Here is a 46,768-nt window from a genome sequence, read left to right as displayed (position 1 = left end):
AGAGCACATCAGTACGTGAGAGTGAATCGACCAGTCGGGCAATTTACCCAAGTCAGTCGACAAGTGCTTCGATCCAGACAAGTCAGTCACAAAGCACATCACGGTTGACGAGTCAGTCAGTACAGGCAAGTCAATTGCAGAGCACGTCAGTACGTGAGAGTCAATCGACCAGTCGGGCGATCTACCCAAGTCAGTCGACAAGTGCTTCGATCCAGACAAGTCAGTCACAAAGCACATCACGGCTAACAAGTCAGTCGGTTCAGACCAGCCAGCTGCAGAGCACGTCAGTACGGGAAAGTCAATCGACCAGTCGGGCAATTTATCCAAGCCAGTCGACAAGTGCTTCGATCCAGACAAGTCAGTCACAGAGCACTTCACGACTAACGAGTCAATCGGTTCAGACCAGTCAATTGCAGAGCACATCAGTGCGTGAGAGTCAGTCGACCAGTCGGGCGATCTACCCAAGTCAGTCGACGAGTGCTTCGATCCAGACGAGTCAGTCACAGAGTGCTTCGCGGCTAACGAGCCAGTCAGTCCAGACAAGTCAACTGCAGAGCACGTCAGTACGTGAGAGCCAATCGACCAGTCGGGCAATCTACCCAAGTCAGTCGACAAGTGCTTCGATCCAGACGAGCCAATCACAGAGTGCTTCACGGCTAACGAGTCAATCGGTTCAGACGAGTCAGTTCTCCAGCATTTCAACAAGTGCTAGTCAGCTAGCGAGTCAACTTACAAGTATTGTTAATAGTGCAAGCCGCGTAGCGAGTGCAGTTAACAGTGCTTCGACCAGCTTAAGTCAGGTAATCAGTGCATCCACGAGTACATCGATAAGTGCGGCAACTAGTGCTCTTGCAAGTGAATCTACAAGTGCTTTAACAAGTGAGAGTTTATCGACAAGCATAATGGGCAGCACGTCGGCCAGTTTGAGTCAACTGAACAGTGCTTCTTCAAGTGAATCCGCAAGTGCCTTCATGAGTATGAATGCAGCTGTAAGCGTCAGTGCTAGCCAGTCTGAATCTGCATCTGTTAGTGACTCAACTGAAGCTAGTGGATCAGCGCTCGCTTCGGCATTGGCCAGTGAATCAACAAGCGTGAGTGAGAACTTCAGCCAACTTACAAGCACTTCAACCAGTGTGAGTGAGTTAGTAAGTGAGATTACTAGCGGTTCGGCGGCTGTTAGTGAGACGGCCAGCGAGTTGACCAGCAACAGTATATCCAATAGTACGCTAGCAAGTGCCTCAACTGAGGCCAGCGAGTCAACGAGCGCTTTGACAAGTGAGAGCTTATCAACAAGCATAATGGGCAGCACGTCGGAGAGCTTGAGTCAACTGAACAGTACTTCTTCGAGTGAATCCGCAAGTGCCTTCATGAGTATGAATGCAGCCGTTAGTGCTAGTCAGTCTGCAAGTGTTCTGACAAGTGAATCTGAAAAGACTTCGGCGTTGTCATCTACTAGTGAGTCAATATCGAATTCTATTGCCAGTCAGTCTCACGGACCGTTACCATCCACAAATGGCTCCACGCTTGCCAGTGAGTCTACAAGCTTAAGCGAGAATCTGAGTGAGCTTGCAAGCACTTCAACCAGTGTAAGTGAGTTAGTAAGCGAGATTACTAGTGGTTCAGCAACTGTCAGTGAGGTGGCCAGCGAGTTAACCAGCAATAGTGCAGCCGATAGTACACTAGCAAGTGCCTCTGCATCTGTTAGTGCTTCAACTGAAGCCAGTGAATCGGTACTTGCTTCGACACAAGCCAGCGAATCAACCAGTAATAGTGCAGCCAATAGTACGCTAGCAAGTGCATCCGTATCTAATGGTGCTTCAACTGATGCTAGTGAATCAATAGGCGAGCGAACAAGTGCCTTAAACAGTACTTCAACCGCCGCAAGCAACTCATTGTCTAACTCAGTTGCCAGTCAATCTCACGAGACCTTACCATCTACTGGTGGATCAACATTTGCAAGTGAGTCTACATCAGCTTCATTGTCGAACAGTGTTAGTGGGGCTTCTGCGAGTCAAACGGAGTCTCATCAGCCATCGCCATCTATTAATGGCTCCCCTTCTAATATTAGTCCGGCTGTTTCAACAACAGCCTCCGGTAACCATAAGCAGTTACCACAGACTAATGAAGCAACTTCCGAAGCAGTTTCTGATGCGGGTATTCTACTGCTGAGTTTGATGGCACTGATGAGCTTAACGAGAAAGAAGCGTCGTCGCTCTCACTAATTCGAGGGTACTAACACGAGGTAAGCTTTTCTCAGTATCAACAAAGTAAAGATCTCAAGAAAGAAGTGGATGATTAATTAGCGTATAACGCACCATTAAAAGAGGACGTCGAACCAATCTAACGACTGGTTCTGCGTCCTTTTTTCTGTGCTTGAAAATTAGGTAAGATGTCTTGGGCGTGCACATGGATCAAAAATTCACACAAGCCCATTATGCTGAATCACTTGCTGGTACCAATAAAACGAATTCTTACGATACCTAGATAAAGTCCCAGTGCCGTCATCATGTTTGTCGACATAGATGTAGCCATACCGTTTGGCCATTTCACCAGTGCTGGCTGAGATGAGGTCAATCGGTGCCCAGGACGTATAGCCGACGAGGTCAACGCCATCGCCAATAGCGGCCTCCATTGCCTCGATGTGGGCTTTCAAATAGGCAATTCTGGCATCGTCATTGACGGTTTTGACACCATTTTGTTCAATGAGTTGATCGCGGGTACCGAAGCCGTTTTCGACGACCATCAATGGTATTTGGTAACGATCATAGATTTGGTTGAGTGCGGTTCTGAGGCCGCGGGGATCAATTTCCCAGCCCCATTCGCTGCGTTCCAGATAAGGGTTCTTGACGCCGCTGAAGAAATTGCCGCCGGTTTGTTCGCCTTTGCCGGTGCAGGTCATGGTGCTGGATTGATAATAGGAGAAGGTGTAAAAATCAACCGTCCCTGCAGTAAGCGTGGCTGCGTCTTCCGGTGCCATGTCAATGTGAAGATGATGGTCGCGCCAGTATCGCTGAGCAAAATAAGGATAGCGGCCCTTGACTTGCACATCACCGCAATAAAAATTGTTGAATTCGGTGGCACGTTGAACCATGGCGATGTCATCAGGATGACTGGTGTACGGATAAAGCATTCGGTACGCAAGCATACAGCCGACTTGAAGCTGGGGGTCCAGCTCATGGGCGAACTTGGTCACCAAGGCGCTAGCGACAAACTGGTGATGTAGCGCCTGCAAGCGCAATTGCTCGGAGTCTGTATCGGGACTGATAAATCGATCCGAGTCGTCAACATACATGCCACCTGCCAGGTAAGCACCCATTGGCCGCGTGAGCATGTTGATTTCATTAAACGTCAACCAGTAATGAACATCGTGATGGTAGCGAGTGATGATGGTTTCAGCAAAACGGGTATACGCGGCAATCATGTCTCGCGACGCCCAGGCGTTGAAGGCTTTAGTTAGGCCAATTGGCGACTCAAAATGCGAAATCGTGACTAATGGCTCTATATGATGTCGTTTAAGCTCGTTGATCAGCTGATCATAAAAGGCTAAGCCAGCTTCGTTAGGCTCGGTTTCTAACCCAGTTGGGAAAATGCGGGTCCAGGCAATCGAGAATCGATAGACCTTGAAACCCATTTCCGCAAACAACGCGATGTCTTCTTTAAACCGATGAAAATGGTCGATCCCGTCATGACTTGGATAAAATGCTTGCGGATCAATGGTGCGGGTGATCTTACGCGGCACGCTGACACTGCCGCCTAAAAGCAAATCGCTAGTCGAAAGGCCTTTACCATCCACATCATAGGCACCTTCAAGTTGATTGGCAGCTGTCGCACCGCCCCATAGGAAGCCTTCTGGAAAATTAGTTTTTGTCATACGATTGCTCCTTTTTTAAGCCTCTGGCATCGGTTGGCGAAGGGTGAGTAACGCATCTTCGTTAGTGACGGTTGGTTGGTCGTGCACGTCGATCTGGTGAGCGGCCGTGTTGATCAGCAAGACAATCACGGTTGGATCAAATCCTTCACGACGAATCGAAGTCAAATCCAGCTGCACCAGTGGTTGACCGGCTTTGACTTCCTGATTGTGTTTCACTAAAGTCTTGAAGCCGCGGCCTTTGAGGTTGACGGTGTTAATACCAATGTGGATTAAGATTTCCTGACCATTGGCAGTTGTGAGCCCCATAGCATGACCAGTTGGGTAAACCATGGTCACTTTAGCGTCGCATGGTGCCGTAATGGTGTCACCAGCCGGATCAATAGCCACCCCATGGCCTAGTGATCCAGAAGCGAAAACCTCGTCATCAAGCTGGCTAAGCGGAACAATTCGGCCGGTAACCACACTTTTAAATTGTTGCGTGGTCGGCTTAGCAGCTGGGGCGACTGGTGAATCGGGTACGACTGCGAAAAAGTAAGTCGTGATAAATGTCAGACCAAAGGCGATCGCCACGGTCATTAAGGCGTTGCGGAAGTTGTCTGGGTTGGCACCAATGAAAACCGGTAATGTGAAAATCCCTGGCGAACCAAACGAATAACGAACAAGGCCGCTAATGCCGGCGAATAATCCTGCTAAGCCACCAGATACGATAACGCAGGCTAAGGCGCGTTTGTACTTAAGCGTCACACCGTAAAGCGCCGGTTCCGTAATGCCTGATAAAGCCGTAACTGTAGCAGACAACGCAATCTGACGCCCACGCGCTTTGCGTTCGCGTACGGCAATCGCCGCGGAAGCACCAGCTTGGGCAATATTGCTGGCCAACATGCCGGGACCCATGATGGTTTCAGATCCGAATCGACCGATGGAAAGGGTGGCTAGCGGAAGTAGCGATACATGCATGCCGATCATGACCAGTAGCGGGGTGAAGGCACCGACTAAGGTTGGAACAAGCCACGGAACGTTTCGGTTCAGTACAGAGATGGCGGCGTATAAACCATCGCCCATCATGCTGCCGATCGGGCCAATGACAATTAAGGCAACCGGAGCAGTGATGAGTGCTACCAATAATGGTTTTAACATGGTTTTGATCATGTCCGGCGCGACTTTTTCCGCGAACCGTTCAACATAACTCATGAACCACACAATTAAAATGATCGGAATGACGCTGCCGCCGTATGACGCAAGGCGAATTGGGGCGCCAAATAACGCAATTGGCTTTCCAGCGACGACCATTGCCGTGAAGTTAGGGTGTAGCAGGACACCGGGCATCATCATAGCCAAGTAAGTGTTAGTATTGAATTTTTTGGCTGTGCTGACAGCTAGCATGAAAGGGAGAAAATAAAACGCGGCGTCCGCCATGAAGCTCAGGGTCAAATAAGGCACGCTCTTGGGATCAAGGCCACAAAGCGCCATGATGGCAATGACCACTTTGAATAAACCACCCGCAATTAAAACGGTGATGATGGGGGCCATGATATTGACGATGGCGTTTAGAACCCGTTTTAAGACATTCTTTTCGGAACTCGCGGTTGTGTCAGAGGAGGTGCTGTTTTCGCGAATGGCATAGTTTTTCATGATTTCGGCATAGTACTGGGTGACTTTGGCGCCGACAACGACTTGGGATTCATCGCCTGAGTTGACGGCACTTAACACTTCGGGAAATTGTTCAAGTTGCTGGGTGTTGAACTTGGTTTTATCGATTAAAACAAAGCGCAGGCGAGTTGCGCAGTGGCTAAGACTTTTAATGTTGTTAACGCCACCGACTGCCTGCATGATGCGATCGGTGATTTTTGGATGGTCAGTCATAAGTTCCTCCTTGGTTTGGTTGTTTGAGTGCGTGACGAGGGTTTAACCGATTAACACACGGTGGATGTGAATAATGAGATAAGCCAATTCCTCTTTTGTCGGCGGTTTGTTGTAAATGGCCGTGATCGTTTTTTCGACTTTGAGGGCAATTTTGGCAGCTTCAGGGTACAAACTATAGACGTTAACCAGTAACTGGCCGTCATCTTCCAGCATGGTGTTGCTTAGATAACGTTCGGCGAAGAATTTCATGTGGGTGACAAACCGCTCATAATTCAGGCTGGTGGTAGCAATGGTGCCACCGGTTAATACGCGAATGGCTTGCAGAACGTTGTCAACAAGTTGGGTGACTTCCAAAACATTGGCTCTGGCGGTCGCAGCCGGTGAGGCATTAATAATATGAAAAGCAATATTGGCGGCTTCTTCCTTAGGTAACGTGACATCTAACATATCGCGTACGACGGTTAAGCCGTATTCACCAATGGCAAAAATGTCAGGATAGTAGGTCTTCATCTCCCAGTAAATCCGATTACCCAGTGCCTGCTGGGCGTGGTAACGCTGAACCGAGAAATGAAGATGATCCGTTAAGGCGTAATAAATGCTGGGAAGCAGGAATGCCTGCAGCTTTTCTTCGGCATAAGTGACGATCTGTGATGTCATGCTAATGTAAACCGCGGGAATACGATTAAGCGACTGGATCATTTCGCTTTTGCGGCTGTCATCTAGTGGCATGAACTTTTTGAACACAGCGGTATCGGGGATGGCGACACCGACTTTTTGATGGTAGCCGATGCCTTTACCAAAGGCGATATATTCATCCCCATTTTGTTCAGCAAGTACCACGTTGACGTTCAGAACCTTTTTGATCCGAAACACACGACTCCTCCTTTCTTTGAGTTTGACATTAATCTCAGCAACTAAGGTCCTTTGCAAGTGGTTAATGGGGTGATCAATTTTTGAAGCGAAAAAAACAGGCAAAATTAAGAAGATCGTTTGATGTCGAAACGATGATCAAAGTCTTGCCTGCATTACCAGTAACATACGCTTGTTTATTCAGTTGATAGTTGCATTTTAGCAATCAAATCATGAAAACGCAACCATGTAAACTAAAAGATCTAGATATTTTTTACTTGTTTACCATTTATTAATTTAAAAATAAATAGTAACTTGAAGATCAATAAACAAAATCATGAGTTACTATTATTTATCTTTAAACAAGCTATAGCCAAGTTTATCAGTTCGAGATGGTTTCTACCGAAGCTAAGAAAAGCCTTTACGCTGGTCGGTAAGTAAACTCATGACGCCTCACGTTTTAATGACAGTAGTTTTTTCTGCTTCAAGCGTCGCCGGTTGCTCGGCCAATATTCATAGACGGTGACACCAATAGCCACCAGAATGCCGATAATAGTCAGCCACAAGCCTTGCGTGATGCCGGGCGTGTGATAGGTTAAGGTGAACGTCGAGCGGCCGGTGGGGACTTTGAGGCCAATAAATCCCCGATAGTCTTGCAAAGTCACTTTCTTGGAATTGACTTGCCAGCCTTTTTCATAAGGAATAGTCAGCATGATATAACCACTGTTGTTTGCCTTGGTTGTCAGGGTGACCCGGCCATTTTGAATGTGTTGTTGCGGCGCGTTTTGCTTGGCTGTTGCAATCGTTTGTTTAAATGCGGTTCGATTGAGCGTGTATAGCGCAAAGTGATCGAGATCAATCTGATTGAGGCCGCGGTTAAACGTCAACGTGATCGTCGTCGGTTTGGTGCTGTTAAGTGGCATTGAAATTGTTTTGCTACCAGTGTCAGGGTCATTTTTAACCGGAATATCATTGACACTGATCGCCATATTCTTGCGCATGTTTTCGCCCATAACCAGATATTGCTGATCGCTGGTGGGGTTGACAGTTAACGTAATCGAAGCAGCGTTTTTCTTGTTGATTTTGGTTGCAACCGCGTTCGTTAGGGTTGTGAGCGGCTTGACATTATCGACGCTGATGCCGGAAAAATCGCTGGTTGTTAGCATCGTTTGGTTCGCTTCAGGTGTCAGTGTTTCAAAATAGGCATTTTGCTGGAGTACTGGGTTGGCCTGGACCTGCGTTGGAATTTTCCGGTAAATCTGAGTGGCTACCGGCAGTGCATCCGGATTTTGGTAAATGTTAAAATAGTCATTATGACCCAAAAGCTTGTAAGCCGATAAGTCGTAGCGCGGATTGGATATGATTCGGGAGGCAACTTGCTGATAGGCTTTCGTACCGACTTTCTTGCTTTGAGTGTTAACAATCAGTAATTTTTTGACGTCCAGCAGACTTTCCAACGGCCAAGTCAGGTCATTATTTTTGACGCGTCCGGCTGATCCGATTGCGCCCAGATTGGTTAGAGTATTGATGGTACTGGTGTTGAGCACCGAAGAGAAAGTGCTGATGCCGTTAAAGTTATATTGATACGGATCATCCATGGAGCGTTGGCTATCGGCATTAATTCGGTAAAAGCCGCCTGAGCCGAGTTTTTTAGCATCGTCATAACTGGCTTGTAGGACTTTGCTGGTAACTGTGAAGTCCGCTGCGGGCACGAAACTAATCGCTTTTAGACTCGTGAACGCATTGGTGCCCATGTCCAAAACAAGCAGGACCACGATGCCGCTAACGAGCCATTTTTGCGGCAGTAGTTGACTGCGGATGCTATACAGCAAGAGCGCGGCAACCAGCAAAAAGACGCCGCCGAGAGTGAGGTTGAGCGCGGTGATGTATTTATGAGTCGCCATTCTTAAAATCGTTGGGATCAGTAAGCAGCCTGCTGTAGTCATGCTAGCCATGCCGAGGCGGAAGCGGGAGACGGATGGTAGATGGGCTAGACCACGTAGACTCAACACAAGCAGCCAGAAGATCACAATGAACGAATGACGATAAAGATACCAGACTGGAGCGCGAAAGCCTTGCCAGATAAGCACGAGCGGATTTAACCAAATTGACAGAATCAGAAGCAGTGTCAAGTTACCGGAGATGAGCCGTTCGCGAATCGGAATGGATGCCGCCAAAAAGTAGCAAACTGCTCCCAGCAACGCAATCATGCCCAGGTAAAGATTAGGCAGGCCGTTAGAAAGCTGGTCAAAGTTAAAACTTCCGGGAATGAATTTGGAAGGCAAGTCGAGCAGTGAGTAAAGTGCCTTCAAACTAAAATCCGCGCCGGCACTTGATAGCCGTGAAGCTGTCAAGGCAAAGTAAGTCGGAATTAACACCACGGCGGCAAGCATACCGCTTAGTAACGATCCACCAGCAAATAAGCCAATTTTACGGAGTACGTGGGTTTGACGTTGGATCGCCCAACGCCAGCAAAAATATAAAACAGCAAAGATGGCAATCATGAAGCCGATGTAGTAGTTCGTTATAAAACTAAGACTGAGCGGTAAGACGTAGGGCATGATGCGGTGCCTTTCAAACAGCCGATCAATGCCCAAGGCCACCAATGGCAGTAGAATAACGCCGTCCATCCACATGATGTTAAGAAAGTTGGCCACCAAATAGCCGGACAACCCATAGCTGATGCTGAAAACCAAGGTGTACCACCGCACACCAGCATGATGACTGGCATAGCATTGAGCCGTTGCCGCAGCCGCGCTGTATTTAAGTGCCGTCACAAATAACATGGCAATCGGTAACGCGTGCCGTGACACAAGAACAAAGATCAGATTAAACGGACTTAGTAGGTAGTAAGTCCAGTTAGCATACATCCCACCACCAAGACTGTTCGAAAAAGAATACGCCTTGCCTGCAGTTCCTGCCAATGCGTGTTTGAGATAAGTGAAAAAGTCGATGTATTGCACTGCCGAATCATTGGCAAGAATGGACGATGAGCCAAAGGGAGCCATTTTTAAAGCCGCAAAAACACAGAGACTGATGATAAAGGTCAGGGCAAAACTCACAAATAGCAAAGGCCAGGTTTTGTTTTTTTTGAAATGCAACATATCGGGGGAGGACTCCTTTGAAAAGCAATCGGTTAATCGTTGATTATTAATATGATAGCAAAAACCGTGCTGAATAAAAAATAAGCTGAAGTTTAAGTATTAACTTAATCATAACGCGGGATGGCGACACGCAGCAGCCGAAATCTCTTGAAAACGTTTTTAGTTGGCAGACTTGATGATTCTTTAAAAATCACTTCGCCCGTTGCTGCCGTTATTGTTACAATATTAAGAGAACGTTCGCGATGATTATCGTTTGGAGGGCTTTTATGGCGACACAAACAAGAAGTTCGGACATCAGGAAATTTTTAAAAACAAATGCAATTTGGTTGCTGCCGATGTTGGCGGTTGCTTTGGTGTTATTGGTACAGTGGCCGCAGCTGCATCTCTCCTATATTTTCCACCAAGACGACACGATGCCGCAATTGCGTCGCATGGAAAGCTATGTCACCAGTGTGCAACACGGTGCGTATTTTCCTAAAATTTTTCCTGAAGAAGTTCGCCACTTTGGTTATGCTTTTGACGCCTTTTATCCGTCTCTGATGCTGCTCCCTTATGTGTGGCTGCGGCTGGCTGGACTCGGGATAGTCAGTGCCTATTATGGTTATCAAACGTTGATTTTGGTGGCGACCGTGGTGGCGGCCTATGCTAGTTTTCTGAAAATTCGCCGCCGTCCACTTGCGGCATTCGTTTTCAGCATGGTGTATACAACGGCGGTCTATCGGATGCTGGATGCCTTTGTTCGCGGGGCTCTTGGTGAGAATCTCGCCTTTATTTTTTTACCGATCATTACTGCTGGAATGTACCTGATTTATATAAAAAAGTCAGACAACTGGTTCTTATTGGCATTTGGCGTGACCGGTTTGATGTACGCGCATATGTTGTCGCTTGTGATGGCGCTCGAATTTTTGGTTGGCGGGTTCCTTGTATTGCTCATATTAAAGCGGGTTTCGTGGCGGATGGTTCGGTATACGGCATATGCGGCGATCAGTTCCCTGTTGATGGGGTTGGGCAGCTACTTGCCTATGCTGGAGATTTCGCAACATTTGCCGCTAAAACTTGCCGAATCGGCGACGATTTGGCTTAATTACCTGCAATACAACCTGGGCGACTTGTTTCAAAATTCATTAAGTATGTATGCCTCCACCAGCAACATGCAAAATGTGAATCAGACGTTCCGTCCGGGGATGGGCGTTTTGATGCTAGGTATTGCGATCGGGTTGGCGCTCTGGTGGCCCAAGTTAAGCCGCTCTGTTAAGGTTGCGGCAGGATTGGGTTTTGTCACCATTTTCTTAAGCACGAATCTTTTTCCATGGTCGCTGTTTCGAAAGACCGTTTTAGGCACAATTCAGTTCCCTTGGCGATACTTGGAACTAACGACTTTATTCCTGAGTCTGGCTGTTGCATTGTTGGTGGCGGAAAAAGTGCATCCGCAACATTTCGCATGGGGGATGGTCTTGGCGGCTTGCGTGGTCGGATTTAGCTATGCCGTGACAATCAATACAACCATGACGAACGCCAATACTTACCGAGTGACGGACGAAAATGCTGCCGCTTACTATGGCGATGCAACTGGCGGCGGTTCGGAGTATGCACCGAAGCAATTCGATCCCTCCTCCTTTTTCAAAAAAGATCAAACCATTGTTTTGTCTTCGCATAAACTTCAGCGCTTGACGCCGTTGACCCAGTATTATAATGATTTGCGCTTTGGCTACACCAGCACGCAGTCGGTTGTCTTGCGATTACCTAAGTTTGCCTACGTCGGCTACAACGTCACTGTTGATGGGAAAGTCGTTCCATATCGCGCCCAAGGTAAAAATGCCCGCTTAACCATCACGGCACCGGCTGGCAGTCACCGAGTGCGGGTGGCCTATACCGGTACGCGGTTGCAACATATGACTGGATGGATTTCCTTGGCGGCTGCCATTATATTTTTCCTGAGCTGGATCTTTGTCGCAATTCGCAATTTTGATATAGAAAAAAGCACCACTTCCGAAGATACGAAGTAGTGTGGTATGTTCAGTGTACCGGTGTGTCAGGCTTTTGCGCTTAACTAGCTGAAAAGTCTGCATGCCGGTTTTATTTGATTTTGCGCGCAATAAAAATTGGTCGTTGCTTGGCTTCAATATAGATTCGACCGATGTAACGGCCCACAATACCTAACGCGAACAGCTGAATACCGCCGATCATGAGGAAAATCGAGACCATCGATGGCCAGCCTGCCGTCGGATCGCCATAAAGCGCCGCGCGAATGACAATAAAAATCAGTGCCGCAAATGCACCTAAGAAGCTGATAATGCCGACCATGGACACAAAGGTCAATGGAGCATCGGAAAAATCAATAATCCCGTCAATGGCATATCGCAAAAGGCCGGTAAATGACCAACTGGTTTCACCATGTTGGCGCTCAATATTCTGGTAAGGCAGGTACTTGGTTTTAAAACCGACCCAACTGAAAAGGCCCTTGGAAAACCGATTGCGTTCGGTCATATGTACAATCGCATCGGCCACTTGCCGCGTCATAAGTCGAAAATCGCGAGCTCCTGAAACAATCTGGGTTTGTGAGACGCGATTGATGAATTTATAGAAAAGATTGGAAAAGAATGACCGCAATCGAGCTTCACCGGAACGATCTGTCCGCTGTGCCCCAGCCATGTCATAGCCTTCCTGAAGAGCAGCATACATATCCGGCAACATGGCTGGCGGGTCTTGCAGGTCGGCGTCCATCACCGCATAATAATCAGCTTTGGCAGTGACCAATCCAGCATACATTGCGGCTTCCTTGCCAAATGAGCGCGATAGATCAATGTAGTGCACTTGCGCATCGTTTTCTTGTAAGTGTTGGACTTGAGCGAGCGTGTCGTCGGTTGAGCCGTCGTTGACATACCAGATTTGCGGCTCCAGCTGCGGCAAGTCGGTTTGGAATGTTTTCTTTAAAGCTTGGTAAATCAAAGGAACATTTTCGAATTCGTTATTGCAGGGAATAATAATTGCCACGCTTTGCGACATAGGGTAGACCTCCTTAAGAAAGTGAACGCGAACCGGCGCGGTTAGAAGTCGGAGTGTAGGCGGCCTCGGACGTGATGGCCCGGCTAAGGCCATTGCGTCTGAGGTCGTTACATGCAGACTTCCGCGTTGGGGGGGAGCGCGTTATGGTGATGACAAACACTCAGTCATTCATCGTTTTGACTGCTTTGATTAACTTAGTATTCTGGCTCGTTACCGTTGTTAGATTAGCCGTCATCACGTCGATTTGTTGATTCAGCGAACTGTAATATTGGTTGAGTTGCGAGATTTGGTTTTCCAAGTCTGCCTGCGACACGTCGTTGCCAGTCGTTGCCGCAAAAAAGTCATCTTCTGCATTCAGCATTTCCTGATAATAACTAACCAGCGTTTTGTAGTCGAGTTTGGCCAGCTTAAGACTGGTGAGTACCTTGCTCAGTGACGCTTGTGGCATGTCTTCTGACGGCTGGTTATTGAGTTTTGTCAGCATATTATTGGCATCATTCAGTGATGTATTCGCCGTCTCCAGTGATTTGAACGCTGCAGCGCGCTTATGCAACAATTTTTTGACCACGCCATCGTCATTTTTTAGATCTGCTGAAGGGTCGTCTTGATAAGCCTTCTCGAAAGCAGACGGAAAATCGTTCACCGTGGATCCGATAACCTGCAACGCTTGCTGCTCCTGCTGCACTTGTGTCTGAATAGTCTGCGTCGTTGTCAGCAGTTGTTTTTTTTGATTTAAGGTGGCCGAACACCCAACAAAAAGAAAGGTCAATACGACTAATAATGGCAGTAATTTTTTCATATCTCAATCCTCTGACTCTATGGTAGCGTAACGACAACTTAATTACTAGAGCAGCGCGCTTAGATGCCAACTTTTGAAAAATTGTATGATAAACTAAGTGCAAATGGAGGAATTGCTTATGCATATCGGTATGCGAACGGTAAAAACTGCGCTCGGAACAGCTGTAGCGATGCTCATTGCTTATTCCTTACATCTTGAGTATTGGACGGCTGCCGGTATCATCACGATTTTGTCGGTACAAAACACCACCAAGGCATCGTTCCGGCTGGTTGCCTATCGATTGCTGGCCACCGTGCTGGGGTTTGTTATTGCTATCGGAGCATTTTTGGTTTTAGGTTACAATGCCTTGGCATTTGGAATCTTTCTTTTGATTTTCATTCCGCTTACCAATGTGTTTGAAGTGCAGAGCGGCATTGTGATGACGGCCGTGTTAGTCACGCATTTTATGATGGCTAAGAGCTGCAGTTGGTTTTGGATTTGCAATGAACTGCTGTTGCTAGCGGTCGGTGCCGGGGTTGCGCTCGTGGCAAACCTGTTTATGCCAAGTCTGGAAGCTAAAATTACGGAATTTCAGGCCCAAGTCGAGGCCGAAATGCGGGAGATCATCGACCATATGAGTCAACAGTTGGGACCGGAGCATCTTAAAAGTGCAGACAATTGGGCAAATTTATCGGATTTAAAAATGACGTTAGATGCGGCGGTTGCTTGGGCAAACCGGCACAGTGACAATCAATTGTGGTCTGAAAATGACTATTACCAAGCTTACTTCGAAATGCGGACCAATCAGTATGAACTGTTACGGCAAATGCAGGATAGCCTGGATCGAATCGAGACACCGGTTTTGCAGGCGGCTGTGATTAGTGATGCCTTGTCGATGACGGCCAGTGTGCTGAATGAAGATAATCCTGCGACGCAACTAGTTACGATGGTTAAAAAGATTCAGCGAAACTTTGCGGCTTCACCGCTGCCGACTGATCGGGCGTCGTTTGAAAGCCGCGCCCGTTTATTTTATTTTCTGGAAGACTTCTCCCGATTATTACAGTTAAAGCGCAATTTTAATCGCATTATTTCCTCGCAAAATTGATCTTTGAAAGTGCTGACACTTGCGACGCTTTTGCCGTGATGGTAGACTAAGCATGTACTTTTTGAATGGTCGTGGTTGCATGGTTTCAGAACTTTCTTCCACTTGTACCAAACAGAAATACACGATATTATCATGCGTCAAATGATGCAAGGAGGAATGTTCTCATGGAACACGGCACAGTTAAATGGTTCAACGCTGAAAAAGGTTACGGTTTTATCACTCGGGAAGATGGCAGCGATGTTTTCGTTCACTTCTCTGCTATCCAAGGCGACGGTTATAAGACCCTCGAAGAAGGCCAAGCGGTAACGTTTGAAGTTGAAGACAGCGATCGCGGCCCACAAGCGGTTAACGTTAACAAAGACTAATCAAAGAAACCAACCGACCGACTGCATTTGATGTAGTCGGTTTTTTTGAGCGTGAATTGGCGCGGTCAGGAGGCCGAGTGTAAGTGGCCTTGGGCGTGATGACGTGATGACCGGGTTTTGATCACTGCAGCCAAGGCACTTATGCGCAGGCTTTCGGGCTGGCGAACGTGTTATGGCGTGAACTGGGAGGTGACTCTCTGGTTTTTCGTAAAAAAAACAATGTTCCATGGCGTCAGCGACATCAGTCCATGTTAAACTATTCTATAACAAAATCATCATCTTTTGATGGATTTAATGGAGGCTGGGGCGCGATGTTAAAGTTTCAAGAGGTGGCACCTGAGGCAAGAATTCAGTATTTAGATCTCCTGTTGGTAGGGGATGAAGATCCTGCCATGCTTCGTCGTTATTTAAGCACAGGCACACTTTTTGCCGCGCTTGATGATCATGTGCCGATCGGTGTCGCGATGGTTGTCCGAGTGGATGAGCAGACGGTTGAATTAAAAAATCTTGCGGTCACGCCTACGCGCCGTCGCCAAGGCATTGCGTCCGGATTATTGCAGCATGTGAGCTTGGTATATGCGACTCAGCAATATCAGGAGATTTTGGTGGGCACGGGCGATGCCGATTTTGATAATCTCCGCTTCTACATGCGGCGCGGTTTTCGGCTGGATTCGATTCGTAAGCATTTTTTTGACCAATACAGCCAGCCTGTCTATGCAGACGGATTGAAGTTACAGGATATGCTGGTTTTGCGACGTAAGTTGTTACTGACACGCGAAGATGAGACGAAGGAGTAAAGGACCATTGGCGAAAAAACGCCGACGTTTTGTATTGAAAAAGATTCCACTGGCTGCTTGGTTTGTTCTGGCATTTTTTGCAATTGGGTCAACATTGGTGGTCGGTTCGTACTGGTCGCAGCGTAATGCCAAAGTTTCACAGCAACAGACAGTTATTGATGAAAAAGCAGTCGAAAAGGCGAAGAAAGAGGCTTTCATCAAGCGGCTAGTCCCCACGGCGCAGGCTATGCAGAAACAGTACGGCGTTTTGACCAGTATTACGTTGGCTCAGGCTATTCTCGAATCCGATTGGGGAACAAGCACCTTGGCGAAGGATTATCACAATCTGTTCGGTATTAAGGGGACGGATCCTGCGGCGACAAAAGTATTACGGACCAAAGAATATGTTAATGACAAGTGGATAACGGTTGATGGACGTTTCCGGGTGTACAGTGATGACGCCGCATCTATTCGGGATCATGCCTTATTGTTTGTTAACGGGACGGACTGGAATTCGCAACAATATGCGACAGTGCGCGCGGCCAAGGATTACAAAACGGCAGCGTTGGCTTTACAGATGGATGGCTATGCGACTGATCCGGATTATCCGCAAAAGTTGATTCATCTGATTGAAACTTGGAATCTGACCCAGTATGACAATTAAATGTTCGTATTCTAATGATCGCACAATCCCTGTTGTTTGGCTTTAATAGCCCTAAATCACAGGGGTTTTCTTCCTTTATTGTCGTGAAAGCGTCTACTTGTCTCGTTCGGGAATCGCCGAATCTGTATTGTTCCACAGCGTTTTTTATGGTAAGCTTGTTGAAAATTTACAAATAGAAGGAGTGCTTGTGGTGAAATTACTGGAAGACCGGATCAAAAAAGATGGCCAAGTTATCGGAACAGATGTGTTGAAGGTGGATAACTTTCTGAATCATCAAGTTGATCCCGATTTAATGGCTGATCTGGGCAAGGAATTTTACCGGCGTTTTAGCAATGAGCCGATCACCAAAATCCTTACTGTTGAAAGTTCCGGGATTGCCCCTGCTATTGCAACGGCGATGGAGTTTCACAAGCCGCTTGTGTTTGCCCGCAAGCACAAAAGCCTGACGTTAAAGGATCACCTATATACCGCCACAGTTTATTCATTTACCAAGAAGACTGCCAATGAAATTGCCATTTCCCGCAAGTTCCTTTCTGCCGATGACAATGTGCTGATTATTGATGACTTTTTGGCGAATGGTCAGGCGGTTGAAGGGCTGATGGATATCATTGCGCAAGCCGGCGCAACATTGAGCGGCGTTGGCATTGTCATTGAAAAGACCTTTCAGAAGGGCCGCAAGTTGCTGGATGATAAGCATGTGCGGGTTGAATCCTTGGCAAGAATCAGTGCGTTTGAAGATGGTCACGTCATTTTTGCCCCGGAGGACTAAGCGCGAATATGAAAAGTAAAAGCATTTCCAATCCAAAAGCCGCTGCACTAGGACTGCAACATTTGTTAGCCATGTATTCGGGATCGGTACTGGTGCCTATTCTGATCGGCGCTTCTTTGCACTTTACTTCGGAACAGATGACATATCTGGTTTCGATTGATATTTTTATGTGTGGCGTTGCCACTGCTTTACAGGTATTTGGCAATAAATATTTTGGCATCAAATTACCGGTTGTTTTAGGATGTGCGGTTCAAGCTGTAGCACCGTTAATCATGATCGGGCAGAAATTCAATTTTCAAACGATGTATGGGGCCATTATCGTCGCTGGCCTGTTTGTCTTTTTGATTGGCGGGGCATTTTCAAAACTGCGCTTTTTGTTTCCGCCGTTAGTGACCGGCTCCTTGATTACGGTCATCGGATTATCGTTAATCCCAGTTGCATTTCAGAATCTTGGTGGAGGTTCAACGACAGCCAAAGATTTCGGCAACATGACGAATCTGCTAGTCGGAACGTTCACTGTATTGCTGATTCTGGCCATTAACGTTTGGGCCAAAGGTTTTTTGCACTCCATTGCCATTCTGGTTGGCTTGATTGCCGGTACCGTGTTAGCGGGCTTTTTCGGTTTGGTAAGTTTCCAACCGGTCATTGAAGCTAGCTGGTTTCATGTGCCGACACCCTTTTATTTTGGGGTACCGCATTTTGAATGGAGTTCGATCGTCACGATGATTTTAATTTCGATGACATCGATGGTTGAGAGTACAGGTGTTTTCTTTGCTCTAGGCGATATTGTTGGGCGTAAAATCGAAGCGGACGATCTGAAACGTGGTTATCGAGCGGAAGGCTTGGCGGTCATGTTAGGCGGTTTATTTAACACCTTCCCATACACAACCTTCTCGCAAAACGTTGGTTTGGTGCAACTTTCAGGCATTAAAACCCGGAAACCGGTCATGTATTCGGCAATTTTCCTGATTATTTTGGGACTGTTACCAAAGATTGGTGCATTGGCCACAATCATTCCTGCACCGGTTCTTGGAGGTGCGATGTTAGTGATGTTTGGTATGGTGGCGGTTCAGGGCATCCGGATGTTGCAGCAGGTTGATTTTGAAAATGATAAGAATCTGTTAGTTGCCGCGATTTCGATTGGACTAGGCTTAGGTGTGACTGTCCAACCACATATTGTCCAGTTTCTGCCGAAGACCATTCAACTGCTTTTCGGATCAGGAATTTTGATGACCGCCTTAAGTGCCGTGCTGTTGAATTGGATTTTTAATTCGCCTAGTCGGACGCCGGAAATGCCGATTGATCAAGGTTTAAATGAAAATGATTCAGATAAATAAAGTCAAAGCGAGGAACAAATGTGACGCAATTTATTAGTCCAGGAGCCACTATTGGCATTATCGGCGGCGGAGTTTCAGCCTTTCGCATGGCTGATACAGCCAGCCTGATGGGCATGCGGACTGTGGTTTTGGCACCAAAACAAACCGATATTGCGCTTGAAAAAGCCGATATTCCTTTAGTTGGCAAGTCAGATGACCGTACCGCGTTAAAGGAATTGACGCAAATGAGTACGGTAATGACGTTTACTGATGAAAATGTAGATGGCGCGATCTTAGCGGAGTTAGCGACCGCAAGTCAACTACCTTCAGGAAGCGACATTTTGACAGTCACCCAGGATCGTTATCTGGAAAAAGTCTTTCTTGACGATCTCAACATGAATATTTTGCCTTATACTCAAGTGATCACGCCGGGCGATATCAATGAAGCCATTGATACGATTGGCTATCCCGCCTTATTGAAGCCAATTCAAAAGGGGATGGGAGTTGATCAGCAATTACTGCTCTCGGCTCCGGGTGATGTGGACCGCGCTAAACAATTATTGCAGCAGCGTCCATACATTTTGGAAGCTTATTTGCAAAACATCAAAGAAGTCGCGGTAATGGTGGCAAAAGCCGACACGACTATCCGAATCGGTCCGGTCATTCAAAATTATTTCGACCACCATCAACTCAAAGCTTCATCGGTCCGCGCTGACGTTGATCCGGCCGTTATTGTGGAGATTCGACGCATTGCCGAAAAAATTGCCAAGAAACTTGATTACACCGGCATTTTCAGCCTTGAGTTTTTCTTAGCGGACAACGGTACCCTGTACGTCAAACGGGTTTACCCAGGGCCGAAGTTGTATGGTCATCTCATGCAGAGTACCAGCGACATTTCCGAATACGAATTACATCTGCGGGCAATTCTTGGTTGGCCGTTACCGGAATTGGAACTGGCTGAAGATGGCGTTGCGATTCCGCTTCGTCAAGAAGATATGGATGCGGTATTGACGCAGATTCAAATCAAGCCTGATTGGCGCTTCGCTTTCTATCCAAACGGTGGCGAATTGGTCGGTGAAATTGAAATCGTTGGCGATTTGAAGGCGATCAAAGACAGTGTGAACGCAACCGGACATTTTGTTATTCAGTAACGTTCTTATCAGGCTACAATACTTCAAGTTTGCTAGTTCGTGGTTGTTAATTGGGTTGGTCTGAGCCCCATGGATCTTAAAAGTCATGCTCACCTTAGAGGAGGAAAAACCTGTGATTCCGCGTTATAGTCGTCCTGAGATGGCGGCAATTTGGTCAGAAAAGAACCGGTATGCTGCTTGGCTGGAAGTTGAAATTTTGGCAGCCGAAGCTTGGTCAAAGTTAGGAGAAATCCCTGCCAGTGATGTCAAAACCTTGCGTGCCAATGCAAAATTCGATGTTGATCGGATTCATGAAATCGAAGCTGTGACCCATCATGATGTGGTTGCCTTTACTCGCGATGTTTCCGAAAGTCTTGGACCGGAGAAGAAATGGGTTCATTTTGGCTTAACCAGTACCGATGTTGTCGACACGGCGCAAGGATACTTATTGAAACAGGCCAATCAGATTCTGCGGTCAGATCTGGATGCCTTAAAAACGAGTTTGGCGAAATTGGCGAAAGCGCACAAGGATACGGTGATGATGGGGCGGACGCATGGTGTCCACGCTGAACCAACGACATTCGGTCTCGTGGTTGCGACTTGGTATTCCGAACTTAATCGTGATATTCGGCGGTTTGAAGATGCCGCTAGTGATGTTGAAGCGGGTAAGATTAGTGGTGCAGTAGGGACGTTTGCCAATACCCCGCCAGCAGTTGAAGCCTATGTGACGAAGCAACTTGGCATTCGGGCACAGGAAATCTCGACGCAGGTGCTGCCACGTGACTTGCACGCACACTACATTCAGACACTTGGATTAATTGCGACATCGGTTGAACGTTTTGCCTTGCAAATCCGCCATATGCAGCGCACGGAGGTTCACGAGGTCGAGGAACATTTCAACAAGGGTCAAAAAGGTTCCAGTGCAATGCCGCATAAACGTAATCCGATTGGTTCCGAGAATGTCTCAGGGTTAGCCCGGGTCATCCGCGGCTATGAAACACCAGCATTAGAAGACGTCTTGTTGTGGCATGAGCGCGATATTTCACATTCCAGTGCAGAAAGGATCATGCTGCCGGATGCCACCGGCCTGCTGGATTATATTCTGCATCGTTTTACCAGCATTCTTGATCATCTGGACGTCTTCCCGGAACGGATGAAAGCAAACATGAATCTGACACACGGCTTAATTTATAGTCAGCGGGTCATGCTCAAACTCATTGAAAGTGGCTTGAGCCGTGAGCGGGCCTACGATCTGGTCCAGCCAAAAACAGCGGTGGCCTGGGATAAGCAACGTGATTTTCGGCCGTTGCTCGAGGCTGATCCTGAAATTATGGGCCGTCTGTCCAAGGCTGATTTGGATGATGCCTTTGACTATCATTACCACCTCAAGCATGTTGACGAAATATTCAAGCGCGTTGGATTAGCATAGCTTTTTGCCCGCAACACGCTTTATCAAGTGAAAACTTAAAAAACCGGCGCTAGACAAATTGCTGTCTAGCGTCGGTTTTTGACTTAAAGCGCAGGATTCACCTGAGTCAGACTATTTAACAAGGGTATTCAAAGATAATACCGGTGGCTGTTTCCAAGCATTTTGCGGATTGGCACTTAAAAGTGATTGATCCGTTGTCAAAACAAGCAGGCAACTGTCAGTTTGCTGTAAGGCGCGATGAGCTTCGGTTAAAAAAGCGCGGGTAACTTGCGGATCAAATACTTCGGCACGACCACTTAGCAACAGATAACGCTTTTTACCCATTAAACCACGATAGAATTGCAGATATAGCCGCTGCATGGTGTCCAATGTGGCAGCCGGTTGATCGAGAATTGGCGAATTATTATTCAGCCATTCCGGCAAAAAATCCGTGTTCTTGCTGTGCCCGTTGATGTACAGATTATTGCGTACGCTGAGGTAATCCAGAATACCTGTGTCACGGCTGCTAATGAATGCAAGTTGTTTCAACAAACCGCCGCTTGCAAAGTTCTTGATATATTGGTCGCGCAAGTCATTCAGTGATGTTTCATCTGGCACGTACAAGTATTGAATCGTTTTAGGGGCAAAAAGCTTCGCGAGATTTTCACGATACACATCAAGTTGTTTTGACCGAAATAACATAGCTATCTCCTAACGCGGCATGACCCGACGCTTGCGAATCATTGAAAGCGGGGTCACTAGTCCAAGATTGGTGATGAGAATCACAGCCATTCCGCTACCTAATGTTTTCAGAAAGCCGGTTGGTTGAGTGATGTCATCAGTTCTACTGCCGTAATAAAATAAAGTTTCTCGAGTAAATCCGGTTAGGTGACGGGCAAATAATTGCCGAAAAGCCTTGTTTATATCCACACTTTGATAGCCTTCTTGCAGCAGATGACCAAAAACGGAACGGTTCGCACTGGTTAGAAACTCGATCAATTGGTCGTTAAATAGAATGATCAAAAAGACACTGATCATAAAACTGATCCAGAAACTAAAGAAAGCTTCAAAAGCGTACTGCAAGCCAATTGACATACTGCTTTTGCCTACTAAATAAAGCGCATCAGTTTCAGAGCGGCGATGATGCCATAGCCAAGCTGTCCCGATCAGCCAGCAGATGCCATTGAGGATCAAAACTCGATTCAACAATGCTTGTGAGGACTGAACCATTTTGGCATGTGCCTGTCCAACCTGAGTACTCAATAGAATAGCTTCTTTATTTTGAGCGCCAAAAGAATTAAGACGCTGCAAAAAGGCTCCTTGTGCAGATTGGTCGATCATTGCACTTGTGATCAGCATGATGCTGATCAAGCAGAACGCAACCGACAGCAGCATCATCACAATGTAATAACGGCGATGATAACGGAAACCTGAGAACGTTCGCTCAAAGAAATGCATCTACCCGTTCACCTCATAAGCAGTATAAGCAAAGAATTTGAACAAAGTGTGAACTTAAAGCGAGCATTCACTATGTTATTTGATTTGTTTGGTTCGAATGTCGACTGTTTCTGAGCTGCTAGATTCCGACTCACTTGCAGAGGATTCAGTCTGCGCTTGGACTTTTTCTGGAAAATCTGTGATGGGTTGCTTGTCATCGGCTAATTCAGGCGCATCGGTCTGATAGAGATCGGTAGTTGATTGGTCATTATTTTTACTGTAGAGACTGGTGCTCTTGCTACCAAGACTGTGTTCGATCGACAGAACCTTGCTAAGACTCTGATTATAGTCATACTGCGCCGGATTAACCGGTTTGAACCCCAATGGCACATAGAAACGCAATAAATTACGATTGGCCACATCGTCAGAGAGAGTTAACCGCGTATCGACCGATTTTTGTTCTTTGGTGATAGTTTTTTTCAAAGTAGGGGTCATGGTTACAAGTTTACCGGTTGTGTTGTCATAAACCTTGCCGCCTAAAACAGTGTATTTAGGTGTTACAAAATTATGATTTCGAAATGCTACAACGTCATCATGCTGACTTGAAAGCAAATCGGTACCAAACTGAACATAGCGTTTGCTGCTGATGCCAAGCAAGTGCAGTAGAGTCGGTAAAACATCGATTTCACCGCCATACGTACTGTTGACGCCGCCTTTGAGGCCCGGCATGTGGAAGATCAGTGGAACACGTTGTAATTGTGCGTTATCGAATGCTGTCCACTTACTGGGATCCTTACCTAATAACGGAGCTAAAGTGGGATTACGATCGTTGCTAATACCAAAATGATCCCCATAAAGCATAACCAGTGAATTCTTTTCCAAACCACTGGCTTTCAGGTAATTAAAGAACTCGCGTAACGCCTCGTCAAGATAATGAGCCGTTTTGAAATAGCCATTAATTGTTGCGTCATCGGTTCCGGCATCAGGAAAGTCGGAATCTGCTTGGGTGATATAAAACGGATTATGATTACTGGTCGTAATAATCTTCGTGTAAAACGGCTGTTGCAGATGTTCCAAATATTTAGGCGTTTCAGCAAGCATCAGCTTATCTTTAATGCCGTATTCTGTTGCAGCCTTTTCGTCATGATTATAAAAGTTACCGGAAAAATAATCATCGTATCCAAGGCTTTTATAAACATTGTCCCGGTTCCAAAAAGAGGCAGAACCACCATGAAAGACTGCGCTTGTATAGCCCGCGCGCTGTTTAAGAATGGCCGGGGCACCTTCGAAAGTGTTTTCTGTGCCGAGACTGCTGAACAGTGAGCCATTGGCAATTCCAAACGTGCTGGTTTCCAACATGTTTTCCGCATCGCTAGTTTTACCGAGGCCCACCTGATGGAAGAAGTTGTTAAAACTAAGCGTATCTTTTTCCTTGATCAACGAATTGAGAAATGGAGTAACTTCCTGGCCGTCAATTTTCTGGCCGATCAGAAATTGCTGGAAGCTCTCAAGGTGAATGATAATGACATTCTTGCCTTTGGCTACTCCGTAATAACTGGCGTTGGGAGCAGCATAATGAGAACGTGTGTATTGCAAAACCGGATCAAGATTGGCGCTGTCTGCCTGGGACCGAACCTGATTGTTCTGTGCGGTTTTTGCTGCATCATAAATCGTAAAAGGTGCCAACCCTAAGTACTTGACAATGTAATTCCGATCAAAGGTCCGGGTTAGCAACTGCGGGCGATTCATTTCACTGGCAGCAGTAAGCAAGGCGAAGAAGGCCAAGCCAAACACCGTTACTGCTTGCGGTAAATGGAAAGGCATACGGCTAGTATCAAGGGAAAAGCCAAAATGCGGCCATTTCAGTGGTTGGTTGTGAATATAGCGCCAAATGTTCCAGACGCTATAGCCCAGATAAGTTAACGCAACGAGGGCAAAATCCAACACATAAATAATGTCATGTGGCGTTACCATGCTTAGCGAACTCGCGCCAAGTCCTTGACTGACTTTTGAAACGCCAAGAATGGTGTTCACCGTCAGAAAATCGGTGAACTCACGATAGTAAAGTACGTTGGCGAGCAATAATAAGGTACTTAATATGTAAACAATGATGCCAAGCAGATAACCTCGCCGCGCATGTTTGGGATACAGGCCAAACGAGAGCAGAATGATACCAGTTCCCAATGGATTAAGAATGAGCAGAGTATATTGCAGGGGGTCGTTCAGGCCAAGCGAGAAATCAAAAAAATAGGCAAAAAGGGTTTTAGCCCACAATAAAATAAGCAAGAGCGTCAAAAAGCCGATCCGAGTATTGCGTAGCCATAATAAAAGGCGATTGAGTCTTAACCGTTTCAAAGCGGTAACTCCTTTCCACTTGGTTCTTTGTCATTGTACCCGCAAAAAGGCAATTGCACAAAGAGCGTGAACCAGCCAGGTTTCTGGCCCAGAGAACGCGTTTAAGTCAGAGCGTGAGATGGGCCGGAAGTGTAAGCGGGCTTTGACGGTGATAGCCCGATTGCGACCAATGACTTTACACAGAGGTTTCTGAGCCATTAAACATGTTTTGAGTTTGTCAGATAACATTTCCACACCGAAACAGCATACCGCAAGTGGATCAGATCCAGTCAAGACTGACTAATTCTTATGGAGTCTTTAAAAGTTAGTGAAATCCAGGCGTGCTGTGGGTATCCGAGAAGTGGTTTGCTACAATGACAACTGGAGGTATTGTGATGCTTTTTCTGGGGCCATTTTACAATTGGATTAACAGCACATCATTGAGCCGAGTCAACCATTTTCCTTTAGTGCGGTTAGTGGTTTATAGTTTGGACAAAACAATCCTTTATCTATTGATATTTGCGGCATTACGATGCGTCTGGTTGTTAACGACTCACCGACGAACATCATTTGGTCATGAGCTTAAACTGGGTTTATTTATGGGCTATTTAATCTTACTGTTTATGTTGACGGTTTTTCGTGATGTTTATTACCCATGGCAATTGACGTTTCATTGGGATCGGCCGCTTTCGGTGATTAACTTACATCCACTTGTTGAAACGTTGAAATTAAGGCAGGCAGCGAGTCATTTTGATTTGTGGTATCAGTCCCTTGGCAACGTTGCTTGGTTCATGCCATTAGGATTTGGCATTCCCTGGATCAGCACGCACCGGCGACGACTGGGCTCGGCAATCGCGATCGGACTTGTTACCTCTTTGAGCATTGAAACGTTGCAGTTCATGCTGATTAGCGGAGTAGCTGATATTGATGACGTGATTTTTAATTTAATTGGCGCCATCCTGGGTTATGGCTTTTACCGCATATTGCATCCACATCGCTAACCGTTTCCGAAAAAATTTTGCGTGCCAAGTATCGATCAAGCCTTAGTTCTCCAAGTTTTTTAACTGATTTTTTGGTTGTTTTGCTACGAGAAAACCGATAGAATGTTAGTCTGTGTTCTATTTTTAGCTTAACGATACGATATATAGAAAGAGGCGCGTTATGGTACTTTTACTTGCGCTGATCCCGATGTTTGCCTGGGGCTCCATTGGTTTGGTCAGTGGGAAACTCGGGGGCAATGCGTATCAGCAAACTTTGGGGATGACATTCGGCGCATTGGTTTTTGGTGTTGGAACCATGGTTGTCATGCACCCGGTTCTAGATAGTAAAACCTGGCTGCTTGGTATTATTTCCGGACTTTTTTGGGCGTTGGGTCAAGGCCAACAGTTTCAATCGATGAAGTACATGGGTGTCTCGATGACGATGCCCATTTCCACGGGGATGCAACTCATTGCGACCACCTTGGCCGGTGCGTTGTTGTTTCATGAATGGCACAACGGCAGGGATGTGACGCTTGGCATTTTGGCGTTAGTATTGCTGATTATTGGTGCTACGTTAACGTCAAGGCGCGAACAGACCGATGATGTCACGTCCGCGTCTGGTGTGTCCAAAGGTATCCGGACCTTGCTGATTTCCACAGCAGGGTATGCTGGTTACACGATCATCGTTAACGCAGGGCAATTAGGAGCGCTCGCAGTGGTCATGCCGCAGTCTCTGGGAATGATTGTTGGCGCCTTATTGATGAGTATTGGTCATCAACCTTTTGCTAAGGCAACCGTTAAAAATATTTTGACCGGGTTGCTTTGGGGCACCGGGAATGTTTTCATGCTGCTGTCCATGGCTAAAGTCGGTTTGGCGGTTTCTTACTCGCTTTCGCAAATGGGAATCGTGATTTCAACATTTGGCTCCATTTACTTACTCGGCGAACGTAAGACTCACAAGGAAATGATCTGGGTCAGCTGGGGTTCGGTGCTCGTCATTCTCGGCGGTGTGGTGCTGGGCATCATGAAAGCAAAGTAATCTGATGAGAAGTTGCCGGATTGCTTGCTTTTTTACAAATTCAATTTTAAAGTTAACTTGTTAGAGTGTGAATTTGAACAGCGTCTTTTTGCTGGTAAAAATTTTGTTTGAAAGCGATGCCGCAATCTTTTTATGATTGGAGTCAAAGCAAAATTTTTGTCAACGATTGGCGTATTTAGAGGAGGAACGCACACGATGTCGTACATCAAATTTGATTCATCTAAGCTGGACAAGTTCGTTCATGCCAATGAGCTTGAACAGATGCAGCCGTTGGTAACTGCAGCTGACAAGGAATTGCGTGAAGGAACCGGTGCTGGTAAGGATTTCCGCGGTTTTCTCGATTTGCCGGTTAATTATGATAAAGACGAGTTTGCCCGTATCAAGGCAGCAGCCAAGAAGGTTCAAGGCAACTCACAGGTCTTTGTTGCGATCGGAATCGGCGGTTCTTATTTAGGCGCACGGATGGCTGTTGATTTCCTTTCCCAGACCTTCCGCAACCTTGATCCTGATTTGAAGTTCCCAGAAGTTTATTTCGCAGGTAATTCAATCTCCGGTACTTATCTGGCTGACTTGCTCGACATCATTGGCGATCGTGACTTCTCGATCAACGTCATCAGCAAGTCTGGCACGACAACCGAACCTTCAATTGCTTTCCGCATTTTAAAAGCTAAGTTAATTGAAAAGTATGGCAAGGAAGGCGCCAAGGAACGGATCTACGCCACCACCGATCGTGCAAAGGGTGCCTTGAAGCAGGAAGCTGACGCTGAAGGTTACGAAGAATTCGTTGTGCCGGATGATGTTGGCGGTCGCTTCTCAGTTATGTCCGCAGTCGGTCTGTTGCCAATTGCCGTAGCTGGCGGCGACATCGATGAAATGATGCGCGGACTCGGCGATGGTCGCAAAGCCTATGCATCCGCTGACTTGAAAGAAAACGAGGCATACCAATACGCTGCCTTGCGGAATATCCTGTATCGCAAAGGCTACACGACTGAATTGCTGGAAAACTACGAACCAACACTCCAGTACCTTGGTGAATGGTGGAAACAATTGATGGGTGAATCTGAAGGTAAGGATCAAAAGGGGATCTATCCTTCAAGCGCCAACTTTAGTACCGACCTTCACAGTCTCGGCCAATATATCCAAGAAGGTTTGCGCAACTTGATGGAAACCGTTGTTTGGGTTGAAGAACCTAACCGCGATCTGACCATTCCAGATGACGCCCAGAACCTCGATGGCCTCGGCTATCTCGCTGGCAAGAAGATGTCCTTTGTTAACCGTAAAGCCTATGAAGGTGTTGTTTTGGCACACACCGATGGCGGCGTTCCGGTTATGACCGTCTCCATTCCTAAACAAGATGCCTATACCTTAGGCTATCTGATCTACTTCTTTGAAGCAGCCGTTTCAATCTCCGGTTACCTGAATGGCATCAATCCATTCAACCAGCCAGGCGTTGAAGCTTATAAGAAGAACATGTTCGCATTGCTCGGTCGTCCCGGGTATGAGGATATGACGAAGGAATTAAATGCGCGGCTGTAGTGGCAAGGGCTTGCGCGTTTTAAGTTGATATAAAAATAGTGCTCCAGAATCTGTATGGAAAAGTTCGTGGTGAAGTTTTGGTGAAGGCTTCGGATTTTTCAACAGATTCTAGAGCTATTTTTGTATTCACTTCTTTTGTATTTTTAAGGTTAACTTTGACCTTGACCCAATCTCAACTACTCCGTATAATCCATCCGCACAATCTCAAGCGGTTCTGCCAAAAAGTCATCAATCCCCGCTAGAAACTTTTGAAAATGTGCCGTTTGATTATGTAGTTCGACAGCCGCGGCGTCTTGCCAGTGCTCGATAATTTCATATTTGTTGGGGTCTGTGAGGCTTTGAAAATGATCATAGCTAAGATTGCCCGCCTCGGCACGCGATCCTTCTACTAGCAGGCTGATAAAGTGACGATACTTGTCCGTCAGCTCAGGTTTTACCTTCAAAGTGACATTAATGACTTTCATTGGAATCCTCCTAGGGGGTTTGGGTTTGTTGTGGCGTAATGTATTAACAGAGGCGTTTAAAAAGACACCTTAACACAATTTCATTATACCCGATTACTACGATTTACAGCGTCATAATTGTTGCAAGTGGGTGAGATCACAGTTGAATGATGGGGCTGTGCCAAAAAGTGATTTGGAATATCACGAACGAACCCACTTCAACAATTGAAAATGGCCGAAGAAAAAGCCGTGTGGACCAAGGTTGTCTCACGGCTTTCGGTAAAGAATTTTTGTGTCTTAGTTTTTGGTACTGGTTCCATCTGCATAATTGATAGTATATCCCGGTTCAACATTGAAGATATAAACGTTGAATCGAACCGTGTCATCGCCAACGCTTTGAGCCCGCATTTGGACGCCACGGGCAACGAGCTCATTGCCACGAAAGATTGGTTTGACTTCATAGCGCACGTAATGCTGGCTGTTTTGTTTGAGGTAGTAGGCGATATCCATCTCATGCGCTAACATGAGCGGGCTGTTGAGCGTCTGAGTGCCTGTCATCAAATTCTTAGGATTGTTATTTTCGCCAGTCAGCTGGTAACCGATCAGATGGCTGCGGTTATAGAGCCATCCATGTGCCGTCTTTTTGTTGTGCCAACCGGTTGGATTCCAGGTGAGTGGTTCCCGTTTGGCTGAGGGCATTAGCGATTTGTTTAAAAGTGCATTCGCATCGGTGACGCGGTTTTGATTATCTAAATCGCTATAAGTTGCCCAAGCACCTTTTGCCGTGGAAAGGTCGCTTTTGTTAAAAGCGGGATCGTTATTGTTGACCGTTAATTCTTGTTGGCCAGTATAATCAAGGTTAGCTAAGTTGCTGGCGTCGGGCGAACCGTTTGTGGCTTCTGATGCCTTTGCCTCTGGTGCCTGTTTACTTAGCGTTGTTTTGAGTTTGCTGACCTGTTCGCGTTTGTCAGTGATCGCATCGTCAAGACTGCTGATAGCTGATGCAGTTTTCTTGTTAAGCTTGGTCTGACTAGCTACCGGATCAACAACTGTTTTGGGTGATTTTGAGCTGCTTTCAGAACTGCAGCCGACTAACAGGACACCCAGAACAACTAAGGGAGCGAGGTATTTCATTATCTTTCTTTTCATCATCGTAGCGCCTTTCGGTAACCATGAGCTTGTGCATCAGCTTCAGTTTTGAAGTAAACGGCGTTAGCAGAGTTCATGTGATATCCTGCTTGACCGGGAACGTGATAAATCATACTACGACTGTTGCCAACAATGGTACCTTGCTCCGCAGTATTCATATCGCCTTGATTGGTAGACGCCTGTTGCTGAGTTGTAGCAGCTTGTTGCTGCTGTTGCTGCTGTTGCTGTTGTGCTGCAGACTTCTTTGCTTCTTCTGCTTGCTGTTTAGCTGCCGCAGCGGCTGCGGCAGCTTGAGATGAAGAGGCTGCTTGTGCAGATGACGCGGCGACTTTGCTGGCTGAAGCTTCCCGAGACGCGGATTCTGATGCTGCTGAAGACGCTGATTCCTCAACCGCTCGGGATGATGATGCGCGTGCGTCAAGCTGATCTTCCAGCTTTGTCTGTTCCTTGGTAAGCGCCTTTAGCTCTGAAGATTTCTTAGCTTTAGCTGCAAGCAAAACCTTACCACGAGCCTTTTCTGATTTTAAAAGCGTTTTCTGCTTTGCGGTCAGTTTCTTCGTGGTCGTTTTCGCTGACGAAACTACTGACGGTTGTGTGTCGACCATCGGACTGCCCACGAACATGAGCACAATCCCACCGATCAATAAAATAAGGTTGAAACGTTTCGTTAATGGATGCTTGCGTTGCCGCACCAAACGAATCGTGCCCCAGACTGTACCAATCAGTCCGAGCATGACAAATAAACTGCCCAGTGTTGACATTTTCCCCTCCAAATTTGCTAGTGACATTGTACGAATATTCTGTTAAAAAATATTCGTATGAACTTATTTCTAAGCTTTATTTTCTCAAAAAAAAAGCCCAACGGCAAGCGTCGGACTTAATTATTGACTTATGACTTTATAACATCAACATCGGCATATAGATTGGCAATAATTGCCAACATGTCTTTTTCAGTTCGCTCCCAGCTGATCGTTTTCAAATAAGCTTGAGCTTTCTCGATATGCTGCGTAATCGTGTCAGGATTTGCACACGCTGCCTGAAGTGTTTTGGCAAGATCACGTTCATCTAGGTGACAAGAGAAGTAGGTGTCGTCTTTCAAAAAGTAACTGCCAGTGCCTTCCTTGAAGTCAACCAAAGGAAGACCGGCACTCATCATTTCGTACGGGACTAAAGAAAAATTGGTCATCGAAGGTGCGATGCCAAAATCGGCTTCGTGATAACGCTGATTGAGCTCTGGTGGTGTGAGTTTTCCGAGATTCTCACCGTTAATAAAGCGCTTGCTACGGCCAGTACCAAAATAATTGATTTTAAGGTCAATACCTTTTGCACGCAACAAACGACGACAGTTTTCAAGGACGATCTGAATGGTGACAGGGGCTCGGCGTGGACTACTCCATTTAGTATAAACAGCTAGTTTGATTTCCTTTTTGCTGGCATACGGCTTGGTATCCCGTTCTTTAAATGGATACCGAGCAACATCAACCGGAAAGTTAATGACATCAATTGGGCTGTTGACTTGGCAGTGCGTTGTGATCATATGCGCGCACCATGGTCCCAATGAAACCATGTGCAAGCCAAGGCTATAGGTACGTCGGGCCATCTGATAGCGGTCGCCATAAGGGTAGAAATACGGTTCGTAGTCTTGGACAAAATACATTTTATAGCCAGGTTTATTTTTTATGACATAAACTGATTCCCATAAAGTGGCGATCCAAATGTCAGATTGATGTGATTCGAGTTCGCCCATTGGCAGGCAGGTTCCTTTATAACCAGGGTAGTTAAACTCAGCGTTTTGAATCATCTCATCTTGGCTTTGTGGGACATAACTCAGGTAATAAACGTCATACCCCGCGTTAGCCAAAAGCGTTCCTAGGTGTAACATCGTCGTTTGACCGCCATCGTAGCCAATAATTCCAGTCGTGACAAAGGTGATCCGATTACCACGTGGCTTGGTTTGATCAGCCTGCCGGTCATTGAAGTATTTAAGTATCTGATCATACTGGTGAATACTGCCATCAGGTGCATCACTAAATTTAGTTTTTGCAGGTTTCACAGCCATTCCTCCTCTTATTGATTGGCGTGCTGAATAATATAGGTCACAAGCAAAAAATGGGTAGAAAAAAGAAGCTTGGTACCACTGCCTTTTTTACAGTAACGGTACCTGATCGAATGAAACGATTCTGCAAAGACCTAAAGATTAATTTAGTTTACATAATAACCGTAAGCCAAATATTGAAAGTTTTCAAGTTTACCGAGATCAGGGTGTGAACCAGTCTGTTTAGAAATCGGATTGGAAACTGGTGCAGTTAGAAGTTGGCGTGTCAATGGTCTTGGTAGCGTCTTTACACGCCGAGCTCTGCGTAGACAATCGCATCTCAGGACAACGCCGATAAAAGAGACTAAGCACGTTATAATGGTGCGCAGAGAGCGCAGAAAGTCGCCAATATAAAAATCCTAATAAATGCTTATCTTTACCCTTGAAGAGGCCTGTGCTAGTGTGAAAGTATCCATATCAATGAAAGAACAGGTGAAGTTATGTTAACGATTGGTGTCATGGGCTTGGGCACAATTGCCCAAAAAGCGTATTTGCCGGTTTATGCACAAATGCAAGATCAGGTGCGGTGGTTGTTGAGCACCCGCGATGAAGATAAATTACATCAACTGTCAAAGCAGTATGGGCTGGCTGCGGCGGGAAATTCGCTGGAAACGCTAGACACAAAGCAGCTTGATGCAGTCATGATTCACACGCCAACAGAAACTCACTATCAATATGTCAAACATTTTTTGGAAAAGGGCGTGCATGTCTTTGTTGATAAGCCACTGGCAACCGATATGGGGCAGGTTAATGAACTTTATGACTTGGCTGAATCCCAACACGTCATGTTAACGGTCGGTTTTAATCGCCGGTTTGCCCCGATGATTCAGGATCTGGCCCAAGTAGCAGATAAGACCGGTGTGCGTGTGGACAAGAATCGAATTGATGCGCTTGATGAGACTAAACATGCCTTGTGGGATCTTTTCATTCATCCAGTGGACACTGCGCTCATGTTAGCGGGATATCCTGAAAAGCCAAATACGCGGTATGCCTTGCATACAACTTCGGATGATCAACTTCAACAAGCGAGCGTGACCTTTACAGCGCCTGGTATTCGTGGTGAGGCGGGTATTGACTTACAAGCCGGCACAAATCTTGAGGAAGCGCAAGTTGCGGCTCCAAGTGGCGTCCAAAGAGTGCAGAATTTAGATCAGCTGGTTGTTTATGGTCGCGCCGGTGCTTCACAAACATTTGCTCCGAACTGGCGGCCAATGCTGGAAACACGTGGCTTTGCTTCAATGGTTCAAGCCTTCGTACAGGCCGTGGCCGATCCTAACGGCAAGAATCCTGTATCGCCTGCGACCAGTCAGTTGGCACATGCAGTCGTCGCAGATTTAGTCAATCAGATTAAAGAATGATCCTTGTTTGTCCATGCTATTGTTCCCCGAAACTTTAAAATGGGACCAATTAGCAGATGGTCACTCAGCCTAGTTTGTCGTGGAGGAAACAAAACATATGTATCAAAAATCGTTTATGAACATTGCCAATCAAGAGGCGCTTGCCAATGTTAATGGATCAGACGGCGGGCCTTTTGGTTGCGTCATCGTCAAGGACGGGGAAATAGTGAGTCGCGCCCATAATCAGGTTTTGGTCGACCGTGATCCGACTGCACACGGTGAAATTACTGCCATAAGAAAAGCCGGGCAAGTGCTGGATACTCATGACTTGTCTGGTTGCGAGCTTTATACTTCGGCAATGCCTTGTCCGATGTGTCTTAGTGCGATCATCTGGGCCAACATCAAACAGGTTTATTATGGCAACACGGCGGATGATGCTGCTGCGATCGGATTTCGGGATGCAGCCATCTATGACTTTATTAATGACGGGTTGAAAGGTAAAATGCTTACCTTGAGTCAGCATGATCGGGATATGACGATTGGCGCTTTTAAAGCGTATCAAACAGCCCAAAAGAAACTGTATTAGCGGTGCAAATGCTGTCATTGGTTTGCAAGTGCGGCGTGGACAGTATGCCAGGCTACGAGGGAATCACTTGCGGTCGACAGATGGCTTTGTATTGGACAAAATACAGTTGACTTTTCTAAGGTTTCCTGTAGAATAGTTTGGGTACGATAAAGCGCCACTCATTGCCCGTTGGTCAAGGGGTTAAGACGCCGCGTTCTCAGCGCGGAAACACGGGTTCGAATCCCGTACGGGTGAGAATTAGAAAAAACCAGATAAAACGAAACCCTCAAAATGCCTTTATAACGGTGTTTTGAGGTTTTTTGTTTTGGGGAGAAAAGAGAAATATTCTTAGTTGAGAAAAGTTCCTCGTCACCACTAGAATCTTGTAAGTTGAAATTTTGAAATGTTAATAATTTAAGACGAATAACTCTCTTCTCCTTGACAACTGTTCTATCATAAAAAGTGTAGGGTTCTAGCACCCTCATGCAGAACCAAACGATTGTAAATGGAGGCGACAGTATCATGCAATATCGAATTCAGCTCGATACTAAAAACCAGTTGTTTGTGGCGATAGATGCGCATGACCAGAATCATTTTGGAACTGGTCGAACAATTGAACAAGCCATTCATAATTTAAAAGCGACAAGCAAAGCCGCATAATAAAACCCCATCTGTCGTTGGCAGCAACTTAACTGCCAATGGTACAGATGGGGGCTTTTTTTCGATATTGAAAATTCGAATCTTACTGATACCGAACCAAGTTGCGCTGAGTTTTTAACCAGATTAAGAGGAGAATTGCGATTAAAGTGAAGACACCGGTTGCTGCGATGATGAAAAGACTGCGGTAACTGAGCCAGTCAATAACCAGTCCACCAAAGAGCGGGCCGAGTGCCCGGCCAACGGACCCCCAGGAAGTCACGAAGCCTTGATAACGGCCCTTGATGGCGCGGGGCGTCAGATCATTGACCAAGGCGGGAATAGCAGGGGAGGCGGTGGCTTCGCCGATAGTTAACGCGATCATGGCGATGACGAAGTAGGTATAAGTCCGCGCGGTGATGAGGATGAGGAAGGATATGGCGACCATCACCAGGCCAAACAGAATTTGGTAGATAATGCGAATCCCATTCACGTGTTCATTGAACCAATTCAAAAAGAGTTGAATGACCACAATTAACGCAGCGTTGAGCGTCCATAAGAAGCTGTAGTTGCGTAGCGGAATGCCAAGACTTGTCATATAGACCGACAAGTTCGAGGACCATTGCTGGTACATCAACCAAAAAACCAGTAGTGCAAAGAAGAAAGTCGTCAGCATCAATTTGTTTGCGGACGGTAAAGATGGTTTCTCTGCTGTTACGATAACTTCTTTTGACCGAGCTTTGCTTATTTTGGCAGCTGGCCGAAACTTTGTGAGCACAACCATGAAGAATAATGAATATAAAATGACGGCAATTAAGAGCAGTAAGGTTACGCTGATATCATAGACAAAACCGACCAGCGTCGTCCCTATCACAACGCCGACATTTTGGGCAAAATATAACATGGTAAAAACGTAACGGCCGTCTTTTGAATGTAAACTGGTTCCAAGCGAATTGACCATGGTGATGTTCCAGCCGGATCCGATACCGAGTAGGGTTAACCAGATGCAGTAGGCAGGCCAACCATGCCAAAAAGTCAGGCCAATGAGTACAAGTCCGGTGAGACCGACCCCAAAAAGAGTTAATCGGTATGGATCGCTTTGATCGTACAGCCGTCCGCCAACAATGCTGCCGATAACGCTGCCCAGTGAGTTCAGTAATAAAACGACACCGATAACTGTTAGCGAGATACCGAGACGATTGTGCAGATAAATACTGGTTAGTGGCCAGATGAAGCTCATCCCGATGCTACTTAACAGCGCTCCTGTAAGCAGCCAGCGTAACCTGATTTCGTGCGCCATCAACATTGCCTCCTTACCTGATCAGCTATGTCCACTGCTTAATTTGGCAATAACGCAATAGTGTCATGGTACGTCAAGCTTTGGCATGAGGTCAATTGCGCTTTTGCGAAAAGTAGTGTTTTTGAACGAAGAGACAAAACAGCCAATATGAGTCGATAAAAAACATCCTCGCTCACAAATGAAGCAAGGATGTTTTCTAATTGACTGATTCAAAATAATTGAACGGGTGATACTTATCTTGGTTAAAAAGCCTGGTTAAAGATTCTTGTCCATGTTAAAGGTGAGCTTTGATAACTTCAGGCTTTCCATGACATAATCGTTAATTAAAGCTTTAGTTGCAGCCTTGGTGTGGGCAACGATTTTATAGTTTGCTTCGGTTAAATACTGCGTCAATTCCTTGGCACTCAATTCCTTGGCACCATTATCAAAGGATTGAAGCATTTCGCGATAATCGCGATTTAGGGCTGTCAGATAATCACGATCAGCCTGAATGAATTGGGTGTAATGTGCTTCTACCAAGACATCGAGCAGGCGATGCAGCCAATACGCAGAGTCGGCGTCGAGATCGAACGTCTTTGGTGTTTTCGAATAGCTAGGATCCGTGTCATTGGCGTTGCAGTAAAATGGTACATATGGGCTGAAAGTCGGCATGCCGATTGCCAGCCACATGATGGCGGCGAGGCCTTCCTGAACATCACTGCGCAATTGCAGAATGTGGGAATTTTGGGTGCGGTTCAAGCCGATCGGGCGATAACGGAAGCGTTCGGCATCGGCACCGTGGCCATAAGGATCAAATGGCGTTTCGTTGTAATGGCTGCCAAGAATCTGGGCAATATCTTCACGAGTGATCAAATGGTCGGTTTGCATGATAAACGGTAAATCAGCTGATTCAGGATCGGCCTCGATTTCCGGATTGAGCAGCTTGTGTCCGTACCAAACTCGCGGGGTGTTATAGTGGCGATCCTTTTCGTTCATCGTGCCGAAAATGTGGCGGAAGTTCCAGCCTTCTTTGTCGGTATTGAGATGATGGGTCTCAACAAATTCCTGAATGCCTTCGCTCCAGGCAAAATTGTCGGTGTCCTCGAAGTCAACCTGCTGAATGGCAACTTGATTGGCCGCAATGGCATAAGCATCGTCCGGAATACGTTGAGCGACCCAGTGATGGCCGGTGACGATTTCCATGTACCAGACACTGTCTTTATCAGAGAAAAGAACGGAATTACCTGCAGGTGAACCATATTGTTTGATCAGCTGGCCGAGGTATTCAACGCCATGGCGCGCGGATTCAATGAATGGCAGCACCATGTTGACGATCAGATCTTCATCGAGGCCGTCTTTGACAAGCGGATCAAAGCCCAACGCCCGTTCATTACCGTAAGTACTTTCAGTTGCGGACATCGCGACATTGCGCTCGTTGATACCACTTTCTTCGTAATCACCGAGCTTATCGTTTTCGGCATTGGGAACGGCATTATAGCGATAACCATTTTCCGGCAAGTCCGCTTCAAACCCATTAAGCGGTGACTTCACGTGTAATGATTTTTCACCTTTCCATCCAGCGTGCATATAGAACCGTTGCGGTGTCAGGGGACTAAACGTGTCATCGTTACGAGCGATCATCGTTGAACCATCGATACTGGCCTTCTTACCCACCAGAATCGAAGTGCATGCAGATTCAATTTTCATTCTTGCGCCTCACTTCTTAAGTATTGGTAACAGTTTACGACAGAATCAGTTTTTTTGCACCTCCGTAAAAAAAGTCGTTGACAACCGCGCAAATATTTTTTAAGATATTATTCGTTGTTAAGTTACTGGGTAGTAGCGAAGTGGTAACGCAGTGGACTCTGAATCCATAATCATAGGTTCGATCCCTATCTACCCAATCTTGGATACGACGATAGTTTATCGATAAGAGCAGGAGCCTTGATGAAAAGGTTTCTGTTTTTTTCGTCTACAGAAAATAATGTTTTGTTTTGCAAAATTGCGGGCTGATTGGGTGCCATTGCTGTTAGGAGCCGGCGAGTGCGTCCTGATGACGATTTGTACCAAGCAAACCCTCAAAGCCGCTGTGTCCACGCTAAAAAGCCGGCATAAGCAAAGCAAATGCAGGCATAGATTAAAAAAGCCGCAATCATAAAGGCTAGCCACGGCCAAGTTAAAAACGCCCTAGCGATGAATAAAAAGAAAGCCATCAGCACCGCGCGTAATCCGCGGGTAAAGAAGGCTTTGACGGCGCTATTCAAACGATGCCTCAATCAGCAAGCGCTTAGCCTTTGTCAGATGGCTGGTGGTCATCCACATCTGGTTAGTGGATCGGGTTTCAACGTCTTCGCCTAACTCAGGCAATAGACTCAGTAGCCAAGCGCTAAGCTCAGGGTTGTTAAAAGAAAAGTGTTCCGGTAATCGGATGACTCGTAACCGATTAGGCGGGAAGAAGAGTTGTTGATTAGGAAAGATCACGCGGTCGTCAAGCAGAATGCTAGCGACGTTTTGATAAGGGACTTGGCGGACGAGATAACTTTGCGGATGGTCATGGGCATATGCCAGGATCATGATGGCTGCGTCAATCAAAAAAAGGCCTCCATTCAAAGATGCTTACGGATTTCATGATAACATGGATGAAGATAGCACGTGAGGCGGTCTATTTTCAAACTGGGAAATATCTGCCGACAGATCGTCTTGAAACATCAATGACGCAAATTTATAGGAGTGTCAAAATGACCAAGAGGCTATATTTAGTCAGACATGGTGAAACGCCAATGAACGCGGCGCGGCTATTGCAAGGCATTACGGATGCTAATTTGACTGTAAAAGGGCGAGATGCGGCCGATCGGTTGGGTGAATTATTGCAGCCGGTACCGTTTGCAAAAGCGTTTTCGAGTGATCGAACGCGGACACTGGAAACAGCCAAGCGAATTCTTGCCGGGCACGAACCAAAGCCGCCGTTAGTGGCGTTGTCAGCCTTGCGTGAATATTATTTTGGCGGCTTGGAAGGTGATCCGGGTAATGCCATTATGGCACGGACGATTCGCCGATATGGGTTGACAACGTCTTGTCGGGCTTGGGTCGGCGCAAAAAGGTTTCCGGGATTGGTCCGATCCATTCGCAACGCCGATCCGACCCATCAAGCGGAAGATTTTCCCGATTTGTTAGTGCGTTCCCGCCAAGCCTTTGAACAGGTGGATGCTCAGAGTCCGGATAGTAGCGATATTTTGGTCGTCTCGCATGGCCTGCTTTTAAGTGCTTTAATTTATCAGCTGGTACCTGATCAGTTGCCCTTCAGCTTGCTGAAAAATACCAGTGTGACGCGAATTGATATTGTGAATCGGAAAATGCGGGTTCGCGGCGTGAATCTGACACGGGAAAAGGACATCTTGGCCTTACGCCATGAAGAGCCGGAAGCTGATGATAATGCCGCTAAAAACAAATCGAAATGACCTCAAGTTCCGTGGATGATTTTGATGCCAGCACGATTTAAGTGTTAGGTGAAACGGTAATTTCGGACTTTTGACTGAAGTTACCGTTTTTTGATTGCTTTTTTAAAGAACACCGTTTATAATGACACCTTGTCATATGACGGATTGTCATAAACGAGCAACAGTCATTCGGGCTAAAGGACTCGGAGCAGAAAGGGGGTCACCATGCCCAAAGAAACATTTTTCCGCTTGCCGAAAGCAAAGCAACAGCGGCTAATGGACGCGGCGTATCAAGAATTTGCCCGCGCCCCGTTTAATGAAACCAGTATTAGTAATATTATTAAGCATGCTGGCATTCCACGTGGTAGTTACTATCAATATTTCGATGACAAATCGGATCTGTATTTTTATTTATTGAAAACCGTGCGGCAACGGACTGTTTTGACTTTGCAACAGGTCATGACAAAGCATCACGGTGATCTGTTTCCTGCCATGTCAGAATTTTTCGGCAAAACCATTACGGCACTAGTACATGGGCCGCATGCGGCTTTGTATCGGAACGTTTTTTTACACATGGATTTTCATAGCGCCGCTAAAATGGCCGGGTCTAAGGCGCCATTTCTAAAGCCGCCTCATGGTCATCAGGAGATCCATGATTTCTTATTGACCAGCATTGATCGCAGTCGGCTTCGTATTCGGGCAGATGATGAGGTTAGTTTACTGATTCGTCAGATTGTCGGTATGTTCATACAGACGATTGCCTATTATTATTCCAACCAGGCTGAAGGTAAGCCGATCACAGTCGCTGAACTCAAACGACGCGGTGACCAGCTTCTCGATTGGTTGCAATTTGGCGTTTCCAATGATGATCATAATCATCACTAGGAAACATAAAACACCGGACTGCCTGTATGGGTCCGAAAAGCATCTGTTAGGAGGAAATTATGCTTAAACTTGCAAAGAATCGCATGTCTGGCATAGCCGTTATTGGCGCTGTTTTATTCATGATTGTTCAGGTGATGAGCAATTTGTATTTACCGAATCTGACTGCCGATATCGTTAACAACGGGGTCGCTAAGGGTGATATTAATTATATCTGGGCGACTGGCATGAAAATGATTCTATTTGCCTTCCTCAGTATTCTTGCTAGCGTGGGCAACGTCTTTTTGGCTTCGCGCACATCGCAAAAGCTGGGCCAAAGGTTACGTTCAGACGTTTATCGCAAAGTTATTAACTATTCCCATGATGAAATGGATAAAGTGGGAACGAGCTCACTGATCACGCGGACAACCAATGACGTGACGCAGATCCAAAACGTCTGGATGATGATCTTGCGGATGATGATTATGGCGCCGATTATGTTAATTGGTGCTAGTTTCCTTGCCTACCAAAAGAGTCACACCTTAACTATGGTTTTCCTGGTTAGCTTGCCGTTGCTGGCGTTGTTCTTACTGATCATCATGTACTTTGCAGTGCCGCTGTTTAAAGCCATGCAGAAGAAAACCGACAATATTAATCTGGTGTTCCGTGAAGGACTCACCGGTGTCCGGGTCATTCGAGCTTTTCGGCAGGATGATTTTGAACAAGATCGGTTTGAAGGCGTCAACCAGGACTATACGCATAATGCGGTCAAAGTCTTCTCGATTATTGCTGCGGTGCTCCCTGTGATGACGTTGATCATGAGCGGTACGAATATCGGGATTACTTGGTGGGGCGGTAATTTAATCGCCCATCAAGCACTGGAAACCGGGAACCTGATTGCGTTTATGACTTATGCGATGCAGATTCTGATGAGCTTCATGATGCTGTCCATGATCTTTGTTTTCATTCCTCGGGCACAGGCATCAGCAGCCCGTCTGAATGAAGTTTTGGCCCAGAAAAGCCGGATTGCCACACCGGCATCACCAAAAGCGTTGGATTCCGTTAATCCTGATTTGTCATTTGACCATGTTCAGTTTCGTTATCATCACGCTGAAGAACCAGCGTTGCGTGATATCGACGTTCATGTTAAAGGTGGCCAAACGATGGCGATCATTGGAGGTACTGGGAGCGGTAAAACCACGATGGTGAATCTCATTCCGCGGTTCTACGATGTTGAAAAAGGCACGGTTCGAGTTGACGGCGAAGATGTTAAAAATGTTGACTTGAAGAAGCTGCATGAAGCGGTCGCGTTTGTGCCCCAAAAAGCCAATCTATTTACCGGAACCGTTCGTGACAATATGAAATACGGGAATGAAAACGCGACGGATGACGATATTTGGCACGCGTTGGATATTGCCCAAGCGCGTGACTTCATCGAAAGTAATCCTGAAGGCTTAGATTATCAAGTTGAACAAGGCGGCGGTAACTTCTCCGGTGGGCAGCGTCAGCGGTTAGCCATCGCCCGTGCTTTGGTGAAGGATGCTTCGATCTACGTTTTTGATGACTCCTTTTCGGCCTTGGATTTTAAAACCGACGCCAATTTACGAGCAGCGTTGAAAGCTGATATGAAGATTCAAACCAAAGTTGTTGTGATTGTTGGCCAGCGGGTTTCCACAGTCGCCGATGCTGACACGATTGTTGTCTTGGATGAAGGTAAAATGGTCGGCAAAGGCACTCACGCTGAGTTGAAAGCTACCAACCCAACTTACCAGGAAATCATCAAGTCACAGATTCGGGAAGGGGACGAGAAATAATGGCAGACAATCAAAAAAACAGCACCAAGCGGCCATCATCCGGTCCACGAATGGGGCCAGGTGCGCGAGGCGGTCTCGTTGAAAAACCGAAAAATTTCTGGGGAACAACAGGGCGACTATTCGGGTATATGCGTAATCGTCTCATCGGTCTCATTGCCGTACTGGTCTTAGCCATTGTTTCGACGGTGTTTCAGATTCGCACACCGAAGATTTTAGGCGAAGCAACGACCGAAATCTTTAAAGGTGTAATGAAAGGCCAAGCAGAGCAAAAAGCCGGGATGGGGATTGGCAGTTATCCGATCGATTTTGACAAGATCAAGCACATTATTCTAATCGTGTTAATTCTCTATCTGGGCAGTGCCTTATTTAGTTTCTTGCAGCAGTTTATCATGACGCGAATTTCGCAGAATACGGTTTATCAGCTGCGAAAAGATCTGAAATACAAGATGAAAACCGTTCCGATCAAGTATTATGATACGCATAGCAATGGCGACATTATGTCACGGGCGATTAACGACATGGATAATATTGCATCGACTTTGCAACAGAGTCTCACGCAGATGGTCACGAGTGCTGTTATGTTTGTCGGAACTATCTGGATGATGCTCACCATTTCCTGGAAATTGACTTTGATCGCGCTGGTGACGATTCCGCTTGGTTTAATTGTTGTTGGCATCGTTGCCCCGAAGTCGCAGCGCTTCTTTGCCGCTCAACAAAAGGCCCTGGGGCTACTGAATAACCAGGTTGAAGAAACTTATGGCGGTCAGGTTATTATTAAGAGCTTCAACCGCGAAGATGACGAGGTTCGAGACTTTGAAGGCCAAAACCAGGCGTTTTATGATGCTGCATGGAAGGCTCAATTTGTTTCCGGCATCATTATGCCTTTGATGACTTTCCTTAATAACATTGGTTACGTTTTTGTAGCAATCATGGGCGGGATTGAAGTTTCTAACGGCACAATTACCTTGGGGAATGTCCAAGCCTTCTTGCAATATATGCAACAGTTCTCCCAGCCAATCTCGCAACTAGCTAATTTGGCAAATACGATTCAGTCGACCATTGCCAGTGCAGAACGGATTTTCGCCGTATTGGACGAAGAGGATATGCAGGACAACCCGTCTGGTGTGCCGGCAGTGCCGAATGATTCGAACAAATTAGTCATGGATCATGTCCAGTTTGGCTATACACCGGATACGCTGTTGTTGAAAGATTACAATCTGCAAGTGAAACCTGGCCAGATGGTCGCGATTGTCGGGCCAACCGGTGCCGGGAAAACGACGATTATCAACCTACTGGAGCGCTTCTATGATATAAGCGGCGGTTCAATCCGACTGAATGGAACGGATACCCGTGATATGAAGCGGGAAGATGTTCGTTCGCATTTTGCCATGGTGCTTCAGGACACCTGGCTGTTTACCGGCACGATTTGGGATAATCTGAAATACGGTCGCGAAGATGCCACAGATGATGAAATACTCGCGGCAGCCAAAGCAGCGCACGTTGATAACTTTGTGCGCCAGTTGCCAGATGGCTATAATACGATTCTGAATGAAGAAGCATCCAACATTTCCCAAGGGCAGCGGCAGTTGTTGACGATTGCCCGGGCGTTTGTCGCCGATCCGGAAATTCTGATTCTGGACGAGGCAACGAGTTCTGTCGACACACGAACCGAAATTCATATTCAACACGCGATGAATCGGTTGCTGACCGACCGAACCAGTTTCGTTGTTGCCCACCGGCTATCAACCATTCGTGACGCTGATAATATCATTGTGATGAATCACGGTTCGATTGTTGAAACGGGCAATCACGACGAATTGATGGCTAAGAATGGCTTCTATGCAGACTTGTACAATAGCCAGTTTAGCGGCAACGTTGCGATTTAGTTTCTTTCTGAATCGTGACTGTGTTGCAAGCTAAAGCTTAACTGGACGCCGTTAAAAATAGCCTTAGAGAGACGTTATCTCTCTGAGGCTATTTTTTATTTAACCTTGATGACTGACTGGCCGATTAACGCCGCTTGTGCCGCATAAACGTAGCATAATGCAATAGACAAGAGAGTAGAACAAAGAAGATCACGACAAAACTGACATAGCGCCACCAAAAGTTTGTTGCCACTCCTGGTAAGACTTGCTGAATGCCCATGGTGGCCAAGGCCATGACCGCAATCATACCAAATAATAATATGTAACGTTTCAAAGTCTCATCATCCTTCTTTTTAAAAGTTGCGAGTTTCGTTCCCAGCATATGCGCCTGATTGATTTTGGCTTTCGGCAAAGTCGTCATCCCCCAAGTATGCGGGAGCACCAATTCGGCAATTTTATGGACACCGGCTGCCGTCATGGCTTTATCGATCGCCACCAAAGTAGCATCGGTTTGATGGGTAAACGTGTTATCCAGACCGGTCGCAAAACAGCTGGTCACACTGACGTAATGTTTATCTTTGAAAATGCCGGGCAACGTATCACCGTTTTTGGTCATGCGCGTCATTCGGTGGCGCATGCAGTCGAGCAGCTGTTTGAACTGACCGGCAACCGTACCGAAGTAGGTTGGGGTGCCTAAAACCCACACATCGGCACTTTTCAGCTTAGCTTCAAGTTCATCCAATGTTGGATTGGCCTGATCAGGAACGTCCGGCCGAATCTGATACTGATTTAAATCAACGAATTCAGTGGTGGTAGGCGCAGTCACCCCGGACAAAACGGCTTTAACCAGACTCGCCGTCAATCCGTTGGGATCCTGTCCGCCGTAAACACCTAATATTTTCATTTGAAAAACCTCCTGAGCGTGAACCGACGCGATTAGAAGCCGTTGTGTAAGTGACCTTGAGCATGACGGCCCTGGCTTGGCCATTGCGACCATGGTCCTTACACATAAACTTCTGCGCTGGCGAACGCATTATGGTGGAGCGTAACCCCCGTTTCTTCCCTGCTTTTTTACACAACCCCATCGTCTATAACTGTAAGAAAGATAACAAGACTTGGCAAGTGTCTTTGTTATTCAAAACCGGCAAGATAAGCCATGAAGTTTCAAATCACGAGCTTTTTGTTGGCAAAAAATGAGACGACTCATTATGCTGTTGGCAACAGACCGAATTGGGGAGCCGGAACTCAATCGGTGCTTAAACAGACAAGGAGCGGATGAACATGGCAGGAATTGCATTGCCAGAAGAAACGCGTGTGGATTTTATTGCACTTAAAGTTGCTGACTTGGCCAAGGTGAGCCAATGGTACCAGCAGGTCGCCCGATTGGATTTGTTGCGCCAAAATAGTGATACGATTTATTTGGGAACTCGCCTTAATCAACAGGTTTTAGTCGTCTTGCACAAAATTAAAGGACTCTCACCGCAGAAACCGGTATCGGGATTGGATCATTTTGCGATTTTGCTACCGAATCCGGGGGCGCTGGGAGCAGCGTATCGAATTGTGAAACAGGATCAGCCATTGACGAAGGCCTTTCAAACTGGTTATCAGCAAGGCTTTTTGGCTAAGGATCCGGAAGGCAATGGCGTTGCGTTTACGATTGATCGAGCAATTGAGCAGTATCAAGAGGAACGGCAATACAACTGGGAAGACGAGACCGAAGAAATCATTGATCCTGCTGAAATCGGTAAACGCGTGACGCGGGACTATGATCGATTGCCTTCCGGGACGACCATTGGTTACGTTCAGTTTCGGGTGGCCGATTTAGCCAGTACCAGTCATTATCTGGAAGACGGACTCGGTTTTCGGGAAAAGCCCAGCCCCAATAATGGTGAAGTCTTTTTGGCTGCGGGTGATTATCGGCACCACATCGGCATTAATTTGCGGTTGGAAGAGACGTTATTATTGCCAACGCCTGATATGTACGGTTTGGATTATGTAAGCTTTATTTTACCGGATAAAATGGCGATGGAGAATATCTTAATGAACCTTGATGCGGCCGGTTTAACGGACTACGATTATCATCATGAGAATCAATTTTTGATGATTGCCGGTCCTAATCGGCTCACGCTGTGGTTCCGCGTGGCGTAGTATGGTTGTGACTCGGCGTCGGGAAGAAGGCAAGGATGGATTTTCAAGCGATCACAGCGGAGTTGCAGGCGTGGGTGACTGGGCGTATCATACCCGGATTTAGTGTGGCGTTGATGACAGGAAAAGATGTTCAGAGCCAGGTGAGCGGCGAGGCACAATGGCAGCCCACATCAGCACCGTTGCGGTCGGGGATGCTTTATGATGTCGCGTCTCTGACAAAGGTTATTGGCACCACCACCGTCTTTTTACAGGCTTGGGATCAGAAACTGGTTGCACCGGAGATGCCGTTGAAACGGTTTTTGCCGGCGTTTCCGCACCCCACCACATTTCGGCAGGCTTTAACGCATACGTCTGGGCTGGAAGGATATATTCCGCATCGGGATGACTTGCCGGCGCCAGCGTTGAAACGTGCCCTTTTGACACAACTAGCAGTGACGGACGAAGTTGATGCCAAAGTGGTTTATCGAGATGTGAATTTGTTGTTGGTCGGTTGGGCTTTGGAACAGATCTATCACCAACCGATTCAAACGCTTATCACGCAACAGGTTCTGCGTCCACTTGGTTTGCCCAAAGCAACGTTTCAGCCGGATCCGGAACAGTGCGTGCCAACCACTTACGATCCGGTTGCCGGCTTGCGGCGCGGGGTGGTGCACGATCCCAAAAGTGCTATCTTGGGTCGGCATAGCGGTGCGGCCGGCTTGTTTGCGAGTCTGGCCGACTTGGAGATGTTCACGCAATACTTCTTTGGACAAAAGCAAGCGTCAATGTGGCCAGATCATGCCAAGCAACTAACCCGTGATTGGACGGCC

At 46.6% G+C, this 46,768-nt stretch carries 39 protein-coding genes, 2 tRNA genes and 1 pseudogene (1 of these 42 running past the window's edge); 24 read left to right on the top strand and 18 right to left on the bottom strand.

The window, feature by feature from the left end:
- Positions 1–2,222 (top strand): annotated as a pseudogene (locus tag BVJ53_RS14985) (hypothetical protein); the annotation flags it as partial.
- A gap of 197 nt (positions 2,223–2,419) precedes the next feature.
- Here the strand turns inward: BVJ53_RS14985 and BVJ53_RS10910 are convergent.
- The 4 genes from BVJ53_RS10910 to BVJ53_RS10895 all read right to left on the bottom strand — a co-directional run bounded on the left by BVJ53_RS10910 (position 2,420) and on the right by BVJ53_RS10895 (position 9,687).
- Positions 2,420–3,871 carry a glycoside hydrolase family 1 protein gene (locus BVJ53_RS10910; protein WP_129302412.1) on the bottom strand — a complete coding sequence of 484 codons (1,452 nt, stop codon included), beginning with the start codon at positions 3,869–3,871 and terminating at the stop codon, positions 2,420–2,422.
- A 15-nt stretch (positions 3,872–3,886) separates the two neighbouring features.
- Positions 3,887–5,734 (bottom strand): beta-glucoside-specific PTS transporter subunit IIABC, encoded by a 1,848-nt coding sequence (locus BVJ53_RS10905; protein WP_129302411.1) that lies wholly within the window; start codon positions 5,732–5,734, stop codon positions 3,887–3,889.
- A gap of 42 nt (positions 5,735–5,776) precedes the next feature.
- Complete coding sequence (locus BVJ53_RS10900) at positions 5,777–6,607, bottom strand: PRD domain-containing protein (RefSeq protein WP_129302410.1); 831 nt, start codon at positions 6,605–6,607, stop codon at positions 5,777–5,779.
- A 419-nt stretch (positions 6,608–7,026) separates the two neighbouring features.
- Entirely contained in the window at positions 7,027–9,687 is a 2,661-nt protein-coding gene (locus BVJ53_RS10895; RefSeq protein WP_129302409.1) for a YfhO family protein, read from the bottom strand.
- Between the two features lie 266 nt (positions 9,688–9,953).
- Here BVJ53_RS10895 and BVJ53_RS10890 point away from each other — a divergent pair, with 266 nt between their 5' ends.
- Complete coding sequence (locus BVJ53_RS10890) at positions 9,954–11,693, top strand: hypothetical protein (protein WP_129302408.1); 1,740 nt, start codon at positions 9,954–9,956, stop codon at positions 11,691–11,693.
- A 70-nt stretch (positions 11,694–11,763) separates the two neighbouring features.
- On the opposite strand, the gene BVJ53_RS10885 is transcribed toward BVJ53_RS10890, so the two are convergent.
- Both BVJ53_RS10885 and BVJ53_RS10875 read right to left on the bottom strand, forming a co-directional pair.
- Complete coding sequence (locus BVJ53_RS10885; RefSeq protein WP_129302407.1) at positions 11,764–12,693, bottom strand: glycosyltransferase family 2 protein; 930 nt, start codon at positions 12,691–12,693, stop codon at positions 11,764–11,766.
- A 160-nt stretch (positions 12,694–12,853) separates the two neighbouring features.
- Positions 12,854–13,492: a YkyA family protein gene (locus BVJ53_RS10875; RefSeq protein ID WP_129302405.1), complete on the bottom strand. Its 639-nt coding sequence runs from the start codon at positions 13,490–13,492 to the stop codon at positions 12,854–12,856.
- Between the two features lie 118 nt (positions 13,493–13,610).
- Here BVJ53_RS10875 and BVJ53_RS10870 point away from each other — a divergent pair, with 118 nt between their 5' ends.
- The 8 genes from BVJ53_RS10870 to purB all read left to right on the top strand — a co-directional run bounded on the left by BVJ53_RS10870 (position 13,611) and on the right by purB (position 21,025).
- Positions 13,611–14,576 carry an aromatic acid exporter family protein gene (locus tag BVJ53_RS10870; protein WP_129302404.1) on the top strand — a complete coding sequence of 322 codons (966 nt, stop codon included), beginning with the start codon at positions 13,611–13,613 and terminating at the stop codon, positions 14,574–14,576.
- Positions 14,577–14,740: 164 nt separating this feature from the next.
- On the top strand, positions 14,741–14,941 hold the full coding sequence (locus BVJ53_RS10865; RefSeq protein ID WP_003566521.1) for a cold-shock protein: 201 nt from the start codon (positions 14,741–14,743) through the stop codon (positions 14,939–14,941).
- A gap of 311 nt (positions 14,942–15,252) precedes the next feature.
- A complete protein-coding gene (locus tag BVJ53_RS10855; RefSeq protein WP_129302403.1) occupies positions 15,253–15,738 on the top strand; it encodes a GNAT family N-acetyltransferase in 486 nt (161 codons plus the stop codon).
- Between the two features lie 7 nt (positions 15,739–15,745).
- Positions 15,746–16,381, top strand: coding sequence for a glycoside hydrolase family 73 protein (locus tag BVJ53_RS10850; protein ID WP_129302402.1), 636 nt, complete (start codon positions 15,746–15,748; stop codon positions 16,379–16,381).
- Positions 16,382–16,571: 190 nt separating this feature from the next.
- Positions 16,572–17,150 carry a xanthine phosphoribosyltransferase gene (locus BVJ53_RS10845; RefSeq protein ID WP_137295989.1) on the top strand — a complete coding sequence of 193 codons (579 nt, stop codon included), beginning with the start codon at positions 16,572–16,574 and terminating at the stop codon, positions 17,148–17,150.
- Between the two features lie 8 nt (positions 17,151–17,158).
- Positions 17,159–18,487, top strand: coding sequence for a nucleobase:cation symporter-2 family protein (locus tag BVJ53_RS10840; RefSeq protein WP_129302401.1), 1,329 nt, complete (start codon positions 17,159–17,161; stop codon positions 18,485–18,487).
- A 20-nt stretch (positions 18,488–18,507) separates the two neighbouring features.
- On the top strand, positions 18,508–19,617 hold the full coding sequence (locus tag BVJ53_RS10835) for an ATP-grasp domain-containing protein (protein ID WP_129302400.1): 1,110 nt from the start codon (positions 18,508–18,510) through the stop codon (positions 19,615–19,617).
- 112 nt (positions 19,618–19,729) lie between these two features.
- The gene (gene purB, locus BVJ53_RS10830) at positions 19,730–21,025 is read left to right on the top strand and encodes an adenylosuccinate lyase (protein ID WP_129302399.1); all 1,296 of its coding nucleotides are present in this window, start codon (positions 19,730–19,732) and stop codon (positions 21,023–21,025) included.
- 111 nt (positions 21,026–21,136) lie between these two features.
- Here purB and BVJ53_RS10825 read toward each other — a convergent pair whose 3' ends face one another.
- The 3 genes from BVJ53_RS10825 to BVJ53_RS10815 form a co-directional block, all read right to left on the bottom strand.
- Positions 21,137–21,706 carry a P-loop NTPase family protein gene (locus tag BVJ53_RS10825; RefSeq protein ID WP_129302398.1) on the bottom strand — a complete coding sequence of 190 codons (570 nt, stop codon included), beginning with the start codon at positions 21,704–21,706 and terminating at the stop codon, positions 21,137–21,139.
- A 9-nt stretch (positions 21,707–21,715) separates the two neighbouring features.
- The gene (locus BVJ53_RS10820; RefSeq protein ID WP_129302397.1) at positions 21,716–22,462 is read right to left on the bottom strand and encodes a hypothetical protein; all 747 of its coding nucleotides are present in this window, start codon (positions 22,460–22,462) and stop codon (positions 21,716–21,718) included.
- Between the two features lie 75 nt (positions 22,463–22,537).
- On the bottom strand, positions 22,538–24,796 hold the full coding sequence (locus BVJ53_RS10815) for an LTA synthase family protein (RefSeq protein WP_129302396.1): 2,259 nt from the start codon (positions 24,794–24,796) through the stop codon (positions 22,538–22,540).
- A gap of 374 nt (positions 24,797–25,170) precedes the next feature.
- On the opposite strand from BVJ53_RS10815, the gene BVJ53_RS10810 reads away from it, so the two are divergent.
- The 3 genes from BVJ53_RS10810 (at position 25,171) to BVJ53_RS10800 (ending at position 28,330) form a co-directional block, all read left to right on the top strand.
- Entirely contained in the window at positions 25,171–25,776 is a 606-nt protein-coding gene (locus tag BVJ53_RS10810; protein ID WP_129302416.1) for a VanZ family protein, read from the top strand.
- Between the two features lie 160 nt (positions 25,777–25,936).
- Positions 25,937–26,794, top strand: a complete 858-nt coding sequence (locus BVJ53_RS10805) for a GRP family sugar transporter (protein WP_129302395.1) — start codon at positions 25,937–25,939, stop codon at positions 26,792–26,794.
- Between the two features lie 195 nt (positions 26,795–26,989).
- A complete protein-coding gene (locus tag BVJ53_RS10800) occupies positions 26,990–28,330 on the top strand; it encodes a glucose-6-phosphate isomerase (protein ID WP_129302394.1) in 1,341 nt (446 codons plus the stop codon).
- A 176-nt stretch (positions 28,331–28,506) separates the two neighbouring features.
- Here the strand turns inward: BVJ53_RS10800 and BVJ53_RS10795 are convergent, their stop codons facing one another.
- The 4 genes from BVJ53_RS10795 to BVJ53_RS10780 form a co-directional block, all read right to left on the bottom strand.
- Positions 28,507–28,794: a putative quinol monooxygenase gene (locus tag BVJ53_RS10795; protein ID WP_049172245.1), complete on the bottom strand. Its 288-nt coding sequence runs from the start codon at positions 28,792–28,794 to the stop codon at positions 28,507–28,509.
- Between the two features lie 276 nt (positions 28,795–29,070).
- Entirely contained in the window at positions 29,071–29,922 is an 852-nt protein-coding gene (locus BVJ53_RS10790) for a DNA/RNA non-specific endonuclease (RefSeq protein WP_414467451.1), read from the bottom strand.
- A complete protein-coding gene (locus tag BVJ53_RS10785) occupies positions 29,922–30,683 on the bottom strand; it encodes a sunset domain-containing protein (RefSeq protein ID WP_129302392.1) in 762 nt (253 codons plus the stop codon). Before BVJ53_RS10785 ends, BVJ53_RS10790 begins: the two co-directional genes overlap by 1 nt.
- 128 nt (positions 30,684–30,811) lie before the next feature.
- The gene (locus BVJ53_RS10780; protein ID WP_129302391.1) at positions 30,812–31,975 is read right to left on the bottom strand and encodes a glycosyltransferase family protein; all 1,164 of its coding nucleotides are present in this window, start codon (positions 31,973–31,975) and stop codon (positions 30,812–30,814) included.
- A gap of 482 nt (positions 31,976–32,457) precedes the next feature.
- On the opposite strand from BVJ53_RS10780, the gene BVJ53_RS10775 reads away from it, so the two are divergent.
- The 4 genes from BVJ53_RS10775 (at position 32,458) to BVJ53_RS10760 (ending at position 34,579) form a co-directional block, all read left to right on the top strand.
- A complete protein-coding gene (locus BVJ53_RS10775) occupies positions 32,458–33,375 on the top strand; it encodes a Gfo/Idh/MocA family protein (RefSeq protein ID WP_129302390.1) in 918 nt (305 codons plus the stop codon).
- Between the two features lie 97 nt (positions 33,376–33,472).
- A complete protein-coding gene (locus BVJ53_RS10770; protein WP_129302389.1) occupies positions 33,473–33,940 on the top strand; it encodes a nucleoside deaminase in 468 nt (155 codons plus the stop codon).
- Between the two features lie 162 nt (positions 33,941–34,102).
- A tRNA-Glu gene (locus tag BVJ53_RS10765) sits at positions 34,103–34,174 on the top strand.
- Positions 34,175–34,441: 267 nt separating this feature from the next.
- Positions 34,442–34,579, top strand: coding sequence for a hypothetical protein (locus BVJ53_RS10760; RefSeq protein ID WP_167470192.1), 138 nt, complete (start codon positions 34,442–34,444; stop codon positions 34,577–34,579).
- A gap of 82 nt (positions 34,580–34,661) precedes the next feature.
- Here the strand turns inward: BVJ53_RS10760 and BVJ53_RS10755 are convergent, their stop codons facing one another.
- Both BVJ53_RS10755 and BVJ53_RS10750 read right to left on the bottom strand, forming a co-directional pair.
- Positions 34,662–35,855: an MDR family MFS transporter gene (locus BVJ53_RS10755; protein WP_129302388.1), complete on the bottom strand. Its 1,194-nt coding sequence runs from the start codon at positions 35,853–35,855 to the stop codon at positions 34,662–34,664.
- 255 nt (positions 35,856–36,110) lie between these two features.
- Positions 36,111–37,541 (bottom strand): C69 family dipeptidase, encoded by a 1,431-nt coding sequence (locus tag BVJ53_RS10750; RefSeq protein ID WP_129302387.1) that lies wholly within the window; start codon positions 37,539–37,541, stop codon positions 36,111–36,113.
- 126 nt (positions 37,542–37,667) lie between these two features.
- Between BVJ53_RS10750 and BVJ53_RS10745 the strand changes: the two genes are divergently transcribed.
- Positions 37,668–37,738, top strand: a tRNA-Gln gene (locus BVJ53_RS10745).
- Positions 37,739–37,912: 174 nt separating this feature from the next.
- On the opposite strand, the gene BVJ53_RS10740 is transcribed toward BVJ53_RS10745, so the two are convergent.
- Together BVJ53_RS10740 and BVJ53_RS10735 are read right to left on the bottom strand one after the other, a co-directional pair.
- Complete coding sequence (locus BVJ53_RS10740; protein WP_129302386.1) at positions 37,913–38,098, bottom strand: hypothetical protein; 186 nt, start codon at positions 38,096–38,098, stop codon at positions 37,913–37,915.
- On the bottom strand, positions 38,091–38,426 hold the full coding sequence (locus BVJ53_RS10735) for a hypothetical protein (RefSeq protein WP_129302385.1): 336 nt from the start codon (positions 38,424–38,426) through the stop codon (positions 38,091–38,093). The genes BVJ53_RS10740 and BVJ53_RS10735 overlap by 8 nt, the downstream gene beginning before the upstream one ends.
- Before the next feature lie 146 nt (positions 38,427–38,572).
- Between BVJ53_RS10735 and BVJ53_RS10730 the strand changes: the two genes are divergently transcribed.
- The 4 genes from BVJ53_RS10730 to BVJ53_RS10715 all read left to right on the top strand — a co-directional run bounded on the left by BVJ53_RS10730 (position 38,573) and on the right by BVJ53_RS10715 (position 43,832).
- Complete coding sequence (locus BVJ53_RS10730) at positions 38,573–39,292, top strand: histidine phosphatase family protein (RefSeq protein ID WP_129302384.1); 720 nt, start codon at positions 38,573–38,575, stop codon at positions 39,290–39,292.
- Between the two features lie 204 nt (positions 39,293–39,496).
- Positions 39,497–40,156 carry a TetR family transcriptional regulator gene (locus tag BVJ53_RS10725; protein WP_129302383.1) on the top strand — a complete coding sequence of 220 codons (660 nt, stop codon included), beginning with the start codon at positions 39,497–39,499 and terminating at the stop codon, positions 40,154–40,156.
- Between the two features lie 59 nt (positions 40,157–40,215).
- Complete coding sequence (locus tag BVJ53_RS10720) at positions 40,216–41,946, top strand: ABC transporter ATP-binding protein (protein WP_129302382.1); 1,731 nt, start codon at positions 40,216–40,218, stop codon at positions 41,944–41,946.
- Positions 41,946–43,832 carry an ABC transporter ATP-binding protein gene (locus tag BVJ53_RS10715; RefSeq protein ID WP_129302381.1) on the top strand — a complete coding sequence of 629 codons (1,887 nt, stop codon included), beginning with the start codon at positions 41,946–41,948 and terminating at the stop codon, positions 43,830–43,832. Before BVJ53_RS10720 ends, BVJ53_RS10715 begins: the two co-directional genes overlap by 1 nt.
- A 124-nt stretch (positions 43,833–43,956) precedes the next feature.
- On the opposite strand, the gene BVJ53_RS10710 is transcribed toward BVJ53_RS10715, so the two are convergent.
- Positions 43,957–44,715, bottom strand: coding sequence for a flavodoxin family protein (locus BVJ53_RS10710; protein ID WP_129302380.1), 759 nt, complete (start codon positions 44,713–44,715; stop codon positions 43,957–43,959).
- A 377-nt stretch (positions 44,716–45,092) separates the two neighbouring features.
- Between BVJ53_RS10710 and BVJ53_RS10700 the strand changes: the two genes are divergently transcribed.
- Entirely contained in the window at positions 45,093–45,959 is an 867-nt protein-coding gene (locus BVJ53_RS10700) for a VOC family protein (RefSeq protein WP_129302379.1), read from the top strand.
- A gap of 35 nt (positions 45,960–45,994) precedes the next feature.
- Positions 45,995–46,768, top strand: the 5' portion of a protein-coding gene (locus tag BVJ53_RS10695) for a serine hydrolase domain-containing protein (protein WP_129302378.1). 240 nt of this gene lie beyond the right edge of the window; the window shows 774 of its 1,014 coding nt (coding positions 1–774); the start codon lies at positions 45,995–45,997; its stop codon lies off the right edge, out of view.

Origin of the sequence: Lacticaseibacillus chiayiensis, from assembly GCF_004123795.1 — a bacterium.
GTDB classification, from domain to species: Bacteria; Bacillota; Bacilli; order Lactobacillales; family Lactobacillaceae; genus Lacticaseibacillus; species Lacticaseibacillus chiayiensis.
The sequence above is the reverse complement of the archived record's forward strand: the minus strand, read 5'-3'. Positions and strand labels throughout refer to the sequence as shown.

What these genes read in the sequence shown, in the direction of transcription:
- BVJ53_RS10910 (WP_129302412.1), bottom strand. Translation starts at nt 3,871, where the DNA reads ATGACAAAAACTAATTTTCCAGAAGGCTTCCTATGGGGCGGTGCGACA.
- BVJ53_RS10905 (WP_129302411.1), bottom strand. Translation starts at nt 5,734, where the DNA reads ATGACTGACCATCCAAAAATCACCGATCGCATCATGCAGGCAGTCGGT.
- BVJ53_RS10895 (WP_129302409.1), bottom strand. Translation starts at nt 9,687, where the DNA reads ATGTTGCATTTCAAAAAAAACAAAACCTGGCCTTTGCTATTTGTGAGT.
- BVJ53_RS10890 (WP_129302408.1), top strand. Translation starts at nt 9,954, where the DNA reads ATGGCGACACAAACAAGAAGTTCGGACATCAGGAAATTTTTAAAAACA.
- BVJ53_RS10885 (WP_129302407.1), bottom strand. Translation starts at nt 12,693, where the DNA reads ATGTCGCAAAGCGTGGCAATTATTATTCCCTGCAATAACGAATTCGAA.
- BVJ53_RS10875 (WP_129302405.1), bottom strand. Translation starts at nt 13,492, where the DNA reads ATGAAAAAATTACTGCCATTATTAGTCGTATTGACCTTTCTTTTTGTT.
- BVJ53_RS10870 (WP_129302404.1), top strand. Translation starts at nt 13,611, where the DNA reads ATGCATATCGGTATGCGAACGGTAAAAACTGCGCTCGGAACAGCTGTA.
- BVJ53_RS10865 (WP_003566521.1), top strand. Translation starts at nt 14,741, where the DNA reads ATGGAACACGGCACAGTTAAATGGTTCAACGCTGAAAAAGGTTACGGT.
- BVJ53_RS10855 (WP_129302403.1), top strand. Translation starts at nt 15,253, where the DNA reads ATGTTAAAGTTTCAAGAGGTGGCACCTGAGGCAAGAATTCAGTATTTA.
- BVJ53_RS10840 (WP_129302401.1), top strand. Translation starts at nt 17,159, where the DNA reads ATGAAAAGTAAAAGCATTTCCAATCCAAAAGCCGCTGCACTAGGACTG.
- BVJ53_RS10825 (WP_129302398.1), bottom strand. Translation starts at nt 21,706, where the DNA reads ATGTTATTTCGGTCAAAACAACTTGATGTGTATCGTGAAAATCTCGCG.
- BVJ53_RS10820 (WP_129302397.1), bottom strand. Translation starts at nt 22,462, where the DNA reads ATGCATTTCTTTGAGCGAACGTTCTCAGGTTTCCGTTATCATCGCCGT.
- BVJ53_RS10810 (WP_129302416.1), top strand. Translation starts at nt 25,171, where the DNA reads ATGCTTTTTCTGGGGCCATTTTACAATTGGATTAACAGCACATCATTG.
- BVJ53_RS10805 (WP_129302395.1), top strand. Translation starts at nt 25,937, where the DNA reads ATGGTACTTTTACTTGCGCTGATCCCGATGTTTGCCTGGGGCTCCATT.
- BVJ53_RS10800 (WP_129302394.1), top strand. Translation starts at nt 26,990, where the DNA reads ATGTCGTACATCAAATTTGATTCATCTAAGCTGGACAAGTTCGTTCAT.
- BVJ53_RS10795 (WP_049172245.1), bottom strand. Translation starts at nt 28,794, where the DNA reads ATGAAAGTCATTAATGTCACTTTGAAGGTAAAACCTGAGCTGACGGAC.
- BVJ53_RS10790 (WP_414467451.1), bottom strand. Translation starts at nt 29,922, where the DNA reads ATGAAAAGAAAGATAATGAAATACCTCGCTCCCTTAGTTGTTCTGGGT.
- BVJ53_RS10785 (WP_129302392.1), bottom strand. Translation starts at nt 30,683, where the DNA reads ATGTCAACACTGGGCAGTTTATTTGTCATGCTCGGACTGATTGGTACA.
- BVJ53_RS10775 (WP_129302390.1), top strand. Translation starts at nt 32,458, where the DNA reads ATGTTAACGATTGGTGTCATGGGCTTGGGCACAATTGCCCAAAAAGCG.
- BVJ53_RS10770 (WP_129302389.1), top strand. Translation starts at nt 33,473, where the DNA reads ATGTATCAAAAATCGTTTATGAACATTGCCAATCAAGAGGCGCTTGCC.
- BVJ53_RS10760 (WP_167470192.1), top strand. Translation starts at nt 34,442, where the DNA reads ATGCAATATCGAATTCAGCTCGATACTAAAAACCAGTTGTTTGTGGCG.
- BVJ53_RS10755 (WP_129302388.1), bottom strand. Translation starts at nt 35,855, where the DNA reads ATGGCGCACGAAATCAGGTTACGCTGGCTGCTTACAGGAGCGCTGTTA.
- BVJ53_RS10750 (WP_129302387.1), bottom strand. Translation starts at nt 37,541, where the DNA reads ATGAAAATTGAATCTGCATGCACTTCGATTCTGGTGGGTAAGAAGGCC.
- BVJ53_RS10730 (WP_129302384.1), top strand. Translation starts at nt 38,573, where the DNA reads ATGACCAAGAGGCTATATTTAGTCAGACATGGTGAAACGCCAATGAAC.
- BVJ53_RS10725 (WP_129302383.1), top strand. Translation starts at nt 39,497, where the DNA reads ATGCCCAAAGAAACATTTTTCCGCTTGCCGAAAGCAAAGCAACAGCGG.
- BVJ53_RS10720 (WP_129302382.1), top strand. Translation starts at nt 40,216, where the DNA reads ATGCTTAAACTTGCAAAGAATCGCATGTCTGGCATAGCCGTTATTGGC.
- BVJ53_RS10715 (WP_129302381.1), top strand. Translation starts at nt 41,946, where the DNA reads ATGGCAGACAATCAAAAAAACAGCACCAAGCGGCCATCATCCGGTCCA.
- BVJ53_RS10710 (WP_129302380.1), bottom strand. Translation starts at nt 44,715, where the DNA reads ATGAAAATATTAGGTGTTTACGGCGGACAGGATCCCAACGGATTGACG.
- BVJ53_RS10700 (WP_129302379.1), top strand. Translation starts at nt 45,093, where the DNA reads ATGGCAGGAATTGCATTGCCAGAAGAAACGCGTGTGGATTTTATTGCA.